This window comes from Acinetobacter sp. P37 (assembly GCF_057480965.1).
Map to the genome: position 1 here is coordinate 115,344 of NZ_JBLIYY010000005.1, position 57,671 is coordinate 173,014.

At 41.8% G+C, this 57,671-nt stretch carries 52 protein-coding genes and 1 riboswitch (2 of these 53 cut by a window edge); of the genes, 32 read left to right on the forward strand and 20 right to left on the reverse strand.

The window, feature by feature from the left end; all coding sequences use genetic code 11:
• The 7 genes from tauA to uca all read left to right on the forward strand — a co-directional run.
• On the forward strand, nucleotides 1-719 hold the 3' portion of the coding sequence (gene tauA / locus AC25JC_RS06265) for a taurine ABC transporter substrate-binding protein (RefSeq protein WP_486923679.1). The gene continues 316 nt to the left of window position 1, outside the view; the window shows 719 of its 1,035 coding nt (coding positions 317-1,035); its start codon lies beyond the left edge, outside the window; the stop codon is at nucleotides 717-719.
• Between the two features lie 10 nt (nucleotides 720-729).
• A complete protein-coding gene (locus AC25JC_RS06270) occupies nucleotides 730-1,515 on the forward strand; it encodes a taurine ABC transporter ATP-binding protein (RefSeq protein WP_486923680.1) in 786 nt (261 codons plus the stop codon).
• A 1-nt stretch (nucleotide 1,516) separates the two neighbouring features.
• Nucleotides 1,517-2,383: a taurine ABC transporter permease TauC gene (gene tauC / locus AC25JC_RS06275; RefSeq protein ID WP_486923681.1), complete on the forward strand. Its 867-nt coding sequence runs from the start codon at nucleotides 1,517-1,519 to the stop codon at nucleotides 2,381-2,383.
• A gap of 30 nt (nucleotides 2,384-2,413) precedes the next feature.
• Nucleotides 2,414-3,259, forward strand: coding sequence for a taurine dioxygenase (gene tauD, locus AC25JC_RS06280; protein ID WP_233945379.1), 846 nt, complete (start codon nucleotides 2,414-2,416; stop codon nucleotides 3,257-3,259).
• A 271-nt stretch (nucleotides 3,260-3,530) separates the two neighbouring features.
• A riboswitch (guanidine-I (ykkC/yxkD leader) is annotated at nucleotides 3,531-3,642 on the forward strand.
• Between the two features lie 29 nt (nucleotides 3,643-3,671).
• Nucleotides 3,672-4,409 (forward strand): urea amidolyase associated protein UAAP1, encoded by a 738-nt coding sequence (locus AC25JC_RS06285; protein WP_486923682.1) that lies wholly within the window; start codon nucleotides 3,672-3,674, stop codon nucleotides 4,407-4,409.
• A 14-nt stretch (nucleotides 4,410-4,423) separates the two neighbouring features.
• Nucleotides 4,424-5,074: an urea amidolyase associated protein UAAP2 gene (locus AC25JC_RS06290; RefSeq protein ID WP_486923683.1), complete on the forward strand. Its 651-nt coding sequence runs from the start codon at nucleotides 4,424-4,426 to the stop codon at nucleotides 5,072-5,074.
• A 4-nt stretch (nucleotides 5,075-5,078) separates the two neighbouring features.
• Complete coding sequence (uca, locus tag AC25JC_RS06295) at nucleotides 5,079-8,684, forward strand: urea carboxylase (protein WP_486923684.1); 3,606 nt, start codon at nucleotides 5,079-5,081, stop codon at nucleotides 8,682-8,684.
• 71 nt (nucleotides 8,685-8,755) lie between these two features.
• Here the strand turns inward: uca and AC25JC_RS06300 are convergent, their stop codons facing one another.
• The 3 genes from AC25JC_RS06300 to AC25JC_RS06310 form a co-directional block, all read right to left on the reverse strand.
• On the reverse strand, nucleotides 8,756-10,651 hold the full coding sequence (locus AC25JC_RS06300; protein ID WP_486923685.1) for an ATP-dependent nuclease: 1,896 nt from the start codon (nucleotides 10,649-10,651) through the stop codon (nucleotides 8,756-8,758).
• A gap of 84 nt (nucleotides 10,652-10,735) precedes the next feature.
• Nucleotides 10,736-12,700: an esterase/lipase family protein gene (locus tag AC25JC_RS06305; protein ID WP_486923686.1), complete on the reverse strand. Its 1,965-nt coding sequence runs from the start codon at nucleotides 12,698-12,700 to the stop codon at nucleotides 10,736-10,738.
• 188 nt (nucleotides 12,701-12,888) lie between these two features.
• Nucleotides 12,889-13,971, reverse strand: a complete 1,083-nt coding sequence (locus tag AC25JC_RS06310; protein ID WP_180127612.1) for a zinc-binding metallopeptidase family protein — start codon at nucleotides 13,969-13,971, stop codon at nucleotides 12,889-12,891.
• A 448-nt stretch (nucleotides 13,972-14,419) separates the two neighbouring features.
• Here AC25JC_RS06310 and AC25JC_RS06315 point away from each other — a divergent pair, with 448 nt between their 5' ends.
• The 3 genes from AC25JC_RS06315 to AC25JC_RS06325 are packed head-to-tail and all read left to right on the forward strand — an operon-like array spanning nucleotide 14,420 to nucleotide 16,088.
• Nucleotides 14,420-14,860 carry a CopG family ribbon-helix-helix protein gene (locus AC25JC_RS06315; RefSeq protein WP_180059580.1) on the forward strand — a complete coding sequence of 147 codons (441 nt, stop codon included), beginning with the start codon at nucleotides 14,420-14,422 and terminating at the stop codon, nucleotides 14,858-14,860.
• A gap of 11 nt (nucleotides 14,861-14,871) precedes the next feature.
• Nucleotides 14,872-15,069 carry a hypothetical protein gene (locus AC25JC_RS06320; RefSeq protein ID WP_486923687.1) on the forward strand — a complete coding sequence of 66 codons (198 nt, stop codon included), beginning with the start codon at nucleotides 14,872-14,874 and terminating at the stop codon, nucleotides 15,067-15,069.
• Nucleotides 15,066-16,088 carry an ABC transporter substrate-binding protein gene (locus AC25JC_RS06325; protein WP_486923688.1) on the forward strand — a complete coding sequence of 341 codons (1,023 nt, stop codon included), beginning with the start codon at nucleotides 15,066-15,068 and terminating at the stop codon, nucleotides 16,086-16,088. The genes AC25JC_RS06320 and AC25JC_RS06325 overlap by 4 nt, the downstream gene beginning before the upstream one ends.
• Nucleotides 16,089-16,183: 95 nt before the next feature.
• Here the strand turns inward: AC25JC_RS06325 and AC25JC_RS06330 are convergent, their stop codons facing one another.
• Entirely contained in the window at nucleotides 16,184-16,852 is a 669-nt protein-coding gene (locus AC25JC_RS06330) for an epoxyqueuosine reductase QueH (protein WP_249708631.1), read from the reverse strand.
• Nucleotides 16,853-17,475: 623 nt separating this feature from the next.
• Between AC25JC_RS06330 and AC25JC_RS06335 the strand changes: the two genes are divergently transcribed.
• From AC25JC_RS06335 to AC25JC_RS06350, 4 genes are all read left to right on the forward strand, one after another.
• Complete coding sequence (locus AC25JC_RS06335) at nucleotides 17,476-18,465, forward strand: putative oxygenase MesX (RefSeq protein ID WP_180064233.1); 990 nt, start codon at nucleotides 17,476-17,478, stop codon at nucleotides 18,463-18,465.
• Between the two features lie 270 nt (nucleotides 18,466-18,735).
• Nucleotides 18,736-19,764, forward strand: coding sequence for a methionine synthase (locus AC25JC_RS06340; protein ID WP_486923689.1), 1,029 nt, complete (start codon nucleotides 18,736-18,738; stop codon nucleotides 19,762-19,764).
• Nucleotides 19,765-19,868: 104 nt separating this feature from the next.
• Nucleotides 19,869-20,363 (forward strand): flavin reductase, encoded by a 495-nt coding sequence (locus AC25JC_RS06345; RefSeq protein WP_180023652.1) that lies wholly within the window; start codon nucleotides 19,869-19,871, stop codon nucleotides 20,361-20,363.
• 44 nt (nucleotides 20,364-20,407) lie between these two features.
• A complete protein-coding gene (locus tag AC25JC_RS06350) occupies nucleotides 20,408-21,208 on the forward strand; it encodes a sulfite exporter TauE/SafE family protein (RefSeq protein ID WP_180008836.1) in 801 nt (266 codons plus the stop codon).
• Between the two features lie 140 nt (nucleotides 21,209-21,348).
• Here the strand turns inward: AC25JC_RS06350 and AC25JC_RS06355 are convergent, their stop codons facing one another.
• The 7 genes from AC25JC_RS06355 to AC25JC_RS06385 all read right to left on the reverse strand — a co-directional run bounded on the left by AC25JC_RS06355 (nucleotide 21,349) and on the right by AC25JC_RS06385 (nucleotide 27,416).
• Nucleotides 21,349-21,678 carry a DMT family transporter gene (locus AC25JC_RS06355; RefSeq protein ID WP_180115613.1) on the reverse strand — a complete coding sequence of 110 codons (330 nt, stop codon included), beginning with the start codon at nucleotides 21,676-21,678 and terminating at the stop codon, nucleotides 21,349-21,351.
• A gap of 7 nt (nucleotides 21,679-21,685) precedes the next feature.
• Nucleotides 21,686-22,567 (reverse strand): hypothetical protein, encoded by an 882-nt coding sequence (locus tag AC25JC_RS06360; RefSeq protein WP_486923690.1) that lies wholly within the window; start codon nucleotides 22,565-22,567, stop codon nucleotides 21,686-21,688.
• Entirely contained in the window at nucleotides 22,564-23,580 is a 1,017-nt protein-coding gene (locus AC25JC_RS06365) for an isopenicillin N synthase family dioxygenase (RefSeq protein ID WP_486923691.1), read from the reverse strand. Before AC25JC_RS06365 ends, AC25JC_RS06360 begins: the two co-directional genes overlap by 4 nt.
• Before the next feature lie 81 nt (nucleotides 23,581-23,661).
• The gene (locus AC25JC_RS06370) at nucleotides 23,662-24,543 is read right to left on the reverse strand and encodes an ABC transporter ATP-binding protein (protein WP_486923692.1); all 882 of its coding nucleotides are present in this window, start codon (nucleotides 24,541-24,543) and stop codon (nucleotides 23,662-23,664) included.
• Entirely contained in the window at nucleotides 24,543-25,487 is a 945-nt protein-coding gene (locus AC25JC_RS06375; RefSeq protein ID WP_168377501.1) for an ABC transporter permease, read from the reverse strand. Before AC25JC_RS06375 ends, AC25JC_RS06370 begins: the two co-directional genes overlap by 1 nt.
• Before the next feature lie 188 nt (nucleotides 25,488-25,675).
• Nucleotides 25,676-26,377 carry an SIR2 family NAD-dependent protein deacylase gene (locus AC25JC_RS06380; RefSeq protein WP_486923693.1) on the reverse strand — a complete coding sequence of 234 codons (702 nt, stop codon included), beginning with the start codon at nucleotides 26,375-26,377 and terminating at the stop codon, nucleotides 25,676-25,678.
• A gap of 103 nt (nucleotides 26,378-26,480) precedes the next feature.
• Nucleotides 26,481-27,416 carry a LysR substrate-binding domain-containing protein gene (locus AC25JC_RS06385; RefSeq protein WP_233945396.1) on the reverse strand — a complete coding sequence of 312 codons (936 nt, stop codon included), beginning with the start codon at nucleotides 27,414-27,416 and terminating at the stop codon, nucleotides 26,481-26,483.
• 246 nt (nucleotides 27,417-27,662) lie between these two features.
• Here AC25JC_RS06385 and AC25JC_RS06390 point away from each other — a divergent pair, with 246 nt between their 5' ends.
• The 3 genes from AC25JC_RS06390 to AC25JC_RS06400 all read left to right on the forward strand — a co-directional run bounded on the left by AC25JC_RS06390 (nucleotide 27,663) and on the right by AC25JC_RS06400 (nucleotide 31,810).
• Nucleotides 27,663-28,883, forward strand: coding sequence for an acyl-CoA dehydrogenase (locus tag AC25JC_RS06390; RefSeq protein ID WP_486923694.1), 1,221 nt, complete (start codon nucleotides 27,663-27,665; stop codon nucleotides 28,881-28,883).
• A gap of 209 nt (nucleotides 28,884-29,092) precedes the next feature.
• Entirely contained in the window at nucleotides 29,093-30,520 is a 1,428-nt protein-coding gene (locus tag AC25JC_RS06395) for an MFS transporter (protein WP_486923695.1), read from the forward strand.
• Between the two features lie 51 nt (nucleotides 30,521-30,571).
• On the forward strand, nucleotides 30,572-31,810 hold the full coding sequence (locus AC25JC_RS06400) for a CaiB/BaiF CoA transferase family protein (protein ID WP_180023661.1): 1,239 nt from the start codon (nucleotides 30,572-30,574) through the stop codon (nucleotides 31,808-31,810).
• A 125-nt stretch (nucleotides 31,811-31,935) separates the two neighbouring features.
• Here the strand turns inward: AC25JC_RS06400 and AC25JC_RS06405 are convergent, their stop codons facing one another.
• From AC25JC_RS06405 to AC25JC_RS06435, 7 genes are all read right to left on the reverse strand, one after another.
• The gene (locus AC25JC_RS06405; protein ID WP_486923696.1) at nucleotides 31,936-32,361 is read right to left on the reverse strand and encodes a hypothetical protein; all 426 of its coding nucleotides are present in this window, start codon (nucleotides 32,359-32,361) and stop codon (nucleotides 31,936-31,938) included.
• An 88-nt stretch (nucleotides 32,362-32,449) separates the two neighbouring features.
• The gene (gene pcaD / locus AC25JC_RS06410) at nucleotides 32,450-33,229 is read right to left on the reverse strand and encodes a 3-oxoadipate enol-lactonase (protein WP_180115620.1); all 780 of its coding nucleotides are present in this window, start codon (nucleotides 33,227-33,229) and stop codon (nucleotides 32,450-32,452) included.
• A gap of 66 nt (nucleotides 33,230-33,295) precedes the next feature.
• Complete coding sequence (gene pcaF / locus AC25JC_RS06415) at nucleotides 33,296-34,501, reverse strand: 3-oxoadipyl-CoA thiolase (protein WP_486923697.1); 1,206 nt, start codon at nucleotides 34,499-34,501, stop codon at nucleotides 33,296-33,298.
• 124 nt (nucleotides 34,502-34,625) lie between these two features.
• Nucleotides 34,626-35,276: a 3-oxoacid CoA-transferase subunit B gene (locus AC25JC_RS06420; protein WP_078193766.1), complete on the reverse strand. Its 651-nt coding sequence runs from the start codon at nucleotides 35,274-35,276 to the stop codon at nucleotides 34,626-34,628.
• A gap of 19 nt (nucleotides 35,277-35,295) precedes the next feature.
• Nucleotides 35,296-35,982: a 3-oxoacid CoA-transferase subunit A gene (locus AC25JC_RS06425; protein WP_111884683.1), complete on the reverse strand. Its 687-nt coding sequence runs from the start codon at nucleotides 35,980-35,982 to the stop codon at nucleotides 35,296-35,298.
• A gap of 153 nt (nucleotides 35,983-36,135) precedes the next feature.
• Nucleotides 36,136-36,426, reverse strand: a complete 291-nt coding sequence (catC, locus tag AC25JC_RS06430) for a muconolactone Delta-isomerase (protein WP_078190886.1) — start codon at nucleotides 36,424-36,426, stop codon at nucleotides 36,136-36,138.
• A 20-nt stretch (nucleotides 36,427-36,446) separates the two neighbouring features.
• On the reverse strand, nucleotides 36,447-37,556 hold the full coding sequence (locus AC25JC_RS06435; RefSeq protein WP_486923698.1) for a muconate/chloromuconate family cycloisomerase: 1,110 nt from the start codon (nucleotides 37,554-37,556) through the stop codon (nucleotides 36,447-36,449).
• Between the two features lie 103 nt (nucleotides 37,557-37,659).
• Between AC25JC_RS06435 and catM the strand changes: the two genes are divergently transcribed.
• The gene (gene catM / locus AC25JC_RS06440) at nucleotides 37,660-38,583 is read left to right on the forward strand and encodes a cis,cis-muconate-binding transcription regulator CatM (protein WP_078193763.1); all 924 of its coding nucleotides are present in this window, start codon (nucleotides 37,660-37,662) and stop codon (nucleotides 38,581-38,583) included.
• A gap of 77 nt (nucleotides 38,584-38,660) precedes the next feature.
• Here the strand turns inward: catM and AC25JC_RS06445 are convergent, their stop codons facing one another.
• Both AC25JC_RS06445 and AC25JC_RS06450 read right to left on the reverse strand, forming a co-directional pair.
• Nucleotides 38,661-39,656: an ABC transporter substrate-binding protein gene (locus AC25JC_RS06445; RefSeq protein WP_486923699.1), complete on the reverse strand. Its 996-nt coding sequence runs from the start codon at nucleotides 39,654-39,656 to the stop codon at nucleotides 38,661-38,663.
• 3 nt (nucleotides 39,657-39,659) lie between these two features.
• Nucleotides 39,660-40,247 carry an ANTAR domain-containing response regulator gene (locus AC25JC_RS06450; protein WP_078190882.1) on the reverse strand — a complete coding sequence of 196 codons (588 nt, stop codon included), beginning with the start codon at nucleotides 40,245-40,247 and terminating at the stop codon, nucleotides 39,660-39,662.
• 445 nt (nucleotides 40,248-40,692) lie between these two features.
• Here AC25JC_RS06450 and AC25JC_RS06455 point away from each other — a divergent pair, with 445 nt between their 5' ends.
• The 14 genes from AC25JC_RS06455 to AC25JC_RS06520 all read left to right on the forward strand — a co-directional run.
• Complete coding sequence (locus tag AC25JC_RS06455) at nucleotides 40,693-42,042, forward strand: MFS transporter (RefSeq protein WP_111884679.1); 1,350 nt, start codon at nucleotides 40,693-40,695, stop codon at nucleotides 42,040-42,042.
• Nucleotides 42,043-42,108: 66 nt separating this feature from the next.
• Nucleotides 42,109-44,655 carry a nitrite reductase large subunit NirB gene (nirB, locus tag AC25JC_RS06460; protein WP_486923700.1) on the forward strand — a complete coding sequence of 849 codons (2,547 nt, stop codon included), beginning with the start codon at nucleotides 42,109-42,111 and terminating at the stop codon, nucleotides 44,653-44,655.
• A 113-nt stretch (nucleotides 44,656-44,768) separates the two neighbouring features.
• Nucleotides 44,769-46,379 (forward strand): nitrite reductase small subunit NirD, encoded by a 1,611-nt coding sequence (gene nirD, locus AC25JC_RS06465; RefSeq protein ID WP_486923701.1) that lies wholly within the window; start codon nucleotides 44,769-44,771, stop codon nucleotides 46,377-46,379.
• A 291-nt stretch (nucleotides 46,380-46,670) separates the two neighbouring features.
• A complete protein-coding gene (locus tag AC25JC_RS06470; RefSeq protein ID WP_486923702.1) occupies nucleotides 46,671-49,463 on the forward strand; it encodes a molybdopterin-dependent oxidoreductase in 2,793 nt (930 codons plus the stop codon).
• Nucleotides 49,463-50,086 (forward strand): molybdenum cofactor guanylyltransferase, encoded by a 624-nt coding sequence (gene mobA, locus AC25JC_RS06475; RefSeq protein WP_373687160.1) that lies wholly within the window; start codon nucleotides 49,463-49,465, stop codon nucleotides 50,084-50,086. Before AC25JC_RS06470 ends, mobA begins: the two co-directional genes overlap by 1 nt.
• A 356-nt stretch (nucleotides 50,087-50,442) precedes the next feature.
• Nucleotides 50,443-51,480 carry a GTP 3',8-cyclase MoaA gene (gene moaA, locus AC25JC_RS06480; protein WP_486923703.1) on the forward strand — a complete coding sequence of 346 codons (1,038 nt, stop codon included), beginning with the start codon at nucleotides 50,443-50,445 and terminating at the stop codon, nucleotides 51,478-51,480.
• Nucleotides 51,481-51,482: 2 nt separating this feature from the next.
• Nucleotides 51,483-51,734, forward strand: a complete 252-nt coding sequence (locus tag AC25JC_RS06485) for a MoaD/ThiS family protein (RefSeq protein ID WP_180011191.1) — start codon at nucleotides 51,483-51,485, stop codon at nucleotides 51,732-51,734.
• Between the two features lie 2 nt (nucleotides 51,735-51,736).
• Nucleotides 51,737-52,303, forward strand: coding sequence for a molybdenum cofactor biosynthesis protein MoaE (locus tag AC25JC_RS06490; RefSeq protein ID WP_486923704.1), 567 nt, complete (start codon nucleotides 51,737-51,739; stop codon nucleotides 52,301-52,303).
• 51 nt (nucleotides 52,304-52,354) lie between these two features.
• Entirely contained in the window at nucleotides 52,355-53,278 is a 924-nt protein-coding gene (moaCB, locus tag AC25JC_RS06495; RefSeq protein WP_180093921.1) for a bifunctional molybdenum cofactor biosynthesis protein MoaC/MoaB, read from the forward strand.
• Complete coding sequence (locus AC25JC_RS06500) at nucleotides 53,275-54,525, forward strand: molybdopterin molybdotransferase MoeA (protein WP_180173312.1); 1,251 nt, start codon at nucleotides 53,275-53,277, stop codon at nucleotides 54,523-54,525. The genes moaCB and AC25JC_RS06500 overlap by 4 nt, the downstream gene beginning before the upstream one ends.
• A 9-nt stretch (nucleotides 54,526-54,534) precedes the next feature.
• Nucleotides 54,535-55,296, forward strand: a complete 762-nt coding sequence (gene modA, locus AC25JC_RS06505; RefSeq protein ID WP_249679806.1) for a molybdate ABC transporter substrate-binding protein — start codon at nucleotides 54,535-54,537, stop codon at nucleotides 55,294-55,296.
• A gap of 3 nt (nucleotides 55,297-55,299) precedes the next feature.
• The gene (modB, locus tag AC25JC_RS06510; protein ID WP_180009449.1) at nucleotides 55,300-55,998 is read left to right on the forward strand and encodes a molybdate ABC transporter permease subunit; all 699 of its coding nucleotides are present in this window, start codon (nucleotides 55,300-55,302) and stop codon (nucleotides 55,996-55,998) included.
• Complete coding sequence (locus tag AC25JC_RS06515; protein ID WP_111884669.1) at nucleotides 55,985-56,623, forward strand: ATP-binding cassette domain-containing protein; 639 nt, start codon at nucleotides 55,985-55,987, stop codon at nucleotides 56,621-56,623. Before modB ends, AC25JC_RS06515 begins: the two co-directional genes overlap by 14 nt.
• Nucleotides 56,624-56,836: 213 nt before the next feature.
• Nucleotides 56,837-57,671: the 5' portion of an amino acid permease gene (locus AC25JC_RS06520; protein WP_249679807.1), read on the forward strand. Its footprint extends 569 nt past the window's final position; the window shows 835 of its 1,404 coding nt (coding positions 1-835); the start codon lies at nucleotides 56,837-56,839; its stop codon lies off the right edge, out of view.

The following is a 57,671-nucleotide window of genomic DNA, read 5'->3' on the forward strand; positions in this document are numbered from 1 at the left end:
CTGCTGCCAGCCGTGATTTACCTATTGAAGTATTTTTTGTGGCAGCCAAACTTGGTGCTTCAGAAGCCTTAGTGGTGAGCAATAAATCAGGCATTGAAAAACCTGAAGACTTAAAGGGCAAAACCATTGCAGTGCCATTTGTTTCTACGGCACATTACAGCCTGCTTTCTGCATTGAAGCATTGGAATCTGTCAGAGTCTGACGTCAAAATTATTAACTTACGCCCACCTGAAATTTCTGCGGCGTGGGAACGTGGTGATATTGACGCGACTTATGTATGGGAACCCGCTTTAAGCAAGGCGAGTGCCACAGGTAAAGTTCTGACCGATTCTAAGCAAGTTGCAGAATGGGGCGCACCAACCTTTGATGTATGGGTAGTTCGTAAAGACTTTGCAGAGCAAAATCCAGAGTTTTTAAAATCTTTCGTTCAAACTTCTTTAAAGAAAATAGATGAATACAATCAAGATCCGAAAGCGTTTGAAGCGAATACTGCTTATATCAATAGCATTGCGCAATTAACCGGTTCTGATGCGAAAGATATTCCATTACTGCTATCAGGCAATATTTATTTGAACCAGCAGCAGCAAGCTCAAAGTTTCAGCACAGATTTTGCCAAGAATATTTTAGATACAGCGACCTTTTTAAAAGCCCAAGGCAAAGTAGATAAAGTCAAAGCCGACTATAAAAGCAATGTAACAGCCTTATTTGTTCAGCCTTAAGGATGTGAAAATGAGTATCTTAAAAGCGGAAAATATTAGCCTGACCTATCCTGAACAAGAGGTGGCTGTACTAAAAAATATCAATTTGAACGTTCCTGAATCGACTTTAACAGTTGTACTTGGCGAGTCTGGCTGCGGCAAAACGACGCTTTTAAATATTTTGGCGGGTTTTCAACAGGTGAGTGCAGGCCAAGTCAAAATTGATGATGAAGTTTTAACTGGCCCAGATGCAAGACGTGCTGTAGTTTTTCAAGAACATGCCCTACTGCCTTGGCTCAATGTGTCAGATAACGTGGCATTTTCCTTGAAATTAAAAGGCTTAAAAAGTGCAGAGATAAAGTCACAAGTCACATCAATTTTGGGGACTGTGGGCTTGTCGCATGTTGCAAATGCCAATATTTGGGAACTTTCAGGTGGTATGAAACAGCGCGTCGGTATTGCACGTGCCTTGATTAGTCATGCACCATTTATTTTGCTGGATGAACCCTTTGCTGCACTCGATGCATTTACCCGAGAAAGCATGCAGGAGTTTGTGCTCAATTTATGGATTAAAGAGAAAAAAGGTTTCTTCCTCATTACCCATGATATTGAAGAGGCGCTTTTATTAAGTAATCAATTGGTATTGATGACAGCACGCCCGGGGACAATTGTTGAAACGCTCAAGCTGTATTTTGCTGAGCGCTACCGTAAAGGCGAATCTATACGTGCGATTAAATCTGATCCGCAGTTTATTCAGTTGCGTGAAATGTTGTTTGAACGCTTAAAAGCGCAAAAATTACATGCGGTGGAGTCTTAATATGAATACGCAAATTCAAAAATTAAATAAGGCTCATCTAAGCGAAAATCGTGCAGAAACAGCAACATTAAACAGAAGTTCCTCTATTTCTATATTTAGAAAAAATTTGCCACTTATTGTGAGCATCGGCAGTGTACTGAGCTTGCTGGTACTTTGGTTTGTCATAACCACTTTGAAAATTATTCCTGAGCTATTTTTACCAAGCCCAGCAGCGGTTTGGCAGAAGTTTATTGAAGTCAGCCAGCAAGGTTTTATGAAAGCCACGCTTTGGCAGCATTTGGCTGAAAGTATTGGCCGTGTGTTTAGCGCACTCATTGGTGCTATTGTGATTGGTGTGCCTTTAGGTTTATGGATGGGACTCAACAAATGGGTACGTGCCGTATTTGATCCACTAGTCGAGCTGCTTCGTCCCATTCCACCGCTTGCGTATTTACCGTTATTGGTGATTTGGTTTGGTATTGGTGAAACCACCAAAGTGCTGCTGATTTTCTTTTCAATTTTGGCGCCAATTATTATTAGCAGTGCGCATGGTGTGATCAGCCATCAAAAAAACCGTGAACGTGCAGCATTATCTTTAGGCGCAACGCGCTTGCAGGTTTTGCAATATGTGATTTTACCTACAGCTTTGCCGCACATATTAACGGGTGTGCGCATTGGCTTGGGCGTGGGCTGGTCAACACTGGTGGCTGCAGAGTTGGTTGCTGCTGATCGCGGTATTGGTTTTATGGTGCAGTCTGCTGCTCAGTTCTTAATTACAGATACTGTGATTCTTGGAATTATTGTGATCGCGATTGTCGCAGTAAGTTTTGAGTTATTTTTACGTTGGCTGCAAAAGCAGTTGGCGCCTTGGTATGGCCAACAGCTGTAAATAGATTTAGAGATTGAAGAAGATTTGATTATGTCATTGCAAGCAAAGCAAATTAATCCAAATATTGGCGCTGTTATTGAAGGTATCGATTTAAATCATGCCGATACACCGTTGCTGCTGGAAATAAAACAGGCACTATTACAGCATCAAGTGATCTTTTTTAGAAAGCAGGCGCTTAGCGCACAGTCGCAAGTGAGGTTGGCAAAAACCTTTGGTACTTTGCATATTCATCCGATTTACCCTGCGATGGATGATGCACCGGAAGTGATTGTACTGGATAGCCACAGACAAGATTTAAGAGACAATGATCTTTGGCATACTGATGTGACCTTTAGTCAAACACCGCCGTTGGGCTGTGTGCTGCAAGCGATTAAAATCCCTGAGTTTGGTGGGGATACGCTGTGGGCCAGCGGTACAGCTGCTTTTAATGCGCTCAGTGAAGATTTAAAACAGCAACTACGCGGTTTGACAGCGACACATGATATACGTAAGTCTTTTCCATTAGAGCGCTTTGGCACAACAGCAGCAGACCGTGAACGCCTTGTAAATAGTTTCCGTAAAAATCCGCCTGTAGTGCATCCGGTCGTACGTACACACCCCGAAACTGGTGCTGAAGTATTGTTTGTGAATGAGGGATTTACAACACAAATTAATGAATTAAATGCACAAGAGAGCGATGCATTGCTGACATTCTTGTTTGAACATGCAGTGAAGGAAGAATTTCACTTGCGCTGGAAATGGCAAGAAGGTGATGTCGCTATTTGGGACAACCGCTGCACGCAGCACAAAGCGCTGTTTGACTATGGTGATGCGCACCGCATTATGCATCGTGCAACTGTGAATGGCTCGGTACCATTTTATAAAGCAGTCAGTTAATGCAATAAAAAAGTCCTGAATAATCAGCAAAAGCCCAATGCCCATATTGGGCTTTTACTTTTTTGAAAGATAAATTTTTAGAAACAGCCCAAAAATATTCAGTTAATGCACAAGGATGATGCATCGTTCAAATGCACATAGGTTCAATAATAGAGCAAAAAAGTGTTAGCCCAAGAATTTACATGCAGCGCTATACAGTCAAAAGATCGGTATTACTATTTTTTAAAACCGTAATACTAAATTGGCACAGCCTTTGCATTTCTACTTACATCATAAAGTGATCTAGGGTTCCGATACATTTCTATGTATGACCGTGACCGAGAGTTCACGGCTTCGTTTTAATTCAAAGCAAAGCTGCACGGAGGGATAAAAGCCCGGGAGGTAAACAGTTAAGAATTAGGCAGAGGCTGCAATGAGCACAACACATTATCATGATGATAAAGCACTATGGACTGAACTTTTACCGGGTGGACACCACTGGTCAGCGCGTATTCAGCGTGGGGCAGTATTACAGCTTAAATCACTTGGGCAAAATGCCAATGTGTCGCTGTACTGTGTAAACAGTGAAGATAAGCTTGAGCGCTACAACATGCCAGATAGCCTCAAAGGGCAACACACGGCGTATTTAAGTACAGGGCATATTTTGGCGTCGGATTTAGGCCGTGCCATGATCTCGATAGTCAAAGACGATCATGCTTGGAATGATGCGTTTTGTGCACCAAGTACCGCATCACAAATTGAAAACCAATTTGGCAGTAAAACTTTCCAAGATGCCCGTAATGATATGTACCGCAACGGCAAAGATAGCTTATTGCTTGAAATGACCAAGTTTGGTTTATCTGCAACGGACCTGAGCAGTACTTTAAATTTATTCTCTAAAGTTCAACCTGATGCCAACGGCAACTTAAGCTATGTTGCATCTGACAATACAAATCAAATCATTGAACTGCGCTTTGAAATGGATTGCTTGGTGTTCTTATCATCCGCACCGCATGCTTTAGACAACAGCACTGAATATGCACCTGCCGATGTTCAATTGTCTTTATACAAAGCACTTCCTTTAAGCGGCAACGATATATGTCGTGATTCATGCCCGCAAAATCAGAGAGCATTTCAAAACAATAATCGTTACTACGCACTCAGCGCTTAATTGGGGGATACAACATGACTGCATTAATGAAATTAGAAAAATCAGTATTAAGTGAAGTTTGTCCTGCCGGTAAAGCATGGATGTGCGAAGTCAAAAAAGGGCAATATTTCCGGATCGTTGACCTCGAAGGCAATCAAGCGGTGGATACCTTGTTTATCTCGAGCCAAAACCCTGAAGAACGCTATAGCGCTACGGATACCTTAGCCATTAACCAACAGATTTATTTAGAAAAAGGCACAGCGCTATACACTAACTTTGGCAACAAAATTGCCACCATCCATGACGATAACTGTGGCCGTCATGACACCTTAGGCGGTGCATGTTCATGTGAAAGCAACACTGTTCGCTATGCACATGACAAATTTCCAATGCACAGTTGCCGTAATAATTTCATGATAGCGTTGTCACAACATCCGATTGCAAAAAAACATGGCTTAAACGTGCGCCATATCGGCCCAAATATTAACTTCTTTATGAATGTGCCTGTGACCGCTGAGGGACATTTGAAATTTGATGACGGTATTTCTGCACCGGGAAAATATGTAGAGATTAAAGCCGAAATGGATTTGATCGTATTGATCTCAAACTGCCCACAACTGAATAACCCATGTAATGCCTATAACCCAACAAAAATTCAATTGATCATTCGTGAAGGCGAGGAGTAATACCATGTTTAATAAAGTCCTCATTGCCAACCGTGGTGCAATCGCTTGCCGTGTGATTCGTACACTCAAAAAACTAGGCATTCAATCCGTTGCCGTGTATTCCGAAGCAGACCGTGATTCTTTGCATGTGACCTTAGCCGATGAAGCGGTATTTATTGGCGATAGTCCTGCCAGCCAAAGTTATTTAAATGTCGATAAAATTTTAGAAGTTGCAAAGCAAACAGGTGCAGAAGCGATTCATCCCGGCTATGGTTTCTTGTCTGAAAATGCAGAATTTTGTGATCTGTGTGAAGCGCAAGGCATTGTATTTTTAGGGCCAAATTCGGCGCAAATGAAATCCTTTGGCTTAAAACATACGGCGCGAGAACTTGCGATTCAAGCCAATGTGCCTTTATTGCCGGGCAGTCAGCTTTTGGCAGATGAAGCAGAAGCGTTAGTTGAAGCAGCACGCATTGGCTATCCAGTCATGCTGAAAAGTACCGCAGGCGGTGGCGGTATTGGCATGCGTTTGGTGTGGAATGAAGAAGAGCTGAAAGATGCTTATTCTACGGTTTCATATCTTGCCCAAGCTAACTTTAAAGATGCAGGCTTATATTTAGAGAAATTTGTACAGAATGCCCGTCATATCGAAGTACAAATTTTTGGTGATGGTAAAGGCTTAGTTTTAGCACTCGGTGAGCGTGATTGTTCTGTGCAGCGCCGTAACCAAAAAGTCGTGGAAGAAACGCCAGCACCCCATATCAATGATGAGCAACGTGCCTATATTCAATCGGTTGCGATTGGGCTGATGCAGTCGGTAAGTTACCGTTCGGCAGGTACAGTTGAGTTTGTGATGGATACCGACACACAGGAATTCTATTTCTTAGAAGTGAATACCCGCCTGCAAGTTGAACATGGCGTGACGGAGCAAGTGTTTGGTGTAGACCTTGTGGAATGGATGGTCACTCTCGGTAGTGGTGATTGGGTTGTACCAACAGCAGAACTTGTGTCTAAAGGTCATTCGATTCAAGTACGTTTATATGCTGAAGATCCAATTAAAAACTTCCAACCGAGTGCAGGGCTTTTAACGCACGTTGATTTTGATGCCAATGCACGCAATGAAACTTGGGTGGAAACAGGTTCCAATGTATCGTCATTTTATGACCCGATGATTGCTAAAATCATTGTCACTGCAGATGATCGAGCTTCTGCGATTCAAGCCATGACCGATACTTTGGCGAAAACCTCTGTTGCGGGGATTGAAACCAATCTTGAATATCTACAAAACATCATCGACTGTGAAGTGTTTAAAGCCGGCACACAAACCACACGCTTCTTAAATACCTTTGAGTGGAAAACTCAAAAGATTGAAGTGCTACAAGCCGGCATTCAAACCGCCGTGCAAGATGTCACAGGGCGTTTGGGCTATTGGGATGTCGGTGTGCCACCCTCAGGTGCGATAGATCCATTATCACTGAATGTTGCAAACCAGTTGCTTGGTAATGCCTATAACACTGCAGGGCTTGAATGTACCCTACAAGGGCCAACCTTAAAATTCCATTGTGACAGCCAAATTGTTTTGGCAGGTGGTGATATGCCATCGACTTTGGATGGTGTTCAAGTTCCGATGTGGCAGACCGTGAATGTGCGTAAAGGGCAGATTCTAAAATGTGGCAAAATTGCGACAGGTTGTCGCACCTATATCGGGATTAAAGGCGGTTTGAATGTGCCTGAATATTTAGGCTCACAAGCGACTTTTACCTTAGGTCAGTTTGGCGGTCATGCAGGTCGTAACTTATTGATTGGTGATATGTTACCAATCACGGCATTTACAAGTGATGAAGTGAAAAGCCTTGCGCCGGAACAAGTGCCGTCATTTAGCCATGAATGGGAAATTGCGGTGATGTATGGCCCACATGGTGCGCCTGATTTCTTTACTAAGAATGACATTGATACTTTCTTTGCCAATACTTTTGAGATTCACTTTAACTCAAGCCGTACCGGTATTCGTCTCATTGGTCCAAAACCTGAATGGGCACGTGAGGATGGCGGTGAAGCAGGCCTGCATCCATCCAATATTCATGACAATGCCTATGCCATTGGTGCAATTGATTTCACTGGTGATATGCCGATTATTCTCGGTCCAGATGGTCCAAGTCTCGGTGGCTTTGTTTGTCCTGCGGTGGTGATCAATTCTGAGCTTTGGAAATTGGGTCAACTCAAAGCCGGTGATAAAGTTAAATTTGTGCCTGTGAGCTATCATCAAGCGAAACTTTTAAATGAAAAATATCATGCGCAATTAGAAGCAAATGATACGCAGGCTGTAGCATTTGATGAATCGTTCTATCCTGAGCTATCAACACTAAAAAACGCCGTACTCGATACTTTAAGAGGTAAAGATGGTGCGCCTGATGTGGTGTATCGTCCTGCCGGTAACAACTACCTGTTGGTGGAATATGGTGAGTTAGTACTTGATCTGAACTTACGTTTCCGTATTCATGCGCTGATGCAATGGGTTCAAAAGCAAAATATCACAGGGATTATTGACCTGACACCGGGGATTCGTTCGCTACAAATCCATTTTGATTCGATCAAGCTTGATCAAATTGATTTACTGCGTTTATTACAAGTTGCTGAAGCTGAATTGCCTGATGTGACAGAGATGCAAGTCCCATCACGTACCGTATATCTGCCACTCGCTTGGGAGGATTCGCAAACGCAATTGGCAACGGAACGCTATATGCAAACCGTACGTCCAGATGCGCCATGGTGTCCTGACAATATTGAGTTTATCCGTCGTATTAATGGTTTAAAAGACAAACAAGCGGTCAAAGATGTGGTTTATGACGCGAGTTATTTGGTCATGGGTTTGGGCGATGTATACCTTGGTGCACCTGTGGCAACCCCACTTGATCCACGTCAGCGTTTAGTCACCACCAAATATAACCCTGCACGGACATGGACACCTGAAAATGCTGTCGGTATAGGCGGTGCGTATATGTGCGTGTACGGTATGGAAGGTCCGGGTGGCTATCAGTTTGTGGGTCGTACTACGCAAATGTGGTCTCGTTACCGTAAAAACCCTGACTTTGAGCAAGGTATGCCGTGGTTATTACGCTTCTTTGACCAAATTAAGTTTTATGAAGTTTCAGAAGCTGAACTGATGCAGATGCGTGAGGACTTCAAAGCAGGTCGCTTAAAACTGCGTGTAGAAGAAGGTGTACTGAACCTCAAAGAATACAATGACTTCTTGACTGAAAATGCAGAATCAATCTCAGCATTTAAATCTATCCAACAAGCCAATTTTGATGAAGAACGTCGTCGTTGGTATGAAGCCGGACTTGCAGAGTATGTGTCTGAAAGTTTGGATGCTGTGTTGGATGACAGCGATATTCAAATTCCTGAAGGCGGTTGTGCAGTGGAATCGCACATGCCGGGAAGTATTTGGAAAATTGAATGCAAGTCAGGTGATATTGTGGAAGAAGGTGCAACGCTTGCTGTGATTGAAGCGATGAAGATTGAGATTCCAATTATCGCACCTGAACGTATGAAGGTTTCTGAAATTACCATTGAAAAAGGTCAGACTGTGAAAACGGGGCAGGTGTTGTTTACGTTGTCGCCAGTGGCATAAAAAATCCTCCCTAACCCTCCTTTGAAAAAGGAGGGAATTTCCCCTCTTTATTAAAGAGGGGTTAGGGGAATTTAAGAATTACATTTTTCGATATGTTTATAAATCCGCTCACACAATGCTTTCGCTTTTGGTGTCAGTTTCCAACCAGAGTTTTCATCAAAATCTTTAATAATTTCACGGCAAAAATCTAATTTGTATTTAATAGTACCGACACCTTGACCATCGGCAAACAAAGATTGTGTGGTTTTTGATGAAGGTTTTTTTAATTTAATATCTAGGAGTTTACCAATACCATATTCTTTGTGATCAAAGTAATTTTCACTCGTTATATTGTTGGTTAAAGAAATATCATAGCTATCTTTAGTTTTAGATTTCATACGCTTGAATCTTTGAGTCGCGACTCTAATAATGGAATCCTTAGGTAGAGTATTCTCTGTTTCTTTACACTCTAAAATCAGATAATTGCCTTTCTTTAATTCACTTTTTAAGACTTGAACACGATCAGCCTTACTTTGAATATCACCATCAGCAATGAGTAACATTTCACTTGCAACAGCTTTAGCGCTCAATCCCTTATCTTCTAATTGGTCAGTATAATCATCGCTAAAAGACCAATGTACTAAATTACTGCCAGCATATTCCACGAATGTATAGTGATAGTTCGGCATAAATCTACGGTATTTTTTATAAACTTCCTGATCTGATACTTTTAATTCATCCAAATATTTTTCCATATATTTGGTGATATAAAGCCGATCTGTAATGCCTTCAACCCAGATAGTGCAATTAGCTAAATAAACCGAAGAAGGGCGCACACCCAAAGAAGCAAGTAAGTCTCGATCTCTGTCGCAGCGATAAATTTTAAAATCAAAATTGTTAGATGAACCAGCTTTGGGTTGTTTAACAAATTTTTGAATCATCACTTGATCTGATTCATCTGCCATATCAAGTAAATGATTGGAATGTGTCGTAAAGAAATAATAATGTGGAGTCTCATTTAAGTAGAAGTTCATCAGTTGACGAACCATACCCGCGTGCATATGTAATTCCGGTTCTTCTATAAAAAAGGCATGTGTTTCTGGATTGCCTGCTTTGTCTTTACTTTTTATATAAGCTTCATAAGTTAAGATTATCGCTTGTTGTAAGCCATCACCTAACTCATAAATAGGTCTTTGAGCATCTGAGCCAATTTTAATATGAACGACATCAATCTCATTTCCTTGTTCATCTTTTCCGAATTTTGGAATTAAAGTGACAGGTTCATTATCAAAAAAATACTGACTTAATTTTTCTTCATATTTTTTAATAAGTTCTCGGTGTTCAGGTTCTCCTAATAAGTGAGCTTTAAGCTCGTAATATAAGCGTTCTCCTGTAATTATATTTTCGTGATTAAATTTATTCTGATTCTTGAAATAGTCTTTTTGTGCACGCTCTATATAAGGATATTTTTTGTCTAAATCGGTTACAGGGCGCATGCCACGTAAGATAGGGATATAAAATTTAGTATTTGTAAAAATAGGATTTAGGTTTTGCTGAAGTTCTTGACTAAAATATGTTTGAGCTTGCTGAATATTATTATTTGAATAAATTCCTGATAGTTGATTGAATCTTGATAAGTGGGTAAGCGAATTTGAGAATAATGTGATTACAGAACCGATATTGGACGGTTTAATTTGTTCAATCGTTGTTAAAAAATGATTGTAATCATCATGTTTGTTATATTTTTTGCTAACGATTAACCTATTTTTAAAAGTTATTAATTTTCTGAATTGTAGTGAGTTATAAAGTTGCTGACCTTGAGATGTTTTAAATAATTCACGTAAAAACCTACTTTTACCTGCGTTATTTTTACCAATAAAGAAATTAAGTCGTTTGATTTCTATAACTTCATCATAACCAGTTTCACTATCATTATTTGATGTGTAATTTTCTAAATTTTCAGCCCAATAGTATAATTTTTCTGTCATAAAGCCCCCAAAATATAGAGCTAATTTAGCAATAAAACACTGCTTTTAAAAGATAATTTATAAATACATAAAGCAATTTTATCGTTATTGATTCAACGCTTCATTGTCCAAATGCTCTCTCAAAATGCGTCGCAACTCTAAAATGGCATCTGGAGACTCATGGATGGAATGTCCACCATTGAAAATCTTTTCAGACACCGCACCATCTAAATGAGAACTTGTATAGGGAACAATGCCATCCGACATTTTGCTCGGTTCAGTACTTTGCGTCTGATTTCCCATAATAGAATGATAAGGAATATCTTTATTTGGCATGATGTCAGCAGACAACAGCATAAAACGTGATTTTTGACTTAAATCTGCTGGCCCAGACTTAATCAGACCCATAGTTGAATTTTTTGCATTTGGGATTTCAACATTGACATCATTTAAAAAACTTAAAGGCAATACCACGATTTTTTTCGCCAAATTGGTAAACCAGCGGTCTGCATAGTCAGTACCATGATGCGGTGCGGCAATGAAAATTGCACGACTAACTGGCTTCAATGGTTTAAAGACAAAACGATCGCGGATAATTGGATGACGTTGTAACTGTGTATTTTGTTCATAGTTCATGAGTGGAATAGCTTGAGCGGAAATATCTGCATCACTAACCAATAAACGACTGATGATGCCGCCCATACTATGTCCGATAATGACAGCATCTTGAGCCGAAGGCGTATTGGGCTGAACAGTTGCAAATGCCTGTTTGAGTAAAGCATTGATTTGAAAACGACTCTCAAATATTGGCATATTGGTTGAGTAAAACACTTGCCAAACTTGGTAATGATCACGTAGTTTTTGATCACCCATGATGTTATTGGTCAGGCCGATCCACGTTTCAGGACTGCTGGCTAATCCGTGAACCATGACAATAATCTTTTTATTGGGTTGATAAGGCTCTAACATAAACACATGTGGCATGCGCAAATGTTCTTCCTTATTCAGAAGTGTCCAATAGCCAGATTGTCCTAATTTATTTTCGGCTAACCAAAGTCCATAAGGCACAGAATAATTGGCCGTTAGGGTATAGGACTGAGATTCAATTTTTGCCTTTTTAAATTGATAGGGATTAAATAATTCAACCTTAAAGTCTGATTGCGGCGACAAAATTTCACTAATGCTGCTATTGGTCTTGGCAGGCTCTGCGATCGCACTGACAGATAAATAGCGTGCAGTATGGATATTCGGGTTGGGTTTATTTGAATAATATTGTTCAGGGTCTAGTACAAAAAGCTGCGCAGCAGACAGATCCGTGGCTTTTTTGACTAAGACAAATTCAGAGCCAATACCTTCCTGACGGTTAATGGTTTTTAAGCCTGAAAAATTAAAATTATAGCTCGACAGTAATTTATCAATGTCCGCATTTTTGATTTCTGGATAATGCTCATAGTTAAAATGATAAAGTGATGAACCTAACATTAAACTTTCAGGCATTTGCTGATAGTCAAAACGGGTAAATGATGAGGTGATTAAACGTGATAAAGCCACATTATAAAAGGTGCGGACTTGTCCCTGACGCAAATCAAATAAGCGTTCTTCAGGGGCTTGAGCGGATTTAAATAGATAGACATAGCTGTAACGCAGACTGAAATCAAAGTCTGCAAGCTGCTGATCCATACACATTTTAATTTTGCTTGAAGCTAATTTTCCGCTGTGTTGTTTTAAGCTTTTTTTGCATTGTGGATTTTGATCGGCGCTTAAAGCACGTGCCATGTACAGCTCACTTGCTGCGGCATAGACTTGAGCAATATCTAAAGTTTCATTATTACGCATTTTGTGAATACAGCTTTCAAGCGCATTTAAACAAGATTGGTCGCTTTCATTCACCATTAACAGGATTTGATGGCTAAATGTACTGAGCTTCTGATGGGTTAATATGCTATCTGTTTTATTATTTAGTGACGCACTGAGTTGATTTTCTTGTAATTTGACCAATTGGCATCCACTGAGCAAACTCAGGCTGATGATACACATGAAACGAACAGGTAAATGCGTGAAAGGCATCATTGGAAAGGTCACAGGCATCTATTTTTTGTTATTTTAACCTTTATAAAATAGTAAAAATAGGGCAGGTATTACAGCACCTAATCTTAGAAGTACTATGTAAATTTCTTTTAAGATTAAGCTAATGTACGAATGCTGTGATACCGAAAAATTGATTTAAGATTCAAACAATGTCACGTGTTAAATTTAATCTAATTGTGCTGCTGGTTTTTTAAGGTCATGTTGAGCAGTTTGTGGTGAATGAATCGTAATTTATCCAATACTGGATTCGACAATGTAAATGGATATGCATCATCTAAGCCCATGCTGCGGTTCAACGCATTTAAATTAAAGGTCAAGGTCATCCAGTGTTGCAGTAGTAGGTCAAAATCTTGAGCGCCAATCGGGTTTTCTTTCAGTTCTAAATTATTCAAATCCGACTTATTGGTTTTGACCACTAATCCTGCATAGTAGGCTGTTTCTAGGGTGTCCATCATATGCAAATAATGCGCCCATGTTTCCGCCCAATCTTCCCAAGGATGCGTACTGGCATATGAACTGACATAGTAATCCGCCCAATTTTGTGGCGCACCGTCATTATAATGTCGTTTCAAAGCTTCACTATAATCTTGTCGTTCATCACCAAACAGTTCTCGAAATTCATCAATCAGCTCTGGGTGTAAATGTTTAATCAAATCAAAATAATAATGACCGCTTTCATGTCTAAAATGACCTAGAAGTGTGCGGTAGTTTTCACCCATTTTTATGCGCGTTGTTTCACGGTAAATCACATCTGCTTCACTGGCATTTAAGGTAATAATGCCATTGGCATGACCGGTCATGACAGGTGTATTTTCTGTTGGCATGAGAAAGTCAAAACGCAGCCCAAAACGGTCATCTTGACTGCGTTTAGGACGCGGCATGGTATTCAGTTGCTGCATTAAATACAAAAAACGCCGTTTGGCATGTTCCAATCGTGCCCAGTACACAATATGGTCTGGGTTATCTAAGTTGGGAATGGTATGCGTGAGCAGGCAAGACTCACAGTAAATTTCTTCACTGTCGGCAGGCACCATCCAGTTACATACCTGATGATGCTGATAATTATGACAAGGTTTAAAGCGGTTTCCCTTTATTTCAGGATTTAACGCAAGCCATAGCGTAGTGCTGTGCTTTTCAAAACAGCCCATTTGCTTTTCAGAGGCAATATAACCCAGCGCAGTCTGACAATTGACACAGTGTGAATTGGCAAAAAAGATTTGGTTAGAACATACCGCGCAGCTGAAATACTTCATAGGCGTTGAGTGATTAATAGAATGATCAATCAGTATAAATGATGTTCAATGTTGATGAAATAAATTGAATTCCGAGTTTGTTACATGTCGGTCAATGCTCTTGCTTAAGAACAACGCTCTTAAAAAAGAGTCCTTCATCAAATGATACATCGCAGCAATAGTGCAAAGTGGTCTCGATGAGTGCATTTATTGCACAAATCATGAACAGTAAAATTTAAAAGAAAGTTAAAAGAACAAAATAATCGATCATTTTTTGCATTTCTCACTTGGCACAGATTCTGCATTTCTATCGATATTACGAAATAAATATTTTGTATTACTCAAACAGGAGATGCATATGAACCGCCATCAATCTGCAACATTTCTGCATCAATTAAAGCAATTTTTTATTGAGCTACTGAGCGCCCGTGCGGGTTTCTATATTCAGTAAAAAAAATAAGGAACAACAGTGCCTAAACGAAAGCTGGCGCGTATCAGTATTACCGTGCCTGAAAAAACAGTTGATGCTTTGGATCAAAAAATTGTCGATCAGCATTATGAGAGCCGTTCTCAGGCCATTGTCGACATGATCAATAAGCATCTGATTGCCGATCAGGAGCAGCGTAACGAAGTAATGGTCGGCACATTTACCTTACTTTATGACGCAAGTAGTACGGCGCTACGTATTCAGCTTTTAGATTTACAGCAGCAGTTTTTAGAACAAGTAGTGAGCTCGCTGCATATTCAACTCGATGACCACAAAATTTTAGAAGTCATGATTCTGCAAGGCGTCAGTTCAGAGCTCAAAGTTATCAGTCAGCATTTTTCAGCACTTAAGGGTGTGATTAAAGGACATTTGGAGTTGATGGACGCTGTGATGCCGCCAATTCCGCAAAATGCAAAGAATTAAGGAGTTTTAAAATGGGCCAATTATATCGATCACAAGGTCAGTTTAAAGACCAAGTGACAGACCAACAGCAAGCACATGCTAATGCAGCCAACCATAGACCAAATCGTGCAAAGCACCATGCTCAATCTGTCAGCAATCCGAATACATCATCGTTTTTGAACACCAATACCAAATTTAACTGTAATGCCATCGGGGAAATCACACTATGATCAAAAAAGCCTGCTTATCTGCATCCGTTGTGACTGCCATCTTACTGGGTGGTTGTGACAATACTGCAAAAACTCCAGAACCAAACGCGCAAGCAGAAGGTACAGTCAATACAAAAGCCATCACGATCGGCTATAGCGACTGGCCTGGTTTTGTCGCATGGCAAGTTGCTATTGAAAAAGGCTGGTTGAAAGAAGCCGGCGTCAATGTAGACTTTAAATGGTTTGATTATTCAGCTTCACTATCTGCATTTGCGGCAAATCAGTTGGATGCTGTTTTAGTCACCAATGGTGACAACTTAGTCACGGGTTCTGGCGGCACGAAAGGCGTCATGATTATGGCGACGGACTATTCTGCGGGTAATGATGTCATCATCGCGAAAGATGGCATCAATAGCCTTGCCGATTTGAAAGGAAAAAGTGTAGCGACAGAAAAAGGCTTGGTTGATCATTTGCTTTTGACGATGGCTTTGGATGATGCAAAAATTCAAGCCTCTGAAGTGAAGTTAGTCAACACTATGACCAATGAGCTGCCACAAGTATTTGCCAGTCCTGATATTGCAGCGATTGCCGTGTGGCAACCGGTCGCAAATCAAGCACTGAAAGCTGTTGCTGGATCTAAAATCATTTATACATCGAAAGATAAACCTGGTCTGATTTACGACACATTAACCGTCAATATGACACATTTATCTGCCAACAAAGAAGAGTGGAAAAAAATCATTCAAGTTTGGGATAAAACAGTTAAATACATGAACGACCCTGCAACGCATGCCGATGCAGTGAAAATCATGTCAAATCGCGTTGGCGTTGATCCTGCACAGTATGAACAGTTTATTGGAGGCACACATTTACTGGATTTAGCTGCCAACAAACAAGTCTTTAAAAAAGGAACTGGTTTTGACTCTATTTATGGTTCTAGCTACCACGTAAATAAATTTAATGTTGCTAATGGCATTTATAAAACTGAAATGGATGTCGATGGATCAATCTATCCAGCTTTGGTTGAAGAACTGAAATAAGTTGAAACGTAAATAAAATAAGCTCTGAATAGTATAAATGCTTCAGGGCTAACAACATCAAATTAATATTCATAAAAAATAACGAAGGGCAGAACTCAAGCTTCTTCATCCATCGCATTTGAGTAAAACTTCACACCCAATTTGATTCGGTCACGGCCTTGGCTCATACGCCAGCGGTTGGTATCGCGCAGTGAATACACACAGCCACAGTATTCCTGCTGATAAAATTCTTCTTTTTTACTGATTTCCAGCATGCGTACAGCACCGCCATTTTTACGCCAGTTATAGTCCCAATAGGTTATTCCGTCATAATGTGAAGCCGAACGATGACCACAGTCATTAATCTGCTGCATATTTTTCCAGCGTGAAATACCTAGTGAACTGCTGATTAGGCTAAAGCCATGTTCTGCTGCATATAATGCCGTACGTTCAAAGCGCATATCAAAACACATCGTGCAACGAATGCCTTTTTCAGGCTCATTCTCCATGCCTTTGGCGCGTTCAAACCAGTTGTCTGTGTCGTAATCACAGTCGATAAACGGAATATTGTGTTTTTCTGCAAAGCGGATATTTTCCTCTTTACGGATTTCATATTCTTTTACTGGATGAATATTGGGATTGTAAAAGAAAATTGAAAAATCGATACCTGATTCAATTAAAGTTTCCATGACTTCGCCAGAGCAGGGTGCACAGCAAGAGTGGAGTAAAAGCTTGTCATGACCTACTGGGAGAGTCAGTGTCTGACGTTCTAATTTATTAGACATGATTTTAAGAATGTATAAGTATAAACCGAATATTTTAGTGATTCCTTAACATACCAAAGCTCGAATATGCTGATTTTTTCTAAGTATAAGTTGAGTCATATTCAGTATATTGACTAAAAAGCTGAAACGACATGAATATATGCTTATTTCATATTTGGTTTATCTATTTATGGCAAGGTTTAAGAACTTTATAGCTCAGGGCAAAAGTATATTAGTGTTACAGATTCAATATTAAAACAATTAGTGATTTGATCTTTTTTCATTTTAAAGTTAGAAAAATTCACCCGAATGAATAAATCGCTGAATTTTGAGAGTGGAGATATTGAGCCAATCTGTACGATTCGACGCATTTCAGATGTGTGTTTGAATGAAAAATTATTCATTGAATTTTTTTTAAGCCTTTATTTATATTAAATAAAATTTAAATACTACCTGAGTGGCAGTTTTTTTATCGCCAATTGAATGATGCATAGTTGAAGAAAATTCATTGTATTTAAATCTTAAACATGAATTTATCTCACTTTGAGTTGAGGTTAAATCATTTTTATTCATCTTAAGTTTCACGTATAAATTACTCCATACAGAAATTTTGATTATTTTTAATTTTAGGGTAGTGAATCTCCATGAGTCATAAATTTGCATGTTCAATCAAACGTATCCGCTTTGATGAAAACTATAAACCAGCTGACAATACACGTTTAACAACGAACTTTGCCAATTTGGCACGTGGTGAACACCGTGAAGAGAATCTGCGCCGTACTTTGGCAATGATTAATAACCGTTTCAATAGTTTGGCTACTTGTGACAACCCAAATGCAGATCGTTATTCACTTGAAATTGACATCATTTCGGCTGAACTCGATGTGGAAGGCAATGGTCAAACTTTCCCATTTATTGAAACTTTAAAGAGCACCATCATCGACCATAAAACCAATGAACGCATTGAAGGCATGATCGGCAACAGTTTTTCATCGTATGTACGTGACTATGACTTCAGCGTGGTATTACCAGCACTCGGCTGTAAGTTCAATGAAAAACCTGAAGATTTTGGTGATTTACATGGCAAGCTATATCAACATTTGATCAATTCAGAGGTATTTAAAGCTGAATTTAAGAAACAACCTGTCATCTGTTTAAGTGTTTCAACGACAAAAACCTATTACCGTACTGCAAATGTGCATCCGATCTTAGGTGTGGAATATACCAATGATGATTATTCACGTACCGATGATTATTTTGCAAAAATGGGCTTAAGCGTTCGTTACTTCAAACCTGAAAATGCGACTGCACCATTGGCATTCTATTCAGCAAATAACTTGCTGAGCGACTATACAGATTTCGAACTGATCAGCGCGATCAGCACCATGGAAAGCTTCCAAAAAATCTACCGTCCTGAAATTTACAATACCAATGCGACAGCAGGTTTAGTGTATCAACCAAGCTTAAGTTTCGGTGATTACTCATTAACCCGTATTGTGTATGACCGTGTTGAACGTGGTCAGTTGGCGGTTAAACAGGGCAAATGGACGGAAGAGAACTTTATCCAGCCATATAAAGACATTCTGAATGAGTGGGCGGCTAATTTTAGTATTGAAAATGCAGCCGCAGCTTAATTTTAAATCACTTGTGATTTAAAGCAGCTGTTTTAAAGAATATGTTTCATGCATCAGTTAATTTGTGATCAATATTTATTTCGTAAAGAAATTTCCCTCTCCTTTTAAGGAGAGGGTTAGGGAGAGGATTTATATGAAATGCTCCCTCATCCTCTTGCGGAGCATGCTCCTCATCCCATAGGGAGAAGGGACTTTCAATATGAATTTAATAATCAATTGATAACTTTTTGGTTTTTGCAAAATTTAGAATATAGAGATAGAAGATCGAATATGGCTATTTTACTCCCAACTTCAACTGCTGGCAGCTTACCTAAACCATCTTGGCTGGCTGAACCTGAAAAATTGTGGTCAGCATGGAAACTTGAAGGCGAAGAATTATTAAATGCAAAACGTGATGCGTTGAAATTATCTTTGCATGAACAAATCCATGCAGGCATTGATATTGTCAGTGATGGTGAACAAACCCGTCAGCATTTTGTGACCACATTTATTGAACATCTTGAAGGTGTAGATTTCGAAAAGCGTGAAACAATGCGTATTCGTAATCGTTACGATGCAAGTGTCCCGTCTGTGGTCGGTGAAGTTTCTCGTAAGAAAGCAGTTTTTGTGGATGATGCAAAATTCTTACGCAGCCAAACCAATCAGCCGATCAAATGGGCACTGCCTGGCCCGATGACGATGATTGATACCTTGTATGATGGTCACTACAAAAGCCGTGAAAAATTGGCTTGGGAATTTGCTAAAATCCTCAATCAAGAAGCGCTAGAGCTTGAAGCGGCAGGCGTGGACATTATTCAATTTGATGAGCCTGCGTTTAACGTGTTTTTTGATGAAGTCAATGACTGGGGTATTGCGACCTTAGAGCGTGCGCTTGAAGGTTTAAAATGCGAAACTGCTGTACATATTTGTTATGGTTATGGCATTAAAGCCAATACCGATTGGAAACAGACTTTAGGTAATGAATGGCGCCAATATGAAGAATCATTCCCGAAACTACAGCAATCGAAGCTCGATATCATCTCGCTAGAATGCCAAAACTCTCGTGTACCGATGGATTTAATCGAACTCATCCGCGGTAAAAAAGTGATGGTTGGCGCAATTGATGTTGCAACCAATCAAGTTGAAACAGCAGAAGAAGTAGCCAATACATTACGCAAAGCGCTTCAGTTTGTAGATGCCGACAAGCTATATCCTTCAACCAACTGCGGTATGGCGCCTTTACCTCGCCAAGTGGCGCAAGGCAAACTAAATGCGCTAAGCGCAGGCGCTGCCATTATTCGCCAAGAATTGACCGCATAAATTCGAGCTGACTCAATTTCATGTAAGGGCAATAAGGAAATTAAATTTGCTATTGCCCAAACCTGAGAAAGAGATAAGCCATATAGACCATTGAGATTGAAGAGATGATTGAAGCAACTGATTTTAGAAATGCAATGTCTTTATTGACGACTGCAGTCAACGTGATTACGACTGAGGGTGAAGCAGGCATGCATGGATTTACAGCATCAGCCGTATGCAGTGTGACAGATACACCGCCAACTTTGCTGGTTTGTATGAATCAATCATCTCGTTCTCATGCGCATTTTCTTGAAAATAAAGTTCTGTCTGTCAATGTTTTAGGTGCACAGCATGAGCAAATTTCCAATGCTTTTGCTTCAAGCAAATTCAATTCGGAAGAGCGTTTTAAATTGGGTTCTTGGACTGTATTAGAAACAGGTTCACCGATATTAAAAGATGCTTTAGTTAGTTTTGACTGTCAGATTGAACAGATTCAAGAAGTGGGTACGCACAGTGTGTTTATGTGCCGTGTGGTTGCAATCAAGCAAAGTCAGCAAGAAGAAAGTCTGGTGTATTTCAACCGTGCTTATCATGCTGTGGGTCAAGTGGAGTTGGCTTAAACCAGTCAACTTCTTTAATACATCTCTTTAAAAGTATATATTTCGTGGAACTCATTACTTTCTTAATTATTGGCGCATTTGCTGGTTTTGCTGCAGGGCTGTTTGGTGTCGGTGGTGGTACTATCATTGTGCCATTGCTCTATATTGTTTTTAGCCAAATGGGTTATAGTCCCGATGTGATTATGCATTTGGCGCTCGGCACATCTTTGGCTACGATTGTTGTGACGTCTATCAGTTCATTGATGGCGCATAATAAAAATGGCGCTGTGATTTGGCCTGTATTTAAAAATTTAGCTCCGTCTATGGCGATTGGCTGTTTTGCAGGCGCAGGGATTGCAGGCTGGCTGTCAGGTTTACATCTGCAAATGATTGTCGGCGTGTTTTTACTTTGGGTGGCTTATACCATGTTTATGGGAGCAAAAAAGCCAGTCGATCCAAATAAAACACTACCATCTACAGCTAAACAAATTGCAGCAGGTTCGGGTATCGGCGTTGCATCGGCCATCTTCGGCATTGGCGGCGGCAGTATTACGGTGCCGTATTTAACGGCAAATGGCGTGGTGATGCAAAAAGCGGTCGGTACATCTGCCGCTTGCGGTTTACCCATTGCCATTGCTGGCGCATTAGGTTTTATGTTCTTCGGCATGCAGCAGCATGTTGAAATTCCAAATACCATTGGCTTTATTCATATTTATGCCTTTTTGGGCATTAGTGTGATGAGTTTCTTTACGGCTAAATATGGCGCGAAAACTGCGCATGCGCTTTCACCAGCAGTACTGAAAAAATGTTTTGCTGTGCTGTTATGTATTGTTGGATGCTTTTTTCTAGTGAAAGGCATTTTATAGAAGCCGACTGATCACAGTTAATTCATTCGAAACGTATGCTCTAGTGTGCAACAGCAAGCTAGAGCATTTTTATCTATAGCAATTTAAGTCTTTAAAATTTCAGAGATATTATTTAAAAACTTCATTTTAAAACTGACATTTCAAAGCTCTGTGCTTTTAGAAAAAACATTAATAATCACAATGCCCAATAAAATAAAGGCCAAACCAATTATGGCAGGCAGGTCTAAATTTTGTTTAAACACAATCCAGCCCACGCATGAAATAAGCACAATGCCTGCAGCGGACCACATGGCGTAGGCCAATCCCATAGGAATCGATTTAAAGGTCAAACCTAAAAAGAAGAGCGCAATGGCATAGCCCAATACGGTAAAAATAATCGGTACTAGTTCAGTAAAGCCATTGCTGGCTTTTAAGGCGGACGTGGCAATCACTTCAGCAATGATTGCGATGAGCAAATATATAAACGACATTGATTTCCTATAGACATTCTACGGCATGGTACAAGAGGTGCTGTTTTTCATTTTGCAACCAATCTGTACTTTCTGTCGTGGTATCAGTGCGATGCTGAAATGCATAATGTGGAACATAAATATCCACCTCGAACATCAGCTGTATTGCTTGACCATTAATAATGACGTTTTGCATCAAATGTGTTTCATCAATAACTTTGAAATGATCAAAGTTAAGTGGTTGATCTTGTTGAGATGAGGTCGTTGTATAGTATTTATGCAGACCATCTATAGCGATGGATACTTCAAAGCTTTCAATCAGCGCTTCATACCCAGCAGGTGCAGATGGTATGTCTATGCTGGCAATTGTTTGCTGATCTGTAGGTAAACGGCTCAGTGCAAAGGCCACATACTTATCACAAATAATTAAACCACCATCCATCGGCAATAGTTGATGACTTTCTACATCGAGGGCTGACTTCAACCGCAGGCCTAAAAATAGCCCTTCATGCACTTGTTGACGCCAGTCTTCGACATACACATTGCTTGGAGAGAATTCTAAAATACAGTTGCCAATCGCGTGCAGTTTTGCAGGTTCTGGCCATTGCACATGATTTTGATAATTCGAGTGTGCTTTAACACCCCAAGACAATAATTGTTGTTTAGCATCCCAAAGAGTGTTGCCAATCCAGCCTTGACGCTCATTCACTGGCGTATTTTCTTGGCTTTTTAAACGTAGATCGATGGTAAAACTACGTGACTGAAACCAATACACAATGGTTTTTTCATCCGTTAAACCATTTGAAAAACTGATACTTTTTCGGCGAAAAGCACCATATAAATAGTCTGGAATAGGACCTAAAACCTCTTGGCTTGCTGGAAGCTGTGCTAAAGCCTGAAATAGATTCATGCGCTTGCTCCTTGTACTTCTGTATTTTCATCCATACCAAATGATGACAAAGGCACAGCATTTCTTAGACTCAGATCTCCTGAAGCGATACGTTTTTTGAGATAACTAAAGGTTTGCGCGGTTTGATTAAATAAATGTTCGCCACCAATTAAGGGCTGATATTTGGGTGCGTCAGTAGAATGTACTGGCTCAATGATCGTGTCGTAATTACAGGCACAGAACAGAGGAAAAGAGTAGCGCTCTTCAGAGACTTTTTTAACACGGTGCTTGGTGGCCAAATATTTGCCATTCGACAAAATTTCCATCATGTCGCCAATATTCATCACCAAGGTATTTTCAATCAATGGAATATCTATCCATTCACCTTGTTTATTGAGTACCTGTAAACCCGGTGCCGTCGGCAAGAGCAGTGTAAAACACTCATAGTCTGTATGTGCGCCAATACCTTCAGCGTCTTTCACTTCAGGGTTATACGGATAATGGATTAGACGCAGTTGGCTGGTCGGATGGGTAATTTTGCGATCAAAAAAATGCTCATCTACATTCAATGCTAAAGCAAAGGCCTGAAAAATCTGCTCGCTAATACTGCTTAAATGGCAATAATAATCACTGACGGAACTTTTAAATGTGGCATCATTTGGCCATAAAGTAGGGCCAAGCAAAGGAAATGCCGTAGTTTCACCGTGGTAATCATAATTGACGTCATAGGCTTCTTTTAAGTCGTAGCTGTTGCCTGCAAATTGTTCTTCACCAATTGGCACATAGCCACTATGATTTTTCGACAGCCCAATATAGTGTTGCATTTTACTGGCGGTATCTTGTTGAAAATAACACTTTGCAACCTGAATCAGTGATGTCGCAAAATCAAAATTGAACTGATCACCTTTTAAATAAAGAAAACCAACATCTTTACAGGCTTGATCCAATGCAGAGGCTACTTCTAAGCGTTCTGACAGTAGCGTGCTTTGTATTTTCGATATATCAACAAGTGGCAAAACATAAGATTCATTCATCTTCAATTCCTATAATGTTGGCCGTCCAACGCTGTAGTACATCATTTAGGCCGTCCTAAAGATGAAGAGGGATTAATCCAGTTATTTTTGCGTACTGACTTGGGTCATACGCGGAATTTTCGGTAGGTTTTCCATCGCTGGGTCGAGCTCGTCTTCCTGCGCATGTACCAAGAAATCCACCCGTTCGCGCAGTTGTTTAAATTCAGGACTCAGCATGAGTTCAGGATTACGAGGACGGGGTAAATCGACCTCAATTATTTCTTTAATTTCACCAGGATTGGCTTTGAGCGCCACAATACGATCCGCCAATAGAATCGCTTCATCCATGTCGTGGGTCACAAAAATGATGGTGATATCAATGTTTTGCCAAAGATCCATTAAATGTTTTTGCATTTTTTGACGGGTATGCGGGTCAAGCGCGCCAAATGGCTCATCCATCAATAATATTTTGGGTTCATTGACCAATGCGCGGGCAATGGCAACGCGCTGTTTCATCCCACCAGAAAGCTCATGCGGGTACTGATCTTGGTATTTTTCTAGACCAATAATATCAATCCATTCGCGGGCGCTGGATTCAGCCGAAGCATTGCTGGCACCTTTCATTAAAGGGCCGAACATCACATTTTCTTTGACGGTTTTCCATGGAAAAAGCGTGTAGCCTTGAAACACCATGCCACGCTCAGGGCTTGGGCCTTCAATGGCTTGGCCATCGACCAGCAATTCACCGCTACTGTAAGGGTCAAGTCCAGCCACAATTCGGCTCAAGGTCGATTTACCGCAACCCGATGGGCCAATCACGCAGATAAATTCACGTTTATGAATCTTTAAATCCAACTGATTTAAAATAGTGCGTTCAGTTTTGCCGTGCTTAAAACTTTGTGTGAGTTTTTTTGCTTCTAAAATGACAGGTCGCGCATAAATTGCATCGAAATACGTGCTGGAATTAAATTCTGTGCTGTTCATTATTTTGCTCCTGCTTTCCATTTAAATAGACGTTGACCGAGTTTCATGAGCACCACATCACACACCAAGCCAATCACCCCAATGATGAGGATCGCGGCATAAACATTGTCAAAGTTTTGGTAACGCGCTTGTTGAGTAATAAACCATGTGATCCCAGAGGTTGTGCCAATCAGTTCAGATACGATCAGATAAGTCCAAGCCCAGCCCAGCAATACACGTAAGTCGCGGTAAATGTCGGGAAGCGCCGCTGGAATCACCACATGAAATAAGCTTTTTAATTTATTGGTACCTAGCGTAAAACCTGCTTCAATCAGGCCTCGGTCAACCATCCGTGTGGTATTGGCAATAATCAGAATTTGCTGAAACAGCGTACCAATCACAATAATGGCGATTTTAGGTGCATCATTAATGCCTAAAATCGCAACGGCTAATGCACCAAAAGCAGGAGCGGGCAAGTAGCGGAAAAACTCAACAAAGGGTTCGGTCAGTTGTGATATTTTTTGAGAAAAACCGCAAAGAATCCCGAGCGGAATACCGATGAGAGAGGCAATAAAAAAAGCGCTGAACACAATTTTAATACTGTGCCATAAGCTTTGATGAAACCATGGGGCATCAGGTTGGGCAGGTGGAGTTATAAAAGCCGTAACTAATGCTTTTGCTACTTCGTGCGGTGCAGGTAAATAGATTGGATTGACCAGTTTACCTTGAGGTGGTGCTAAACCTGCATTCACTGCAGATTGTGCTTCGGCATAAAACACCGCTTTGTCTACACGGCTATCGACCTGAAAATACGGCACACTGCCAGACTGCGTTATTTGCACCTGTGGATGCCATAAAAATGGCAAATAACTCACTGCACACCAAATGAGCACAGGAATTAAAAATGATCCTAAGCCAAGCAATAGCTTACTTTTTGGACTGAGCTCTCTTGCGACATAACCCATACTGACCAAGCCCCAATATTACTTTTTTAATAAAACGTAATACTATTAAGCAATTTGAATGCCAAACGCTTGTATGCCGTGTTTTATTGACCTTATGCAAAGTTAGATAGGCTATAAACAGCAAAAAGCCTGCAAAAGAAGCAGGCAATATTAGTTTTTTTGATCGATACTGATGCCAAAATGTGCTTTTATGGCGCAACCAATTGCAAAAAAAGTTTTTTCATTCCTTCACTCGCGCCAGCTTTAATCAATTGATACTGCTCAGGTACACGCTGATAATCTGCTTTCGGGTCGATATAAAATGCACGGCAGTTGGCAGGGATTTCGTGAATTAATCCAGCCACAGGATAGACTGCCAGACTTGTGCCAATCACAATAAAAATATCTGCTGTTTGTACACTTACACTGGCATCTTCATAGGCAGGAACTGCTTCGCCAAACCAGACCACATGTGGCCGTAAAGGATAACCCTCAGGGCATTTGTCGCTGTCTAAGTTTAAATCTGCACCTTCAATAAGGAAAAATTCCTGCGTATATTGCGCCTGAGGGCCAGAGCTTTTTGCGTAACGAATATTGCCATGCAGATGCAGTACATTTTGACTGCCTGCACGTTCATGCAGGTCATCAATATTCTGTGTAATAACTTGAACATCAAAAAAATCATCGAGTTCTGCAATCAATTTATGCGCTGCATTTGGCTCTGCGGCTAAAATATGTTTACGGCGTTCATTATAAAAACGCTGTACTAAAGCAGGGTCACGTGCCCAAGCTTCAGGTGTGGCCACATCTTCAATACGATGCTGCTCCCAAAGACCATCACTGTCACGGAAGGTATTGATGCCGCTTTCTGCGCTCATACCAGCACCTGAAAACACCACAATTTTTTGCATAGATTATAGCCTTATATTTTAATTGATGCGTCCATTAGGTACGGTTACATGTATTGAACGAATAATGCAGCGAATTTACTGTACTCAAAATATAGCGACTACTTCAACTCAGCTGATGCAATTCTTGTAGCACCCAATCGACAAATTTTTGTATTTGCGGTGAACTGTCTTGACTCGAGTGGACCAAATAATACTTTCTGCTACCGTGCAGTTTTTTATTTGATGCAATCACCAATTCTTTTTTTCTCAGTTCAGCTTCAATCAGCATTTGTGGAATCAGTGCCATTCCCATGCCATGACTGGCTGCAACAGAAAGCATAGAAAATAATTCATGCCTCTGCCCATCGAAAGGCTTGGGATGCTGAATTTGATGGGCTTGAAACCATTCTTGCCAAATACTTGGACGTGTTGTTTGCTGTAATAAGGGTAATCGAAGCAATTCTTCATCACTTAAATTAAAACTATGATCATCCGTCATTTCCGCATGGGGAAAATTGTTTTCAATCAATTTGGGAGAACAAACGGGAACCACTTCTTCATCCATTAAATAATGCGCTTGAATGCCAGGCCAATGCTCAATTTGCTGTTGCGTTCCTGCAAAAATAGCTGCGTCAAAGACATTTTCATTAAACAAAAAAGGTTTGGTACTGGTTTCCAAATGCACGGTAATTTCAGGATGCTGTGCATTTAAATTATTTAATTTTGGCAACAGCCAACGTGTGGCAAAGGTTGGCACAACGCCCAGCTTTAAAGTACCGCCTAAGCCTTTGTGCGTCATGATATCAGAGGTGCTTTTTTCGATGCCTTGCAAAAAGGGTTTAATACTTTTTGCATATTGTTTGCCTGCTTCTGTGAGATCGACACCGTGACGCGTTCGGCTAAATAGCGTGACACCTAGATATTCTTCTAGCTGTTGAATTTGGCGTGACACAGCACTTTGAGTAATAAATAACTCTTGAGAAGCATGCGTATAACTTGCGTGTTTTGCAGCAGATTCAAAGCAAATTAAGCTTTGCAATGATGGAATATTACGCCGCATAGATAAAGTCCTTTTTATCGAGAGGTATCACAAAATGGCATATAAGAATGATTTTCATATACCACTATAGTCTATAAATAAAGCAATCCATCGCTTAAATCAGTGGCTAAAGTGCTTAACACGCTGTGAACAAAGCTCAGGTATGCGAAAGGCGCATATCTACATGCAAAATAATCGTTTGAATGAATCACTTTTCACACATAGCATCGAATAAAACAAAGAAAGCCCGAAAAAGCAGAGGATGCGATGAATCAAATGGTCAATGTAAAAAAACCAAAAGTACAATTTAACTGGCAAGATCCGTTTCTTTTGGAACAGCAATTAACTGAAGAAGAACGCATGATTCGCGATACTGCGCATGCATACTGTCAAGAGCGTTTACAGCCACGTGTACTCGAACAATTCCGCCATGAAAAAACCGATGCATCTATTTTCCGAGAAATGGGCGAACTTGGCTTACTTGGCCCAACGATTCCAGAGCAATACGGCGGCGCAGGTCTAAACTATGTTAGCTACGGTCTAGTTGCGCGTGAAATTGAATATGTGGATTCTGGCTACCGCTCAATGGCCAGCGTTCAAAGTTCTTTGGTGATGGTGCCCATTAATGAATTTGGCTCTGAAGCGCAAAAACAGAAATACCTACCAAAGCTGGCAACAGGCGAATACATTGGCTGTTTTGGTTTAACTGAACCAGATCATGGCTCTGACCCAGGTAGCATGATTACTCGTGCAAAAAAAGTCGAAGGTGGCTATCGTCTCACGGGTGCAAAAATGTGGATTACCAACAGCCCAATTGCCGACGTGTTTGTTGTTTGGGCGAAAGAAGTATCGCCTGAAGGTAATGTTGGTGACATTCGTGGTTTTATTTTAGAAAAAGGCTGGGAAGGTCTATCTGCTCCTGCAATTCACGGTAAAGTTGGCTTACGTGCATCGATTACCGGTGAAATTGTGATGGACAATGTCTTTGTCCCTGAAGAGAATGCTTTTCCAGAAGTACGTGGTTTAAAAGGTCCATTTACCTGTCTAAATAGTGCTCGTTATGGTATCGCTTGGGGCGCAATGGGCGCCGCAGAATTCTGCTGGCATACAGCGCACCAATATACTATGGACCGTAAACAGTTTGGCCGACCTTTAGCTGCGAATCAGTTGATTCAAAAGAAATTGGCGGATATGCAAACTGAGATTGCCTTGGGTCTACAAGCTGCGCTTCGATTTGGACGTATGAAAGATGAAGGCATTGCTGCTGTAGAAGGCACATCACTCATTAAACGTAACAACTGTGGCAAGGCTTTAGATATTGCCCGTGTTGCGCGTGACATGATGGGTGGTAACGGCATTTCTGATGAGTTTGGTATTGCCCGCCATCTGGTCAATCTCGAAGTCGTCAACACGTATGAAGGAACGCATGATGTACATGCACTGATCTTAGGTCGTGCGCAAACAGGCATCGCGGCTTTTAGTAACTAATTGAATTCAATATCAATAGGGCGCTCTGCATAGAGTGCCTTAGAGACTTTTTATGCAAAAATAAACTTAATCAATAAAGGATTCATCGTGAAACACTCTTGTAACTCTGTGCAATAGCCTGAGCAGTGATGAAATAAAAAGAATAAAAAAGGCAAATGTACAGACATAGGAATGCCGATGACTCATTTGGGAAAATGAGGAACAAGGAAATGAATAACGAAATGCAAAACGGAGCAGGAACGCTCAAATTGCCTTCTAACGTGGGCACGATGCATCGGATTACCAGCAACACTTGGAAAATGGCTTTTATTTTTGCCTTTATTTCCTTGGTGATTGATGGTGTAGACATCATGTTGCTGTCATTCAGTCTCACCAGTTTAAAGGCTGAATTTGGTTTAAGTACATTTCAAGCAGGTATGCTTGGTAGCTCTTCTTTAGCAGGGATGGCGCTGGGTGGTATTTCGGGTGGATGGGCGTGCGATAAATTCGGCCGTGTGAAAACCATTGCTTGGTCGGTCGTATTTTTCTCGATCATGACCTGTATCTTAGGCTTTACCCAAAGCTATGAACAATTTTTAATTTTACGTTTTATTGGCGCTTTTGGACTGGGTTCTCTTTACATGGCGTGTAATACGCTGATGGCAGAATATGTGCCAACCAAATATCGCACAACGGTACTTGGGACTTTGCAAACCGGTCAAACCGTGGGTTATATCGTTGCAACGCTGATGGCGGGTGCCATTATTCCAGATCACGGCTGGCGCATGCTATTTTATGTCACCATTATTCCTGCTGCTTTTGCCCTGATCTTTATGCGTTTTGTTCCTGAACCAAAATCTTGGCAGGAAGCAAAAATTGAGCAGATAAAACGCCGTGAATTAAAGCTTGAACCTGTACAGCAGCAAGCTGCAGCCAAGCAAAACGCACCTTCTGAAAGCATTTATAAACGTATTTTTGGACATACCAATCATCGTAAAATGTTCTTCTTTTGGATGTCGACCGCTGCATTTCTACAATTCGGTTATTACGGTGTCAACAACTGGATGCCAACGTATTTAGAAACTGAACTCAGCATGAACTTTAAAGCCATGACTGGCTATATGGTAGGTGCATATACCGCCATGATTTTGGGTAAAATTTTAGCCGGCTATGCCGCTGACAAATTTGGACGTCGTATTACCTTTGTGTTTGGTACGGTAGCTACGGCAGCATTCTTACCGATCATCATTTTCTATAACACACCAACCAACATCGCCTATTTACTCGTAACTTTCGGTTTCCTATACGGTATTCCATACGGTGTAAATGCAACGTATATGGCAGAAAGTTTCTCTACGGATGTACGCGGTACGGCTATTGGCGGTGCTTACAATATGGGACGTTTAGGCGCAGCCATAGCACCAGCAACCATTGGTATGATTGCCGCTGGCGGATCATTCACCATGGCCTTTATTGTAATGGGTGCTGCGTACTTTATTGCAGGTGTTATTCCGGGCTTATTCATTCGTGAACGTCAATATGATCCCCAGCAAGCATCACTTTCTTCAGATGCGGAAAAAGAAAAACTGGCAAGTGTAGAAACATATGTTGATGATGCAGAACAAAAAGCATCTGAAAAAACTGCAACAGTAAAATAAATAAAAAGACCTGTGCCATAGCTCAATACTATGGCACATCTGGAGTGAACTATGGGTGCATTAAAAGGAATTCGTGTATTGGACTTAAGCCGTGTTTTGGCAGGTCCTTGGTGCGGTCAAATTTTGGCTGATTTAGGTGCAGAGGTAATCAAAATTGAGCGTCCAAAAGTGGGTGATGATACCCGTACGTGGGGACCACCTTGGATGCCAAATCAGCAAGGTCAAGCGACGAGAGAATCAGGCTATTACCAATGTGCGAACCGTAATAAATATTCTGTAGCCATTGATATCGCCAGTGAAGAAGGGCAAGCCCTAGTCCGTGAAATTGCCCAGACGGCAGATGTCGTGATTGAAAACTACAAAGCAGGTTCACTTGCAAAATATGGTTTGGATTATGCATCGCTCAGTGCACTAAATCCCAATATCGTATATTGCTCAATTACAGGTTTTGGTCAGGATGGTCCACGTGCGGAAGAACCAGGCTATGACTTTATTATTCAAGGTATTTCCGGTTTGATGAGTATTACTGGTGAATCTGATGATGTAATCGGTGGTGGCGCACAAAAGGTGGGAGTCGCTGTGGTCGACATTCAGACCGGACTGTACTCAACGATTGCAATTCAGGCGGCATTGTTAGCACGGCAACATACTGGACGTGGTCAATATATTGATATGTCATTACTCGATGTACAGGTGGCGGCTTTGGCCAATCAAGGTATGAACTATTTGACCTCGGGTAAAGCACCCAAGCGTATGGGAAATAATCACCCGAATATTGTGCCGTATCAAACCTTTAAAGCCAAAGATAAGGAATTTATTATTGCCTGTGGTAATGATAAGCAATTTAAAGACTTGTGTATTGCGATTGGCTATACAGAACTGTTAGATCAACCAAACTATTTACGTAATCAAGATCGAGTGAAGCACCGTGAAGAATTAATTCCATTATTGAGTGCCTATTTTCTGACTCAAGATGCTCAAGTTTGGGTCGATGCGATTCATGCGGTAAAAGTGCCTGTGGGTGTAATCAACTCTGTAGAAGACGCATTAAATGAACCGCAAATTCAACATCGTCAAATGGTGGTGAATATTCCACATGCTTTAAATCATGATTTTAAAGTGATTGGATCACCGATGAAATTATCTGATACGCCTGTAGAATACCGTCATGCACCGCCGCAGTTAGGGCAGCACACAATCGAAATTTTGTCCCAATTTAAAACTGAAGCTGAATTAAATGAATTGGCTGCACAAGGTATCATTGATCAACTCAATCATCCTGCAGCTTAAAATTTCATGGGATTATTCTTCAAACTATTCTTCAATATATGGGCTTAAACGCCTATGTGGAATGAGTGGAGTTAAAAGTTTAGACCGAAGGACTCCAATACTTCGGTCTTTTTCAATATCAATATTCATTTACGGAGTGCTTTTAATGTTAATTTTCTAGATAAAGTATAATTATTCATCAAAGCTTGGGCCTGCAATACGGTCTTTATTTTTTTGTATGAAAGAGATGTCCATACTTTTGCGCCTTGATATTTTTTCTTAAAGCTATAACATTCAAATTCTGGATTATACACAAACCAATTTCCGCAATGCTGCACGCAATAAGCATTTATATGCCTATTTTTCAAGTCTACTAATTGCACAGCAAGATCATCGATACCACCTCCATTGATGAGAGTATATGTCTTTATATCCTTTATACGCTGAGTTTTAACATCTGCATAAGAAATCGTAGAACTAAAGCCAATGATTAAACTAAAAAGTAATATTGATCCGTTTTTTATATAGATGAACCATTCTTCTAATTGTCCATTTATTTTAAGAACGGACATTAAATCAAAGCCTTCAAACGAAATAAAGCCCTGCACAATGGCAAGGCTCTATTTTAATAACATTACATTGAATTTGTTCAGCTGCATATTATTGCTGTATAAAATTCTGCAAAGCCTGATTAAATGCATCTGGCTGTTCAATGTTTGAAATATGCGATGCATTAATTTCAAATAATTGGCTATTTGCAATGTGTTCTTGCATAAATTGACCATCTGCAACTGTAGTTACGGGGTCTTGTTGACCTGCAATAATTAATACAGGTACGTGAATAGACGAGATTTCATTGCGTAAATCCGCTTTAGCCAAAGCTTCACAACAACTTGCATAACCTTCTGGGCTGCCAGCTCCGAGGTCGTTACTCAAAGATTGTACAGTTGCCGTGTTACTTTGGATAAAGGGTTCTGTAAACCATCGTGATGCTGCCGTTTCTGCAATTGGTTTCAGACCTTGTTGACGGACTAACTGTGCACGTTCATTCCAAGCTGATTCTTGCCCAATTTTTGCAGCGGTATTGCATACAATGACATGGTTAAAGCGTTCAGGATGATGTATTGCAAGCCATTGACCTGTTAAACCACCCATCGATATTCCACAAAATGTGGCCTGTTGAATATTTAAATGATCCAATAAATGGATGACATCTGTACCCAATTGATCAAGGCTATAAGGCCCTTGAGGGGCAGAAGATGCACCATGACCACGTGTATCATAACAAATGACAAAATAATCCTGCTGCAGCGACTCTATCTGAGGCTGCCACATGCTGAACTTTGTGCCTAAAGAATTAGAAAAGACAATCGCAGGTTTGTTGGTATCACCAAAAGTTGCGTAATTAATCAAAGCATCATTGGATATAAATGTAGGCATATTTTGAATCCTTAATTTTATAAATCTCCTAAATCCCCCTATCAGAAGGAGGACTTTTATTGAGGATTAAACACGTTCAATAATCAAAGCGATGCCTTGACCGACACCAATGCACATCGAACAGAGGGCATATTGACCTGAAATTTCCTCAAGCTGATTTAACGCAGTCATAACTAAACGGGCTCCAGATGCACCTAAAGGATGCCCCAAAGCAATAGCGCCACCGTTTGGATTGACATGTTTAGCACCATCTTCCAAACCTAGTTCACGGGTAACAGCTAAGGCTTGAGCCGCAAAAGCTTCATTCAGCTCGATAACATCCATTTGTTCAAGGCTTAGACCTGTTTGAGCTAACAACTTTTTTATGGCAGGCGCAGGACCAAAGCCCATGATTTTGGGTTCAACACCCACCACCGTTGCTGCAATAATTTTGGCCCGTGGCTTCAACTTATATTTGTTGACAGCATCATCTGAAGCAATCAGCAGTGCAGCTGCACCATCATTGATCCCTGAAGCGTTGCCCGCAGTTACCGTACCATCTACTTTCACCACAGGTTTGAGTTTTGCCAAGCCTTCTGCTGTCGTCGATGCGCGTGGATGCTCATCTGTATCGACTATCAGTGGGTCGCCTTTACGCTGTGGAATGACGACAGGGATGATTTCTTTCTCAAAAAAACCATTGGTCTGTGCAGCGGCTGTACGGCGCTGACTTTCTAAGGCAAAAGCATCTTGATCAGCACGGTTAATGTTGAATTGTTCTGCCACATTTTCAGCAGTTTGAGGCATGGTTTCTACGCCATACATTTGTTTGAGTATTGGATTGATAAAACGCCAGCCCATGGTGGTGTCTTCAATCTTTTGGCTGCGTCCATAAGCACTTTCCGATTTACCCATAACAAAGGGCGCACGGGACATACTTTCAACACCGCCAGCAATAATTAAGTCTGCTTCATTTGCTTTAATTGCACGGGCTGCCGTCGCAATTGCATCAAGTGATGAACCACAAAGTCGGTTCACAGTTGTAGCAGGAACTTGAAAAGGTACACCTGCGAGTAGCGACGACATTCGTGCAACATTACGGTTATCTTCACCGGCTTGGTTCGCACAGCCGTAAATCACGTCATCAACAGACTCCCAAGCAATACTTGGATTTCGCTGCATCAGTGCCTTGATAGGTAAGGCACCTAGGTCATCGGTACGTACTGCTGCCAAACCGCCCGCATAGCGACCGAAAGGGGTGCGGATTGCATCAATAATATAGGCATTTTTCATTTTATAAATCCTAAAAACTCAGCTCCTCCCTTTTAACGGGAGGTTGGGAGGGATTTACAGGAAGTTAATTTTTTAAATTAATCCTCCCTAAATCCCTCCTTTAATCAAGGAGGGACTTTTTGCTTTATGCTGTCGTATCTATCAGCTTTGCACCGGTCATTGACTGTAATTCGTCAAAGCTCAGACCCTCAACTTTTTCAATCACTTTCATGCCTTCAACTGTTACATCAATCACGCACAAATCTGTGTAAATACGATCGACACATTGCAGGCCTGTCGCAGGGTATGACAATTCAGCGACAATTTTCGGTTCACCTTTTTTGGTCACATGGTCTGTAGTAATAAAGACTTTTTTCGCCCCAACAGCCAAATCCATTGCACCACCTACAGCAGGAATTGCATCTGGCGCACCAGTATGCCAATTTGCTAAGTCACCATTTTGGGCAACCTGAAAAGCGCCTAATACTGCAATATCTAAATGCCCGCCACGCATCATGGCAAAAGAGTCACCATGGTGAAAAAAGCAGCCGCCCGTTTGCATAGTAACAAACTCTTTTCCTGCATTAATTAATTCAGGGTCTTCTTCGCCTTTAGCCGGAGGAGGACCAAAAGCTAAAAGGCCATTTTCTGAATGTAGAAAAACATCTTTGTCTGTTGGTAAATAATTTGAAATTTTAGTGGGTAAGCCAATGCCTAAATTGACATAAGCACCATCTGGAATATCCTGTGCAACACGTTCTGCAATTTGATCACGGGTTAATTTGGTATAGCTCATGGTTCTTTCCTCACGTGATTTATGCAGATTGCTCAAGCTGTGCAGGTTGAACAGCCACGACATGTTGTACAAAAATACCAGGGGTAATAATGTGCTCTGGGTCCAATGCACCAAGTTCAACCACTTCTGAGACTTGAGCAATCGTCACATCTGCCGCCATGGCCATAATGGGGCCAAAGTTACGCGCTGATTTGTTGTAAACCAAGTTGCCCCAGCGGTCGCCCTGATGTGCTTTGATTAAAGCAAAATCAGCTTTAATTGGATTTTCGAGGACAAAATCTTTGCCTTCATAATTGAGTGTAGGTTTGCCTTCTGCCAGCAACGTACCGAAACCAGTTGGTGTATAAATTGGACCCAAACCCATGCCTGCAGCTTGAATACGGCAAGCCAAATTACCTTGCGGTACAAGCTCAAGTTCTATCTTTCCTGCACGGTATAGCTCATCGAACACCCAAGAGTCGGATTGGCGAGGGAAAGAACAGATCATCTTACGGACAGCACCAGCTTTGAGTAATTTAGCCAATCCATAGTCACCATTCCCTGCATTGTTGTTGACGATGATGAGATCTTTGATGCCAAGTTCTATCAATCCACCAATCAGTTCAGCAGGCTGACCAGCCGTACCGAAGCCGCCAATCATAATGGTAGATCCATCCTTAATTTGAGAAAGTGCTTCTGTTAAGGAAGCGGTACTTTTATCAATCATGCTACGATCCTTCATCAAGAACGATAAAACTATTTACCTGACTAACCACTTCAGTCATACAAGGCAGATAATCTTTTATTTCAAATATTTACAAACTTAAAAATGCAGAAAATGGACTCCAATCATGTGCTACACAATTGGAATCCAAACGCATCAGCTGTCATCACTACGAACAGAAGAGGGATGACGATTTAAAGCCATAACTTCAATATTCATATACGGGTAAAGGGGCAATCCTTGTAAAATGTTGTGTAACTCTTCATTGCTTTCAACATCAAAAATACTGATATTTGAATATTGACCAGTAATGCGCCAGATATGGCGCCATTTACCTTGACGTTGTAGATCTTGTGAATATGCCTTTTCTACAGCTTTAATTTCATTGGCTTTTTCGACTGGCATATCTAATGGAATATTGACATCCATGCGTACTTGGAAAAGCATTTCTCACTCCTAGCTAAATGTTATTTGCGACGTAAGTCATCAATTTTGTTTTCATCAATTTCAATCCCTAAACCCGCTGTGGTCGGAATCTTGAGTTCGAAATCTTGATATTGAAGTGGGGTTTTTATAATTTCTTCAGTTAGCAGCAATGGACCAAAAAGCTCTGTGCCATAAGCTAAATTGTCAAATGTAGAAAATGCATGTGCCGATGCAATAGTGCCCACAGGGCCTTCAAGCATGGTTCCACCATATAAATCGATACCCGCAAGTTTGGCGATTTTAGAAACCTCACAGCCTTCGATTAAACCGCCAGACTGTGCAACTTTGACTGCAAAAACAGAAGCAGAATTCTGCCGCGCAAGTTGATATGCCGTTTGCGGACCCATCAGTGATTCATCTGCCATAATGGCTATATCAAAACGACGAGTTAAACGGCGCATCGCGTCAATGTTATCGATCGCACAAGGCTGCTCAATCAGATCAACGCCACCATCTTGTAACAATTGAATGCCTTTAATGGCATCTAGTTCAGACCATGCACGGTTAACATCCACACGGATAGAAATGTCTGAACCTAACGCTTTTTTTATGGCTAATACATGCTCAACATCAGCTTCAACGGGGCGTGAACCGATTTTAAGTTTGAAAATATTGTGTCGTTTTGCCGCAATCATCTTTTGTGCTTCGGCAATGTCTTTTTCCGTATTGCCAGATGCAAGTACCCAAAGAACTGGTAAGCTATCACGTAAGCGACCGCCCAATACTTCACTCAAAGGCTGATTTAAACGCTGCGCTAAAATATCGAGTAGCGCAGTTTGAATGGCACATTTAGCAAAGCGATTGCCGTTAATATTACGTTTAATGGCTTGCATGGTTTGAGCTACATTCAAACCAGTGAGGGTTTTCAGTAAAGGACTAAAATAAGTTTCAATATTGGTACGAATGCTTTCAGGGCTTTCTTCACCATAGCCTAGACCACCAATCGTCGTCGCTTCACCCCAACCGATATAACCATCTTCGGTGGTGATTTTAATCAAAACAAGGGTTTGCGTTTGCATGGTTGCAACAGCCATCTTGTGCGGACGGATTGTTGGGATTTCCACGAGCAGGGTTTCAATCGACTTATACATCTTGCATATTTCTTATCTATCCAACTATTTATATACCCTAATTTAATGTAATATCTTTAACTAGAGCGATTTTGGTATTTTTAGATACTTAAAAGGTATATAAATGGAATTAAGGCACTTACGTTACTTTGTCACCGTGGTTGAAGAGCAAAGTATTACCAAGGCAGCAGAAAAATTATGTATTGCTCAGCCACCTTTGAGCCGCCAAATTCAAAAACTTGAAGAAGAGCTGGGGATTACGTTGTTTGAGCGTGGTTCTAGACCCGTGAAAACCACAGAAGCAGGTATGTTCTTTTATGAGCATGCTGTGCAGATATTGACGCATACCGCCCAGGCCACAACCATGGCACAGCGGATTAATGCCGTCGATAAAACTGTCCGCATTGGTTATGTCAGTTCGCTTTTATACGCATTATTGCCACAAATTATTTATTTATTTCGACAACGTAACCCAGATATTCATGTTGAACTCATAGAATGTGGTACACGCGATCAGATTGAAGCCTTAAAAACCGGTCGAATCGATATTGGTTTTGGACGACTGCGATTAACAGATCCGTCTATTAAACGTATTTTATTAAGAAAAGAAGCGCTACGTTTAGCTATACATAAAAATCATCATTTGGCTGAATTTAAAGACAAAGGCATTTATCTTTCTCAAATTTTAGATGAACCAATTTTTGCCTACCCTACGACACCTAAACCGAATTTTTCCACCCTCATCCAATCCATTTTTACCGAATTAGGACTTGTACCTAAACATTTAACCGAAGTGCGTGAAATTCATATGGCTTTGGGCTTGGTGGCGTCGGGAGAGGGCATTTCTCTGATCCCTGAAAGTGCCAGTGATATTGGCATGAAAAATTTGATGTATATCCCAATCTTAGATTTGGAAGCCTATAGTCCAATCTCTTTGTCGGTGCGCAATATGGATCATAGTAATTACATTCCAAAGATACTGGATTGCATTCGTGAAGTCTTTGTTGAAGAAAATATCGATCTGCGCGCCATCGATGCAGATGCATAACTAAGTCAAGGTTTCATGGTCGATGTAACACAAGATCCACTATTCAGATGATAGGGTCTTATGGAATATCAATCACTTCAGCCCAAAGCATCCTGATAAATACAAGACTGAGCTATTTCAAAAAACTTTTCATCTTCAATATTCAATTGATCATATTGCTGCATTTTTTGAATCATCCATTCAAAATCTGACGTTTGTGGCGCTTGGCTCTTGCCAAAATTTTGAATGATTCTTTTGATCCGATGAAAAGCCTCGACGTGAATCTGCTCAGAACAATCAAAACGGATGATGTGATATTGCTTTAACAAAGAAAATATTTCAGAAAAATGCGTTTGTTGAAGCAGATCGTTTTGGGCTTTTTGGATGGCAAGATGGATTGCGTTTAAGGTATTGGGATGTTTTTCTGCCCAATCATGAGTAAAAGCCAAAACCTTATCTGGTATAGGCTCAATAATATCTTGGCTATTGACGATGATACGACTATAGCCTTGTATTTCAGATTGCGTATTCCACGGCTCTCCGACACAGAATCCATCAATTCGTTGCGTTGATATTGCTTCCACCATATAAGGCGGTGGTAGAGTTGAAAAGGTCTGCGTTTGAGCGAGTTCTGTGTCGGCAAGTGCCAACCATTCTCTTAAAATATAATGATGAATCGAATGCTGAAAAACATGCGCCAACTGAATCTTTTGATTCTGCTTTATCGCAGATATGATTTTCTCTGCTGAATTAATTGGTAGATCTAATGCATGGATATTTAATTCATAGCACAGCTTTTGACTCAAACTAATATAAGCACAATTAGTACTGAGTGTAAGAGAGGTTTGTAAGGGAATGCCGAGATGGTCTTTACCCGTCACAGACGCAGGCAGCATGGCCGATAAGCAATGGGCAGCATCTAAAAAACCAAAAGCTAGACGGTCGCGTAAACTTGCCCAAGACGGTTCTTGAGTCAGTGTGACATTTAACCCTTGTTCAGCAAAATATCCTTGATGTTCTGCCCAGAGCAAAGCAACACAGTCGAGTAAAGGAATATACCCCAATTGAATATCTGTTTTTTCAAGCTTTTGCATGGTTTATTCCTTAAATTGAGACTGTAACAACGCTTGCGCATCAAGCAGCCGACGCGCCATTTCACCCATTGTCATACGGTGACTCATGGCATTTTTTCTCAGCAAATTAAATGCTTGATCTTCGGTTAATCCATGCATTTGTATTAAAAGCACTTTGGCTTTTTCAATATCTTTTCGATCGGCCAATTTGCACTTGGTTTCAGCCAAATCATTCAGCAGTTTTTTATGCTTTTTATATTGTTCAATTGAAATTTCTAAAATGCTATTCAAACGTGCAGGGTCAATACCATCGACAATATAAGCCGTGACACCTGCATCAATCGCGCTTCGGATGATTTCGAGACTCGAATTTTTAGTGAACAGAACAGTCGGTAAGTCAAATTGACTGACACAGCTTTCAATGACATCGCGATGCGGATGATCCATATCCAATAAAATCACATCTGCCTGAATATTTTGCAGATATGACATATTTAAATGATCAATCATGAAACTGGCGACCACATCAAAGTCATGCTGAATTAACGAGGCTTGAATAAATTCAGCGCGTTCTTGATCATCATCAATTAGGGCTATTTTTAGTTTTGGCATGCAAACGCTCAGACAGAGCCAAACAAATACGTATTGAGCTTGCTAAGCAAATTAGATGCCAAATCTAAAGGCAATACAAAATTTAAATCAGCTTCTAAGTTTGAGCATAGTTATGTGCGCATTTTCAAATTGAACCATTTCCGTGCACTGATCTTGTGCAGGACTGAACCACGCTTGAACATTTAGCTGCATCTCTATAGGCACATTGACTATCTATTTACCTTAATTCGCTTAATTTCTGACAGTTCGGCGTTCAAAGCCGCTATGTAAAGATGAATTGACGTCGAAAATAAAAACTTGGCATGGCTCGTGCTTAATACTTGTTGAGTCAATGAAGACTCTAAAAATTTGTTAGACGGCCAACGACGTCCGTTCTGATCGACTCTGTTATGTGTTAGCGACATAACCGAGTAATTCATGCGTTCAGTTCAGTCAGGAGAAGGTTATGTCTTCAAATTTAAATGCCAAAAAAGCCACAAAAATAAGTCTATTTAATTTTTCTTCAGCAGCAATGCGGGCCTTCCACATGAGTTGGCTCGCATTCTTTGTTTGCTTCTTTGCATGGTTTGCCTGTGCGCCGTTGATGCCAGTGATTGCAGGCGAATTTCACCTGACTAAAGATCAAATTGCCAATATTAATATTGCCGCGGTTGCAATCACGATTTTAGTCCGCCTGATTGTCGGCCCTTTGTGTGATAAATATGGCCCGCGTAAGACCTACACAGCATTATTAATTGTCGGCAGCATCCCAGTCTTTGGGGTTGCATCTGCGAATAGCTATGAATCTTTTCTTTTCTTCCGCTTGCTGATCGGTGCGATCGGCGCAAGCTTTGTCATCACGCAATACCACACTAGCATTATGTTTGCGCCTAATGTGGTGGGTACAGCCAATGCGGCAACCGCAGGCTGGGGTAATGCAGGCGGCGGTGCAACTCAAGCCCTCATGCCTTTATTGCTTAGCGCACTCGTTATGTTTGGTGTAGAGCAAGCGATGGGCTGGCGCATAGCGTTAATCGTTCCTGGTGTAATGATGCTGATCGTAGGCGCGCTGTATTGGAAATTTACCCAAGACTGCCCGCAAGGCAACTTTAAAGAACTGCGTGAACAAGGCGTTGCAGTCGGTTCAGATAAAAAAGGCGGTGTAGCCATTCTCATGCACGCTGCACGTAACTATCGCGTATGGATTTTATTTGGCGCTTATGCAGCTTGCTTTGGTATAGAAATCTTTATTCACAACATTATTGCGCTGTATTACGTCGACAACTTCCAATTTGGATTAAAAGAAGCGGGTATGGCAGCAGGGATCTTCGGTCTATTGGCACTGTTTGCCCGCGCGCTCGGCGGCATTGTTTCAGACAAAGTCGCGACTACCAAAGGCTTGGATGGCCGTACCAAAGTTCTCTTTGCGATGATTCTGCTAGAAGGACTGTTTTTAATACTGTTCTCGCAAATGAGCACGCCAATCTTCGCCATTCTTGCCATGACAGTCTTTGCGCTCTTCACCCATATGGCGTGCGGCGCAACCTATGCCTTGGTGCCATTCATTGACCGTGATGCTTTAGGCGGCGTGGCAGGTATTATCGGCGCAGGCGGTAACGTTGGTGCGGTAGCTGCAGGATTCTTGCTTAAAGGCATGTTGGATATTCAAACCACGCTGATGGTGCTTGGCGGTTTGGTGGTGATTGCTGCAAGCTGTGTGCTGATGATCCGCTTCTCTGTAGAGCATAAAGAAAAAGAACAGCGCTTATTTGAACAAGCTGTGAATGAAAGAAATCTAGCTGAAGTTCAAAACTAATACAAATAGCAGCCTAAGCGTATAGAGGCTTAGGCTGTGCAAAAGAAAATATTGCGGAGAAAGAATATGAAAATCATCATGATTGGACATGGCATGGTAGGCCACAAGTTTATTGAATCTGTACTGGAACACGCAGGTGATGATGTTGAATTAACCATTTTAGCTGAAGAGCCGCGTCTAGCTTACGACCGTGTGCACTTAACTGAATATTTCAGCGGAAAATCTGCAAAAGACTTAACCCTATGCCGCAGCGACTTTGCTGATGCATACGGTATAGATTTACGCCTGAGCACCAAAGCGGTTGAAATTGATCAGCGTAATAAAACGGTCACGACCAATCACGGTGATATTCTTTCTTTTGACAAGCTGGTGCTCGCAACAGGTTCATATGCATTTGTGCCGCCAATTCCAGGCAATGAGCGTGAAAACTGCTTTGTGTACCGTACCATTGAAGACTTGGATGCCATCCGTGCCGCAAGCTTCAATGCTAAAACAGGTGTGGTGATCGGCGGCGGTTTATTGGGTTTAGAAGCAGCAAAAGCGCTGCGTGATTTAAACTTAGAAACCCATGTTGTTGAATTTGCACCACGCTTAATGGCAGTTCAGATTGATGATCTAGGCGGTAAAGTTTTACGCTCGAAAATTGAAAATCTAGGTGTTAAAGTCCATACGCAAAAAGCAACATCTTGCATTGAAGACGGTGCAAATGCGAAGCATGTAATGAAGTTTGGTGATGGTTCTGAACTGGAAACCGACATCATCTTATTCTCTGCAGGTATCCGCCCACGCGATGAATTAGCGCGCCAAAGCGGTTTAGCCATTGGTGAGCGTGGCGGAATTGCGATTAATGACTATTGCCAAACTTCAAACCCTGACATTTATGCCATTGGTGAATGTGCGCTTTGGCAAAATAAAATTTATGGCCTGGTTGCGCCGGGCTATGACATGGCGCGTATTGCAGCAAAGCATGTGATGGAACAAAACTGCACGCTTTTCGCTGGTGCAGATATGAGCACCAAGCTGAAACTGATGGGTGTTGATGTTGCATCTGTTGGCGATGCGCATGCAATGACACCAAATTCTTTAAGCTATTTCTATGCAGATGAAGCAGCTCAGGTTTATAAAAAAATTGTCGTGAATGCAGAGAAAACTAAGCTGCTAGGTGCAGTATTGGTGGGCTGTGCTAAAGAATACAATGACCTGCTGCAAATGATGCTGAATGGCTTAGAAGTTCCAGAAAGCCCAGAAAGCCTAATCATGCCTGGTTATGCACAATCTGCAGGTAAATCGGGCGGAAGCGGTGTCGATCTGCTGCCAGACAGCGCAACGATTTGTTCATGTAACAACGTCTCTAAAGCAGATATTTGTTCAGCCATTGCAGACGGATCGACCTCTTTAGGCGCATTGAAAAAATGTACTAAAGCTGCAACAGCTTGCGGCGGCTGTGCGCCATTAGTCACTCAAGTACTTAAATCGGAGCTTCAGCGTCAAGGTGTAACTGTAAATAACCATTTATGTGAACACTTTGCTTATTCACGCCAAGAGCTCTATCACTTGGTACGTGTGAACGAAATCAAAACCTTTGATGACCTGATTCAACAGCATGGCCATGGTTTAGGCTGTGATATCTGTAAACCGACGGCAGCCAATATCCTAGCGTCATGCTGGAATGACTTTGTACTTAAACCAAGCCATGCGGGCTTGCAAGACAGTAATGACTACTACCTCGGCAATATTCAAAAAGACGGTTCATATTCAGTAGTACCTCGTATGGCTGGCGGTGAAGTTACTCCGGACGGATTAATTGCCGTGGGTCAAATTGCCAAAGAATATGGTCTATATACCAAACTTACAGGCGGTCAGCGTGTTGATATGTTTGGTGCACAAGTGCATCAACTGCCTGAAATCTGGGAAAAATTGATTGCTGCTGGTTTTGAGTCTGGCCATGCCTACGGCAAATCACTGCGTACGGTGAAATCTTGTGTCGGCAGTACTTGGTGCCGTTATGGCGTGGACGATTCAGTCGGCTTGGCGATTTATTTAGAGAACCGCTACAAAGGCCTTCGCTCACCGCACAAACTGAAAATGGCTGTGTCGGGCTGTACCCGTGAATGTGCTGAGGCGCAAAGTAAAGATGTGGGCGTGATTGCGACAGAAAAGGGCTGGAACCTTTATGTATGCGGCAATGGCGGTATGAAGCCACGTCACGCAGAGCTTTTGGCATCAGACTTAGATACGCAAACATTGATCAAATACATTGACCGTTTCTTTATGTTCTACATTCAAACAGCAGACCGTTTGCAGCGTACTTCTGTGTGGCGCGACAACATGGAAGGCGGTTTAGATTACCTGAAAGATGTCGTTGTGAATGATTCGCTTGGCGTAGCGGGTGAACTTGAACGCCGTATGAGCCATGTTGTGGGTACATATCAAGATGAATGGCGTACTGCTGTAGAAGATCCTGAAGTACGTAAACGCTTTGTGACTTTCGTGAATGCAAAAGCAGAACAGCAAAATGATCCGCATATTCAGTTTGCATCCGTTCGCGGTCAAATCAGACCCAAAACAGAAGCTGAACGCGATTCGTCACGCATTCCAGTGGTTGAAGCTTAAGAGAATAACGAATTTAAAACTTCTTTTATTTGATTTACATCCTTATTCGGTTTCTCGTTAAAGCGGAAACGAAAGATGGTGAACTAAAAGAAGTTTAAAAAAGGATGAAGAATATGACAATTTTAAAAGAAATGAATGATTTAGACTGGTTTGATGTTTGTGCATTAGATGATATTACGCCAAATACAGGTATGGGCGCACTGATTGAAAATCAGCAAATTGCGATATTCCGTGTCGGTGAAGAAAAGCGGGTTTATGCACTGAGCAATCAAGACCCATTTAGCCAAGCCTATGTTATGTCCCGCGGTATTATTGGTGACTTGCAGGGTGAACGTGTTGTTGCATCACCCATTTATAAACAGCATTTCAGCCTTGCTACTGGACGCTGCTTAGAAGATAAAGACCAAAAACTGTTGGTTTTTCCAAGCAAAATTGAAAATGGCCGTGTGCTGATTAGTCCAACTGCTCAAAAAACCTATATTACCAATAACGCGCCATCGTCTGAGTTGATGAAACTTGTTTTGGTCGGCAATGGCTTAGCAGGTATGCGTTGCTTAGAAGATCTGCTGGATATGGCGCCAGAGCGTTATGAAATTACAGTCATAGGCGAAGAACCTTGGGGTAATTACAACCGAATTATGCTTTCACCTGTGCTTTCAGGTGATAAAACCATTGAAGATATCATGCTGCATTCACATGCTTGGTATAAAGACAAAAATATCCGTTTTGTAGCAGGTGATGCGGCGGTACGCATAGACCGTCCGCGCAAGCAGGTATACACAGAAAAAGGCTTGGTCATCGATTATGACCGTCTGATTTTAGCGACAGGTTCTAAGCCATTTATTCCGCCTATACCGGGAACTGACTTAAAAGGTGTTCTCAGCTTCCGTGATATTTATGATGTAAACCGCATGCTGGATTACTGTAAATCTAAGCAAAATGCAGTGGTGATTGGCGGCGGTTTACTTGGCCTAGAGGCTGCGTATGGCCTGAAACAGCGTGGCATGAATGTCACAGTACTGCATTTGATGGATCGTATTATGGACCGTCAGTTAGATGAAAAAGCCAGCTTAATGCTCAATCATGCGATTGAACAAAAAGGTATAAAAATCATGACCGCAGCAAATACCCAAGAGTTGATGGGTGAAGATGGCCATGTGAAGCAGCTGCGTTTGCAAGACGGTACTGTTTTAGATGCAGATCTTGTGGTTTTTGCGGTGGGTATTCGTCCGAATATTGAGCTTGCGCAAAGTGCAGGACTGCGCTGCGGCCGCGGTGTCATGGTGAATGACACCATGCAAACTTTTGATCCGAGTATTTATGCGGTGGGTGAATGTATTGAACACCGAAGCCAAACCTTTGGTTTAGTTGAACCGCTTTGGGGACAGGCATTCATTTGTGCATCGCATTTGGCCGAACATGGCAGCTTAACCTTCAAAGCGCCTACGGTTCCGACGCAGTTAAAAGTCAGCGGCTGTGATGTTTTTTCTGCAGGCAACTTTGAACCGTTGGATGATTTTGAAGACATTATTTTGAATGATGAAAAACGCCAAATCTATAAACGCATTATTATTCAAAAAGATAGAGTGATTGGTGCTGTGCTGTTTGGCGATACTGAAGACGGGGCATGGTATGCAGAATTGATTTCAGATCAAACTCCAATTTCAAGTATCCGAAACAAATTGCTGTTTGGTAAGGATTTTGCATTAAAGAAAGCAGGGTAACGGAATCGCCCTGATAAAAAAAGATACAAGATTTAAATCGTCATTGGATACGCGATAACGTCATCCGCTGTTGTTTAAGGCAGGATTGCAGATGAATAGTCATGTATTTGCAATACATCTGTTAGAAGCCGGTAGTGGACGAGTTCAGCGGATGACAATGGTTTTGCCTACTTTTCCCGAAAGAAAAGTAGGTCGAACCGAATGTTGACCTTTAAATATAAACGTAAATGAAAAGACACCGATTTGAGCGTGTTAAGTGTTTAAAAAAGTTTGGAAAAGGAGCCAGCAGAAGTGAATAGCATCCCGATAGTGGAACTGCATAGCTCCACAGAAAATAAAATTAAAACAACGCAAACCACTTGTCCATATTGCGGTGTCGGCTGCGGCGTGAGCGCAACAGTTGAACAGACAGCTTTAGGGCAAAAAGTGAGCGTGACTGGCGATGCGAACCATCCATCAAACTATGGCAAGCTGTGCATTAAAGGCAGTAACTTAGCCGATACGATTGGATTAGAAACACGTGTTTTACAGCCGATGCTTGGGCGTCAAACATCACTATTTCATACTCGTCAGGCTACAGATTGGAACACAGCAACAGCACTGATTGCCAAAAAATTTCAGCAATGTATAGATCTTTACGGACGTGAAAGCATCGCTTTTTATGTGTCGGGCCAACTGCTGACGGAGGATTACTATGCCGTTAATAAATTTGTCAAAGGCTATTTAGGTACAGCAAATATTGACACCAATTCACGGCTTTGCATGTCATCGGCTGTGGCGGCACATAAGCGTGCATTTGGTGAAGACCTTGTACCAGCAAGCTATGAAGACTTTGAGCATACAGATATGGTGGTGCTGGTCGGATCCAATACAGCATGGTGCCATCCCGTGCTGTATCAGCGCATTATAAAAGCCAAAGAAAAACGTGATTTGTTCGTGGTGGTCATTGATCCGCGCTTTACCAGTACCTGTGAGGCTGCAGATTTGCATTTGCCAATTTTACCGGGGCAAGATGTCGCACTGTTCAACGGTTTGCTGCAGTATTTAGTACAAAATAATCATAGTGATGTAGATTTTATCACCAAACATACTCAAGGTTTGGCGCAAGCGCTGGAGCAAAGTAAAACAGAAGCTTCTATGACAGCAGTTGCTGAGCGTACAGGTATTTCTTTAGAAAAATTACAGCTATTTTTTGAAAAATTTGCGCAAACTGACAAAGTTATGTCGCTATTTTCGATGGGGGTTAATCAGTCTTCGCGCGGTGTAGACAAAGCCAACAGTATTATTAACTGCCATTTGCTGACTGGCAAAATCGGAAAATTAGGTGCAGCGCCTTTTTCTATGACAGGTCAGCCCAATGCAATGGGTGGCCGCGAGGTTGGCGGCTTAGCCAATATGCTGGCTGCGCACTTAGATGTCGATAACACAGCGCATCAGGCATTAGTACAAGAGTTTTGGCAAAGTCCATTTATTGCCAATAAAGCGGGATTAAAAGCGGTTGATCTGTTTCAGGCGGTTGAAAGCGGCAAAATAAAAGTCATCTGGATTATGGCTACTAATCCTGTAGTTAGCTTGCCAGATGCAGATCAAGTCAAACGTGCCTTAGAGCAATGCGAGTTTGTAGTGGTGTCGGATATTTGCAAAGACACAGACACAGCAATATATGCAGATGTGCTTTTACCTGCATTGGGCTGGGGTGAAAAAGACGGAACCGTTACCAATTCTGAACGCCGTATTTCACGTCAAACTGCTTTTTTATATGCGCCGGGTGAAGCCAGAGCAGACTGGTGGTCTATTGCACAAGTTGCGAAAAAGATGGGTTATAGCGGTTTTGACTACAGCAGCAGCTATGACATATTTATTGAACATGCAAAATTATCTGCTTATCAAAATGCGCCTTTAGATCAACGTGATACCACTGAGTCTTTTCGCTACTTTAACTTGCAGGGTTTAAGTAAGTTATCTGCACAAGATTATGCTGAATTAAAGCCCGTGCAATGGCCAGTTTGGCAGTTAGATCAGAGCGCTGATGCAGTCAGCCGTTTGTTTGCAGCAGGCCAATTCAGCCATGCCGATGCCAAAGCTAAGTTTGTAGCAACAACCGCTATTGACCCTTTGAACAAGATTTGCGGCGAATATCCGCTGGTTTTAAATACTGGCCGTATCCGTGATCAATGGCACACCATGAGCCGTACGGGTTTATCTGCAAACTTGAGTACACATATCGCCGAACCATTTTGTGAAATACACCCGCAAGATGCACTGAAGTTTGGTGTTAAAGATGGTGAACTGGTTGAGGTGAAATCTAACTGGGGCTTATGTATTTTACGTGCACAGGTCAGCAGTAAAATTCGACGCGGTCAAATTTTTGCGCCAATTCATTGGAATGACCAAGTCGCATCGGATGCGCGTATTGGCAAAGTGGTGAATCCTGTGGTCGATGCACTATCTGGTGAGCCTGAATTTAAACATACACCTGTATTTGTACAGCCGTTTTATACACAGTGGCAAGGTGTACTGTATGTACGTGACGGCTTTGAGCAAATGGTGCAAAACACCATTCAAAACACGGTGTGGTGGACCAAAATTAAAACAGCGAAAGCGACACGTTTTGAGTTGGCAGATCGTAAAAAATTTAGAAACACGGTTCAGCAGCTGAAAACATTACTGCCATTTACCGATGAAAGCTTTGAATGGCTGAATTTGGAAGATCAAACTGCCGATTTGAGTCATACCGTGGTGCTGCAAGATGGGCATTTAATTGCCAGTCTATATATTGCGCAACGCTCTATGCTGCCAGACCGTGATTGGATTGCTGGCATGTTTAAGCGTGAACGACTAAGCGCAATGCACCGCAAAGCGCTGCTTGCAGGTCAGCCGATGAACATGACCAACAGTGCAGGTCCGCTGGTGTGCAGCTGCTTTAAAGTCGGTAAAAATACCATTATCGAAACCATTAAAGAAAAGAATATTACTCATGAAAAACAAGTTACTGCATGTTTAAAGGCTGGCGGCAATTGCGGTTCGTGCTTATCAGAAATTCGAGGCTTAATTAAAGCCTGTCAGACGGAGTACGCAGAATGATGAAGAAAATCACCAAATCAGTAGGCTATCCAGAAACAGACTTGGTTATTTTGGCGGGCGGTCAGGCCCGCAGAATGAACGGCATGAATAAAGTGCTGCAAAAATTTGATAATGAAATTCAGCTGATTAAGATCCATCAGCAGTTGAAATCACGGGCTGAAAATGTCTGGATCAACAGCCATCGCGATCATTCGATTTATAAACGGCTCATTCCCTCGATCCGCTTTTATCAAGATGATGAAGCCGGATTTTTAGGGCCATTGATGGGGATGAAAAGCGCGTGGTCACATGTTGAGTCTGATTATGTTTTGTTTGTCCCGTGCGATGTGACCTATATCCCGAAGAAAGTGCTTTCGAGATTGCATCAGGCCATGCAGCGGGATCCCTTGTGTGAAGTAGCTGTAGTGGAAATTAATGGCAAAGCGCTGTATCCATTTTGTTTGCTGAAACGAAGCAGTCTCACAATGCTGCAGGTGTATCTTGATCAAAAACAGCGCAGTTTAAAGGGGTGTTTTAGTAAAATGCACATGCAAGTTGCACGTTTTCAAAATAATGCACTCTTTTTTCACAGCATTAACTCTCTAGATGAGCTGCAGCAGCACCGTCAGCTGAATTTTCTCTAAAAGCTGTACCTTTTGCGGAGCTTTCATTTCAAATAATGAGCCTAATGTGCTGTTTTTGAACCCAGAGAGAAAATCTACAGCCAATATGAAGCTTTTGAGCATGATATCTAGAGATAAAACAGACTGCTTTTATACCTTAGATAATGGGCTTAACGGCAATTTATATTTTTAATTGCTATTAGTTATTTATAAGTTATTGATTTTGTGTGTCAAAAAAACAAACCAAATCCTCTGAAATAAATATTCAAAAAAGCGCAAAGTTGGAACACTTATTGCAATTTTTACTGCAAGAAAAGAGGGCGCAAAATTTGTACTGAGCTAAGACAGGGCAAATGACAGCACCATGGAAGATATACATGAACAGCATGACACAATTACAGCCAGCGACCATTTTTAAGGATCAGTTTGGCCGTGAAAAACGCAAGTTGCGCATTTCAGTGACAGACCGCTGTAATTTTAAATGTGTCTATTGTATGCCTGAACATCCTGAATGGATGAAAAAACATAATCTTCTTAGTTTTGAATCACTTTACAATTTTTGTGAGTTTATGGTGCTGCGCGGGATTGATCAGATCCGGATCACGGGCGGCGAACCGCTCATGCGTCAAGGCGTTGTACATTTTATTGAACAGCTGCAGCACCTCAGAAAGCTAGGCCTTAAACGTATTTCCATGACAACCAATGGACATTATCTGAAGCAATATGCACAGGCCCTAAAACAAGCTGGCCTAGATGGCATAAATATCAGCTTAGACAGTTTGGATGAAGCGCAATTTTTCCAGCTGACACAAAAACAATTACAGCCTGTATTAGATGGGATTGAAGCAGCTCAGCAAGCGGGCTTTGAAATCAAAATCAATTCCGTGTTAATCAAAGGCTTGAATGAACAGCAAATCATTCCATTAGCAAAATGGGCGCTGCAAAAAGGTTTCGAACTACGGTTTATCGAGTTTATGCCGCTGGATGGCGATCAAAACTGGTCTAAAGCTGCGGTCGTTACCGAACAAAACATACTGGATAAACTCAATACTGTTTTTGAAGTGCAAACACTGCACGGTCAAGGCACATCGCCAGCCAGATCATACTTAATCAACGGCTTGCCTATAGGCATTATTTCAACCATCAGCAATTCTTTTTGCGGCAGCTGCGACCGTTTGAGACTGAATGCGCAAGGCGAGTTTTTTAACTGCCTGTTTGCCCGAAAAGGTTTAAATCTCAGCCATGAAATTCAGCAGCTGAAAAGCAGTAAAACAACAGAGTTAATGCCGCTCGATGCAATGGCTTTGCAGCAAAAATTAGGCAGTTATATTTGGCAGAAGGAGCAAGGCTTTCATGCCATAACAGCTCAATCCAGTCCATCTAGAAAAATCAGCATGCATATGATTGGAGGTTAAAGATGACTCATATCACCATCAAAATAGAATCTTTTGGCGCTATTGAACGCCTGCTGCCAGAGAATTTGAGTCTGACTTGCTTCGCACAGCAGTCGATTGCAGAGGTTTTGCAGCAAGTTACAGATCAATTTCCGGAGTCGTTCAGCATGCTTGAACGCTGCGCCTGCGCTATGGGAGAAGACATTGTGCCAAGGCAAACCGCATTGATGCAGGACAGTACCGTTGTGCTGTTGTCACCTGTGGCGGGAGGCTGAATATGGAGCTCAAGCATATTTCACGCATACAAGACACGGTATTCAGCCAAGCCGATTTTGACAGCATTAAGGCATTTCCTGAATGCGGCGGTATAGGTGTATTTATAGGCGCGGTGCGTAATCACCATGAAGGCAAAGCGGTAAAAGCTTTGAAATATACCGCTTATGCGCCTGTGGCTGAAAAAATGATCCGGCAAATTGAACAGGAAATTCAAGCCAAATACGGCGTGTCATATGTACGGGTTGTACACCGTATTGGCGCGCTGCAGGTCGGTGATACCGCCATTATCGCCATGGCCTATGCGCCGCACCGACGTGAGGCTTTTGCTGCCTGCGAAGAAGCGGTTGAGCGGGTTAAGCATGAAGTTCCGGTCTGGAAAGAAGAGTTTTATATGGACGGCAGCAGCCAATATGTAGAGGGCTGCTGTATTCGTAAAGATCATGTGCCCAAGGCGACAATTCATGCAGCGCAGCATGCTCATATTCATGGCGAGTCATGTGAACATGCACATCAAAACAGCCGTCAGACCATGCATTTGAACGCCAATATTTACCAATGGCACCTATAAAACTCCAAATTTAATACTGCAGACGCAAATGAATAAGATAAGGACTAAGCAATGAAAAATGTGGGCATGAAAGCGGAAAGTTACCGTACAGCCATTGCAACTGGAATTCTGCATGCGCCGCCACATTGCATTGAACTGCTGCGTAATGGCAATACAGAAAAAGGCGATGCGCTGAAAACCGCACGGATTGCAGGTATATTGGGCGCAAAACGCACGGATGAACTCATTCCGCTGTGTCATCCGCTGCCGATCTACCGTGCAGATGTCGAATATGAATTATTTGAGGCGCATGTCGAAATCAGTGCTGTGGTCGAAACCATTGGCCCAACGGGTGTGGAAATGGAAGCATTAACTGCGGTCAGTCTTGCCGGTTTAACGCTGTATGACATGCTGAAACCGCACTGTGAGCCTGAAGATTTATGCCTAGATCAGGTGAAACTGCAAAAGAAAAAAGGCGGTAAATCACATTTTACCCGTGTATTGAAAGAAAGCTTATCGGCGTTGATTATTGTGCTTTCAGATACGGTTGCTGCCGGTAAAAAATCAGATACTGCAGGGCAAAATGTCCTCGAAATTTTAGAAGAAGCAAACTTCAGCAACATCAGCTATCAAGTGATACCGGACAGTCCTGAACAGCTTTTGGCTCTTATTGAACAGCATAAGACGCAATATCCGCTGATTTTGACCGTGGGCGGTACAGGTCTAGGCCAGAAAGATTTAACCGTTGAAACCATTCAGCCGCTGTTAAAACGGGAAATTCCAGGGCTGATGGAAGCATCCCGCAGTTTTGGGCAGAAACGCACCCCTTATGCGGCCCTCAGCCGCGGTGTTGCCGGCTATATTGATGACAGTTTAGTCATTACACTGCCGGGCAGCAGACAAGGCGCAAAAGAATCATTGATTGCCATTTTACCTGCCTTGGTGCATCTATTTGATGTGCAGAAGAATATTCCGCATGCAGGAGGCTACCAATGAACCAAGCCGTATTGCACGCAGGCTGCGGGGCCGAGGCTGGACTGATTTCAGTGGACGAAGCGCTTACGCTGATTCAGACACATACGCAAAGTTTAGCGCATGAAACTTTGGCGCTTCAGCACGCTTTAGGCCGTTATTTGGCGGCAGATGTGCATTCACCAATTCAGCTGCCTTTATTTGCGCAAAGCGCAGTGGATGGCTATGCCATTTGCGCAGCGGGTGAAATTAAACCCGGCGCGCAATTTAAGCTGATTGGAGAAATCCGCGCAGGGCAAACGGCTGAAATAAGCTTAAAAGCAGGGCAAGCTGTCCGCATATTTACTGGCGCGCCGATACCTGAAGGCACGGCAACTGTAGCGCGGCAAGAAATTGTAAAGGCGGATAGACAGCAGATTGAACTGACTGCAGCCTTAAGCCCGCATGCAGATATTCGAGATGCAGGTGAGGAAATTTCATTTGGACAATGTTTAGCAGCGCGTGGTCAAAAGCTGACGGTTGGATCAATTGCAGCGCTCAGTATGGCTGGTATTTCACACTGCGAAGTTTTTGCCTATCCGAAAATTGCGGTCGTAATTACAGGTGATGAAGTTGCGCAAAATATAGAAGATTACCGTGCTGGTAAAATATTTGATGCCAATGCGCCGCTGATTTTAGTATGGTTTCAGTCGCAGCACGTCCAAGTTGAAGTGATCCATATTGCAGATGAAAAACAGGCGGTTTTAGATTTATTCAACCGTTTAAAAGACAGCTTTGATTTAATTTTAACGACTGGCGGCGTATCTGTAGGTGATTATGATTTTGTTCGGCCGGCAGCCTTGGACATCGGTTTTCAGCAAATTTTCTGGAAAGTGAAACAAAAACCCGGCAAACCGATGCTGTTTGCACAATATCGACGTCCTGACAGCAGTTCCTGTTATTTACTCGGACTGCCGGGCAACCCCGCTGCAGTCTATGTCGGCATGCAAATTTATACAGATAGATTATTGAAAGCCCTACAAGGTCAAACACCTGCGCTGGACTGGTTCAGCGCAGTCATGACACATGACCTAAAAGCAGATGCACGTGAGCGGTTTTTAAGAATGTCGGCGCACTTTGATAAGCAAGGCAAGCTTCAACTAACCAGCCTGTCTAAACAGCAGTCGCATATGTTGAGCAATTTAATGCAAGCCAATTGCATTGTTCGGATTCCTGCAGGGCAGTCTGTGCAAGCAGGACAAATTCTTCAAGGCGTATTTATTCAGCATTAGGAGTTTGCTATGCGATTCAAATTTATTTTAGCAGTAGGACTGAGCTTCATTGCTGGCGCATCTAAGGCGGAAACAGTCAAAATTTATGCTGCAGCCAGTTTAAGCAATGCTATCAGCGATATTGCAAAGCAATATCAGGCACAGAATCCAGACATCAAAATTGTACCGGTATTTGGCGCGTCATCTGCTTTAGCCAAACAGATTGAAGCCGGTGCGCCAAGTGATTTGTATTTTTCAGCAGATGTGGACTGGATGAATTATTTGGTGCAAAAACAGAAAATACCTGCAAAGCAAGTATTCAACATGCTAAGCAATGATTTGGTGCTGATTACGCCTAAAGCGGTGAATATGCAATTTAAGGCCGTGCCGCAGTTTAATTTTGCCAAGGCATTCAAAGGTCACTTATGTACAGGGCAAATGGAGTCTGTACCTGCTGGAAAATATGCCAAACAAAGCCTAACCAAGTTGGGCTGGCTATCAAGTTTGAATGGAAGGATTGTCGGGACAGATGATGTACGATCGGCTTTGGCTTTTGTTGAACGCGGTGAGTGCCAAGCGGGGATTGTTTACCGTACCGATGCGCTGATCAGTTCTAAAGTTAAAATAGCCGGGATTTTTCCAAATCATACTCATCAACCGATCATTTATCCATTGGCTTTAACACATCAAGGCGCAGCTAAACCTGAGGCAGTGAAGTTTTACCGTTATCTTAAAGACCATGCGCAAAGCAAAATGCTTTTTAAGCATTATGGCTTTGGTGTGAAAGGCTAAAGCATGCTCAGCCCAGAAGAGTGGAGCGCCTTGTTTCTGTCGGCTAAGGTTGCCGTTTGCGCCACTGTATTTTGCTTGCCATTTGCTATTGGGCTGGCTTGGGTGCTGGCGCGCTATGAGTTTCATTTGAAATTTTTAGTCGAAGCGCTGTTACAAATGCCGATGGTGCTGCCGCCGGTGGTTTTAGGTTATCTGCTATTGGTGCTGTTTGGTTCAAATGGCTGGATCGGCAAGCTGCTCAATGAATGGGGCATTCAACTGGCTTTTAATTGGAAAGGCGCCGTTTTAGCATCCATGATTGTGTCATTTCCGCTGATTGTGCAGCCGATCCGTTTGTCTTTTCAAATGATTAATCAGCAGCTGGAGCAGGTTGCAGGCTCACTAGGCGCGCATCCGTTACGGGTATTTGCATCAATTAGCCTGCCGCTGGCATTGCCGGGCATTTTAATCGGGAGCATTTTAGGATTTAGCCGAAGTTTAGGCGAATTTGGCGCAACCATTACCTTTGTGGGTAATATTCCTGATGAAACCCGAACCATTCCAATTGCTATCTATTCGCTGATACAGCAGCCCAATGGCGAAGAATCCGCAATGCGTTTAGTGATCCTTTCACTGCTGGCGGCTTTTGGCGCATTGATTGCCAATTATTATATTTTACAGCGCTATCAGCGAAAACTCGGAGCAGGCCATGCTTCAGTGTGATTTTCAGTTTCAATATGCAGATTTTCAATTGCAGGCTCGGCTGCAGATGCAAGAACAGTTGCTTGGCATTATGGGGCCATCAGGCAGCGGCAAGTCTACGCTGCTGAAAAATTTGGTTGGTTTGCTGCAGCCGCAGCAAGGTTATATATTGCTGAATCAGCGTGATGTGTTCGATACGGCGCAGAAGATTAACGTGCCGATGCATCAACGCAGTATTGCGCTGATTTTTCAAAAAGCATGGCTTTTTCCGCATATGAATGTGCAGCAAAATCTGCAATATGCGGAGAACTTAGGCGCTCAGGAAAATGCGAAATTTAAATTTGAGCAAGTGACTAATCTGCTTGAGTTACAGCCACTGCTCAAACGGCGGGCGCATGAACTTTCTGGCGGTGAGGCGCAGCGCGTTTCCATAGGACGCGCATTGCTGTCACAGCCTGACTTACTGCTGTTAGATGAACCGCTGACAGGACTGGACCGCAGGCTGAAAGATCAAATATTGCCATTTTTAAACACGGTGAAAGAACAGTTGGCGCTGCCGATGATATATGTTACGCATCATGGCGATGAGTTAGATTATTTAAAAGCCCATATTTTGTATCTAGAAAATGGTCAAATAAGTTTTTAAATAAATATAAATTATATAAGTAATAACAGTGAATTAGATGAAAAAATGGTATTAAGCTGCATCTTAAAGTTTTGATTAGAACTATGAAAAACTCATTTTCTAGATTAAATTGTTACAAAACAAGGGAGAACACAGCGTTTTCCCTTTTTTATTCCTAATGATCTTGGAAATAATGATTTGTACGACTGACCGTGCAGACAGGGAATCTAATCGATGCATGATGATAGCTTAGCCACACATAATTCAACTGCAAAACTGGGTGCAGGGCTATCTAATCGGCATATTACAATGATCAGTATTGGTGGTGTAATTGGTGCTGGACTGTTTGTTGGATCATCTGCTGCGATTGCAAAAGCAGGGCCTGCCGCCGTTCTTGCTTATATTACTACCAGTATTTTGGTTTTTTTAATCATGCGAATGTTGGGAGAAATGGCTGTAGCTCAACCTGACACCGGCTCATTTTCAACCTATGCAAGAAAAGCCATTGGGCCTTGGGCGGGCTTTACCATCGGATGGTTATATTGGTGGTTTTGGGTTTTAGTTATTCCAATTGAAGCAATCGCTGGTGCAGAAATTCTGCATGCATGGTTTCCTTCAATATCAAGTGCTGTATTTGCGACATTCTTTATTGTGCTTCTCAGTTTAGCGAACTTTTTTAGTACTCGGAGTTTTGGTGAGTTTGAATTTTGGTTTTCTCTGATAAAAGTCTTGGCTATTATAATTTTTATCGCCATTGGACTCACCGCCATATTGGGGTTTTGGCCCTTAGAACCTAATGTAAGTGGTGTAGAAAATCTGTTTAAAAATGATGGATTTATGCCAAATGGCCTGGGTGGTGTACTTTCAGCAATATTGATTTCAGCATTTTCTTTCTTTGGTGTAGAAATACTGTCTATCGCTGCAGCAGAATCAAAAGATCCTGAACAAAAAATTAAACGTGCAACCAATTTAGTACTGTATCGGGTCATCTTATTTTTTGTGGTTTCAATTTTTATAACGGTTGCACTGGTAGATTGGCGTTCACCACAATTACAACAATTAGGCACTT

What these genes read in the sequence shown, in the direction of transcription:
- AC25JC_RS06270 (WP_486923680.1), top strand. Translation starts at nt 730, where the DNA reads ATGAGTATCTTAAAAGCGGAAAATATTAGCCTGACCTATCCTGAACAA.
- tauC (WP_486923681.1), top strand. Translation starts at nt 1,517, where the DNA reads ATGAATACGCAAATTCAAAAATTAAATAAGGCTCATCTAAGCGAAAAT.
- tauD (WP_233945379.1), top strand. Translation starts at nt 2,414, where the DNA reads ATGTCATTGCAAGCAAAGCAAATTAATCCAAATATTGGCGCTGTTATT.
- AC25JC_RS06285 (WP_486923682.1), top strand. Translation starts at nt 3,672, where the DNA reads ATGAGCACAACACATTATCATGATGATAAAGCACTATGGACTGAACTT.
- AC25JC_RS06290 (WP_486923683.1), top strand. Translation starts at nt 4,424, where the DNA reads ATGACTGCATTAATGAAATTAGAAAAATCAGTATTAAGTGAAGTTTGT.
- uca (WP_486923684.1), top strand. Translation starts at nt 5,079, where the DNA reads ATGTTTAATAAAGTCCTCATTGCCAACCGTGGTGCAATCGCTTGCCGT.
- AC25JC_RS06300 (WP_486923685.1), bottom strand. Translation starts at nt 10,651, where the DNA reads ATGACAGAAAAATTATACTATTGGGCTGAAAATTTAGAAAATTACACA.
- AC25JC_RS06305 (WP_486923686.1), bottom strand. Translation starts at nt 12,700, where the DNA reads ATGATGCCTTTCACGCATTTACCTGTTCGTTTCATGTGTATCATCAGC.
- AC25JC_RS06310 (WP_180127612.1), bottom strand. Translation starts at nt 13,971, where the DNA reads ATGAAGTATTTCAGCTGCGCGGTATGTTCTAACCAAATCTTTTTTGCC.
- AC25JC_RS06320 (WP_486923687.1), top strand. Translation starts at nt 14,872, where the DNA reads ATGGGCCAATTATATCGATCACAAGGTCAGTTTAAAGACCAAGTGACA.
- AC25JC_RS06325 (WP_486923688.1), top strand. Translation starts at nt 15,066, where the DNA reads ATGATCAAAAAAGCCTGCTTATCTGCATCCGTTGTGACTGCCATCTTA.
- AC25JC_RS06330 (WP_249708631.1), bottom strand. Translation starts at nt 16,852, where the DNA reads ATGTCTAATAAATTAGAACGTCAGACACTGACTCTCCCAGTAGGTCAT.
- AC25JC_RS06335 (WP_180064233.1), top strand. Translation starts at nt 17,476, where the DNA reads ATGAGTCATAAATTTGCATGTTCAATCAAACGTATCCGCTTTGATGAA.
- AC25JC_RS06340 (WP_486923689.1), top strand. Translation starts at nt 18,736, where the DNA reads ATGGCTATTTTACTCCCAACTTCAACTGCTGGCAGCTTACCTAAACCA.
- AC25JC_RS06345 (WP_180023652.1), top strand. Translation starts at nt 19,869, where the DNA reads ATGATTGAAGCAACTGATTTTAGAAATGCAATGTCTTTATTGACGACT.
- AC25JC_RS06355 (WP_180115613.1), bottom strand. Translation starts at nt 21,678, where the DNA reads ATGTCGTTTATATATTTGCTCATCGCAATCATTGCTGAAGTGATTGCC.
- AC25JC_RS06360 (WP_486923690.1), bottom strand. Translation starts at nt 22,567, where the DNA reads ATGAATCTATTTCAGGCTTTAGCACAGCTTCCAGCAAGCCAAGAGGTT.
- AC25JC_RS06365 (WP_486923691.1), bottom strand. Translation starts at nt 23,580, where the DNA reads ATGAATGAATCTTATGTTTTGCCACTTGTTGATATATCGAAAATACAA.
- AC25JC_RS06370 (WP_486923692.1), bottom strand. Translation starts at nt 24,543, where the DNA reads ATGAACAGCACAGAATTTAATTCCAGCACGTATTTCGATGCAATTTAT.
- AC25JC_RS06375 (WP_168377501.1), bottom strand. Translation starts at nt 25,487, where the DNA reads ATGGGTTATGTCGCAAGAGAGCTCAGTCCAAAAAGTAAGCTATTGCTT.
- AC25JC_RS06380 (WP_486923693.1), bottom strand. Translation starts at nt 26,377, where the DNA reads ATGCAAAAAATTGTGGTGTTTTCAGGTGCTGGTATGAGCGCAGAAAGC.
- AC25JC_RS06385 (WP_233945396.1), bottom strand. Translation starts at nt 27,416, where the DNA reads ATGCGGCGTAATATTCCATCATTGCAAAGCTTAATTTGCTTTGAATCT.
- AC25JC_RS06390 (WP_486923694.1), top strand. Translation starts at nt 27,663, where the DNA reads ATGAATCAAATGGTCAATGTAAAAAAACCAAAAGTACAATTTAACTGG.
- AC25JC_RS06395 (WP_486923695.1), top strand. Translation starts at nt 29,093, where the DNA reads ATGAATAACGAAATGCAAAACGGAGCAGGAACGCTCAAATTGCCTTCT.
- AC25JC_RS06400 (WP_180023661.1), top strand. Translation starts at nt 30,572, where the DNA reads ATGGGTGCATTAAAAGGAATTCGTGTATTGGACTTAAGCCGTGTTTTG.
- AC25JC_RS06405 (WP_486923696.1), bottom strand. Translation starts at nt 32,361, where the DNA reads ATGTCCGTTCTTAAAATAAATGGACAATTAGAAGAATGGTTCATCTAT.
- pcaD (WP_180115620.1), bottom strand. Translation starts at nt 33,229, where the DNA reads ATGCCTACATTTATATCCAATGATGCTTTGATTAATTACGCAACTTTT.
- pcaF (WP_486923697.1), bottom strand. Translation starts at nt 34,501, where the DNA reads ATGAAAAATGCCTATATTATTGATGCAATCCGCACCCCTTTCGGTCGC.
- AC25JC_RS06420 (WP_078193766.1), bottom strand. Translation starts at nt 35,276, where the DNA reads ATGAGCTATACCAAATTAACCCGTGATCAAATTGCAGAACGTGTTGCA.
- AC25JC_RS06425 (WP_111884683.1), bottom strand. Translation starts at nt 35,982, where the DNA reads ATGATTGATAAAAGTACCGCTTCCTTAACAGAAGCACTTTCTCAAATT.
- catC (WP_078190886.1), bottom strand. Translation starts at nt 36,426, where the DNA reads ATGCTTTTCCAAGTACGCATGGATGTCAATATTCCATTAGATATGCCA.
- AC25JC_RS06435 (WP_486923698.1), bottom strand. Translation starts at nt 37,556, where the DNA reads ATGTATAAGTCGATTGAAACCCTGCTCGTGGAAATCCCAACAATCCGT.
- catM (WP_078193763.1), top strand. Translation starts at nt 37,660, where the DNA reads ATGGAATTAAGGCACTTACGTTACTTTGTCACCGTGGTTGAAGAGCAA.
- AC25JC_RS06445 (WP_486923699.1), bottom strand. Translation starts at nt 39,656, where the DNA reads ATGCAAAAGCTTGAAAAAACAGATATTCAATTGGGGTATATTCCTTTA.
- AC25JC_RS06450 (WP_078190882.1), bottom strand. Translation starts at nt 40,247, where the DNA reads ATGCCAAAACTAAAAATAGCCCTAATTGATGATGATCAAGAACGCGCT.
- AC25JC_RS06455 (WP_111884679.1), top strand. Translation starts at nt 40,693, where the DNA reads ATGTCTTCAAATTTAAATGCCAAAAAAGCCACAAAAATAAGTCTATTT.
- nirB (WP_486923700.1), top strand. Translation starts at nt 42,109, where the DNA reads ATGAAAATCATCATGATTGGACATGGCATGGTAGGCCACAAGTTTATT.
- nirD (WP_486923701.1), top strand. Translation starts at nt 44,769, where the DNA reads ATGACAATTTTAAAAGAAATGAATGATTTAGACTGGTTTGATGTTTGT.
- mobA (WP_373687160.1), top strand. Translation starts at nt 49,463, where the DNA reads ATGAAGAAAATCACCAAATCAGTAGGCTATCCAGAAACAGACTTGGTT.
- moaA (WP_486923703.1), top strand. Translation starts at nt 50,443, where the DNA reads ATGAACAGCATGACACAATTACAGCCAGCGACCATTTTTAAGGATCAG.
- AC25JC_RS06485 (WP_180011191.1), top strand. Translation starts at nt 51,483, where the DNA reads ATGACTCATATCACCATCAAAATAGAATCTTTTGGCGCTATTGAACGC.
- AC25JC_RS06490 (WP_486923704.1), top strand. Translation starts at nt 51,737, where the DNA reads ATGGAGCTCAAGCATATTTCACGCATACAAGACACGGTATTCAGCCAA.
- moaCB (WP_180093921.1), top strand. Translation starts at nt 52,355, where the DNA reads ATGAAAAATGTGGGCATGAAAGCGGAAAGTTACCGTACAGCCATTGCA.
- AC25JC_RS06500 (WP_180173312.1), top strand. Translation starts at nt 53,275, where the DNA reads ATGAACCAAGCCGTATTGCACGCAGGCTGCGGGGCCGAGGCTGGACTG.
- modA (WP_249679806.1), top strand. Translation starts at nt 54,535, where the DNA reads ATGCGATTCAAATTTATTTTAGCAGTAGGACTGAGCTTCATTGCTGGC.
- modB (WP_180009449.1), top strand. Translation starts at nt 55,300, where the DNA reads ATGCTCAGCCCAGAAGAGTGGAGCGCCTTGTTTCTGTCGGCTAAGGTT.
- AC25JC_RS06515 (WP_111884669.1), top strand. Translation starts at nt 55,985, where the DNA reads ATGCTTCAGTGTGATTTTCAGTTTCAATATGCAGATTTTCAATTGCAG.